The organism is Diaphorobacter sp. J5-51 (genome assembly GCF_001023515.1).
Classification (GTDB): Bacteria; Pseudomonadota; Gammaproteobacteria; order Burkholderiales; family Burkholderiaceae_C; genus Diaphorobacter; species Diaphorobacter nitroreducens.
Genome location: NZ_JSYI01000043.1, coordinates 112,163 through 160,184, shown reverse-complemented (window position 1 = coordinate 160,184; position 48,022 = coordinate 112,163). Strand labels below are relative to the sequence as shown.

The following is a 48,022-nucleotide window of genomic DNA, read 5'->3' as shown; positions in this document are numbered from 1 at the left end:
GCCCTTGGTCGACAGCTCATCAATACTTAACGCGAACAGCGCCTTTAATTAATAGCTACTCGCGCTTACCCTGCATGCGTTGCAGGCCATTTTTATTCATTTTCCTGTGCCAGCGCCCAGGCCACATGCTCGCGCACCAGCGGGCTCGGGTCATTGGCACGCGCAGCCAGCGCGGCGCGAACGACAGGGTCGCGGGTCGCGCGCAACGCGTTGCCCAGCGCCACGGCGATGTTGCGCAGCCAGCGCTCATGGCCGATGCGACGGATCGGGCCGCCCTCGGTCATGCGCAGGAAGGTCTCCTCGTCCCACGTAAACAGATGCACGAGCTGCTGCCCCACCAGCCCCGCACGCACATCGAAATCGGGCAGGCTGCTGGTCTGCGCGAACTTGTTCCACGGGCAGATGAGCTGGCAATCGTCGCAGCCATAGATGCGGTTGCCCATGAGCGGACGCAACTCCAGCGGAATGGGCCCGGCGTGCTCGATGGTGAGGTAGGAGATGCAGCGGCGCGCATCCAGGCGGTACGGCGCGATGATGGCCTGCGTGGGGCAGACGTCGATACACGCCTGGCAACTGCCGCAGTGGTGGGTGACGGGCTCGGTGGGTTCGAGGGGCATGTCCACATAGATCTCGCCCAGGAAGAACATCGAGCCGGCCTCGCGGCTCAACACCAGCGTGTGCTTGCCGCGCCAGCCCTGGCCGCTGCGGCGCGCAAGCTCGGCCTCCAGTACCGGCGCCGAGTCGGTGAACACGCGGTGGCCAAAGGGCCCTACTGCCTCGGCGACACGGTCGCTGAGCTTTTGCAGCCGCGCGCGCAGCACCTTGTGGTAGTCGCGTCCCCGGGCGTAGACGGAAACCACCGCCTCGGTGGGTCGCGCCAGCCGGCCAAGTTCAATGGCCTGCCAGCCCTCGGAGGCTTCCAGCGCCATCGCGCGCGGCAGGTAGTCCATGCGCGCAGTGATCACGCTCACGGTGCCGGGCACCAGTTCCGCCGGGCGCGCACGCTTCAAGCCATGCGCAGCCATGTAATGCATCTCGCCATGGAACCCTTGGGCCAGCCATTGCATCAATCCGGGCTCGGCGGAGGACAAGTCCACGCCGGCCACCTTGATTTGGGAAAATCCCAGCTCGCGGGCCCAGCCTTGTATTTGAGGAACGAGTTGACTGCTGCACACCATCAACACCCGATTGTAGAAACGCCGCACTGCCTGTCGCTGCAATGGAAGGACGAGGAGGACACGGCACGCTTTGCCACGCGCCTGGCCGCGCAGCCCGGCCTGCGCAATGCCTTCATCGCCCTGCATGGCGACCTGGGTGCAGGCAAGACCACGCTGGTGCGCCACCTGCTGCGCGCCCTGGGCGTGCAGGGGCGCGTCAAGAGCCCCACCTACGCCGTGGTCGAGCCGCACCAGGCACCAGGACTGAACATCTGGCACTTCGACTTCTACCGCTTCAGCGAACCGCGCGAGTGGGAAGACGCAGGCTTTCGCGACATCTTCGCCAGCCCCGGCCTGAAGCTGGCCGAGTGGCCTGGCCATACAGGAACCCTCATCCCGCCTGCGGATATTGCTATTCACATTGAAGCGGAGGATGATTCAGCCCGGCACGTGACGCTGCGAGCCCACACGCCCCATGGCAGCGCCATACTGCAAGGACTGGACACCCCATGAGCGATGCCCGCCGCCCTTCCCCCCTTCACAGCCGCCGCACCCTGCTGCGCGCGGGTAGCCTGGTACTGCTGCTGGGCACGCAGCAGATCGCGCGCGGCGCCACCATCGTCGCGGTGCGTGTCTGGCCCGCGCCCGACTATTCACGGGTGACCATCGAATCGGACCGCGCGCTCACGGCCCGCCAGACCTTCGTGGACACGCCGCCGCGCCTGGCCGTGGACATCGAGGGTATCGACCTCAACCCCTCGCTGCGCGAACTGGTCGCCAAGGTGCGCGCAGACGACCCCAACATCGCCGGCATCCGCGTGGGCCAGAACGCGCCCGGCGTGGTGCGCCTGGTGGTGGACCTGAAGCAGGCGGCGCGGCCGCAGGTCTTCACGCTGCAGCCCGTGGCCGCGTACCAGCACCGGCTGGTGTTCGACCTGTATCCCGCGCAGCCGCCCGACCCGCTGGAGGCGCTGATCGCCGAGCGGCTGCGCGACGCCACCGCGCCGCTGCCCGGCAGCGCGGGTACGGGGCGCGCCATGGCGGCTCCCCCATTGACGGACCCGCTGGGTGACCTGATCGCACGGCATTCCGCACCGCAGGCCATGCCCCCTGCCCTGCCCGTGCCGGGCACGGCGGTGGCAACCGCACCCGTGGCGCCGGCACCCGCCGCCCCGGCGCGCCCTGCCGCGCCCGCCACCCCGCCTACGACGGCCCGAGCGGCGTATTCCACCGACCGCCTCATCATCATCGCGCTGGACCCCGGCCACGGCGGCGAAGACCCGGGCGCCATCGGCCCGCGCGGCACGCGCGAAAAGGACGTGGTGCTGAAAGTGGCGCACCTGCTGCGTGACCGCATCAATGCCACGCAGGTGGGCGGCAACCCCATGCGCGCCTTCCTCACGCGCGACGGTGACTTCTTCGTCCCGCTGGCGGCGCGCGTGGACAAGGCGCGGCGCGTGCAGGCAGACCTGTTCGTGTCCATCCACGCCGACGCCTTCACCACCCCGTCGGCACGCGGCGCCAGCGTGTTCGCGCTGAGCCAGGGCGGCGCGTCCAGCTCGGCCGCGCGCTGGCTGGCCAACAAGGAGAACGAGGCCGACCTGATCGGCGGCGTGAACCTGGGCGCCCAGCAGGACCGCCATGTGCAGCGCGCGCTGCTGGACATGAGCACCACGGCGCAGATCAACGACAGCCTGAAGCTCGGCAGCGTGCTGCTGGGCGAGATCGGCGGCATGGCCAAGCTGCACAAGCCGCGCGTGGAGCAGGCGGGCTTTGCCGTGCTCAAGGCGCCCGACATTCCCAGCGTGCTGGTGGAGACGGCCTTCATCAGCAACCCCGAGGAAGAGTCCAAACTGCGGTCCGCCGCGTATCAAGAGCAGTTGGCCGACGCGCTGATGCGCGGCATCGTCCGATACTTCGCGAAAAACCCGCCGCTGGCGCGCAGCCGCACCGTCTGAGCAGCGCGGCCGTGACCGCCATGGCACTGCCCCACGCCCAGTCCTGCGAAGCCGTCAGCCTCCGGCCCCTGGCGCCGCGCCTGCACGACACCCCCACCAGCGCCCTCATCAAGGCCGGCCAGCTGGAAGTGATCCGCGTGGTGCTGCCCGCCGGTAAAGAGCAGCACCAGCACGACGCACCGGGTGAGGTCACGCTGTTGTGCCTGGAGGGCGAGGTGCTTTTCCAGGCCGGCGCGCAGTCGCATCCCCTGCGCGAAGGCGACTTCCTGCACCTGGTGCCGCGCATTCCGCATGTGCTGCGGGCGCTGCAGGACGCCTCGCTGCTGGTGACGATCTGTCTCGCGCCGGGTTAGGGCCTGGGGCCGCCGCGTCCTACACGCGCCGGCAAGACGGGCCTACACCGGCGCCGGGCCAGCGGGGTGACAGTTGAGTCACGGCCCCACACCGGGGTCTGTTGACCATAAGGAGCCACCATGCAATACCGCCACCTTCTCTCCGCCGCCGCCTGCGCAGCCGCCCTGGGCCTGGTGGGCTGCTCGTCCAATCCCACCAACGCCCAGATCGGCACGGGTGTCGGCGCCGTGGCTGGCGGCGCACTCGGTAGCGCCGTGGGCGGCACGGCCGCCACCATTGGCGGCGCCGCCGCTGGCGCGCTGATCGGCCACGAACTGGGTGAGGACCGGGACCGCGATCGCCGCCGTTGACGGCCCGCCTGAGAGCCTCACCATGCAGAACGCCACCCCTCTCGCGAGGCGGTGGCGTTTTATATGGAATATGGCCTTAACGCGCTTCTAGTAAGCGCGACTAGCTATCTATTCAATAGCAACCGCAGTTCCCTGTGCCTTGCGCCCGGCGCGCCATGCGCCAAAGATGGCAATCAGGCCGGGGATGAAGATCATGGCCCAGATGATCTTGTCCAGATGCCGCTGCACCCAGGCCATGTTTCCAAAGAAGTACCCCGCCGTGCAGATGCCCACGACCCACAGTACTGCACCACCGACGTTGTAGGCCGTGAACTTGCCCCGCCCCATGGCCGCCACGCCGCCCACGAAGGGAGCGAACGTGCGGATGAAAGGCATGAAGCGCGCCAGCACGATGGTGATGCCGCCATAGCGCTCATAAAACGCATGGGCCTGGTCGAAGGCCTTCTTGTTGAACCAGCGCGAGCTTTCCCACTGGAATACCTTGGGTCCGAAATAGCGCCCGATGCTGTAGTTGCACTGGTCGCCCAGGATCGCCGCAGCCAGCAGAACCGCACAGGCCAGCGGGAAGTTCATCAACCCTGCACCGCTGAGCGCCCCCACCACGAATAGCAGCGAGTCACCCGGCAAAAAGGGCATCACCACCACGCCCGTCTCCACGAACACGATGATGAACAGCAGCGCGTACACCCAGGGGCCATAGCTGGCCACGAAGGCGGCGAGATGCTTGTCCACATGCAGGATGAAATCGATCAGGAACGCAAAGACTTCCAAAACACAAACCTCCCGTTGGCGAAGTGCGCCGTAATGTACCCGCGCCCCCAATGCCCCTGGTTGCACCACACCACCATTGGCAATTGCTCACACTTGTTGGCAATTGGCAAACAAACTGCGGGGCACACTTCACACGGCCGCGCCATAGTGCACCCACGGCGTGCGCACCGCGCCGCACCTCATTACAAGACCATTTTCCCGAAAGGAACCGCCATGACCGTCCTCCGCCACAGCCGCCTGATCGCCACTGCCGCACTGCTCACGGGCGCCCTTGCACTGGGCGGCTGCGCCCACCGGCCCAGCAACGCACAGATCGGCACGGGCGTCGGCGCCGTGGCCGGCGGCCTGGTGGGCAGCGCGGTGTTCGGCTCCACGCTGGGTACCGTGGGCGGCGCCGCTGCCGGCGCGCTGATCGGTAACGAGGTCGGCCGCAACAACGACCGCGGCTACCGCCACCGCCACTGACCCTTACAGCACCCGCGGTCGCATCGCCACCTAAAATCCCCGCGTGACCGCACAGCCTTCCGACACCGCCCTCGCCCCCGCGCCCCGGCGCCCCATTCGCGACCTGCCCGACGAACTCATCAGCCAGATCGCCGCGGGCGAAGTGGTGGAGCGCCCCGCGTCTGCCGTGCGCGAGCTGGTGGACAACGCCCTGGATGCGGGCGCCACCCAGATCACCGTGCGCCTGCTGGCCGGCGGCGTGCGCCTGATCGCCGTGGAGGACGACGGCAGCGGCATCCCGCAGGATGAGCTGCCGGTGGCCCTGCGCCGCCACGCCACGAGCAAGATCACCAACCTGCACGACCTGGAGTCGGTCGCCACCATGGGCTTTCGCGGCGAGGCACTGGCCGCCATCGCGTCGGTGTCCGAGGTGGCACTGCTGTCGCGCACCGCGCAGCAGGCCAGCGCCTTTCTGCTGGATGCGCGCAGCGGCGAGCTGCGCCCCGCGGCACGCAGCCGTGGCACGACCGTGGAGGTCAAGGAGCTGTTCTTCTCCACGCCCGCGCGGCGCAAATTCCTCAAGACCGACGCGACCGAGCTCGCCCACTGCATCGAGGCCGTGCGCCGCCATGCGCTGGCGCGGCCCGACGTGGGCTTTGCCATCTGGCACGAAGGCAAGCTGGTGGAGCAGTGGCGCGCCACCCTGGCTCCCGCTGCCACTGCGGACGAGGGCGAACGCCAGCAGGCCCTGCAGCAGCGCCTGAGCGACGTGCTGGGCGAGGACTTCATTCGCGACTCCGTACCTGTGCACCTGCGCCTGGGCGCGGTCACGGTGACGGGCCGCGCCGGGCTGCCCGATGCCGCCCGTTCGCGTGCAGACCAGCAGTTCTGCTACGTGAACGGCCGCTTCGTGCGCGACAAGGTGCTCACGCATGCTGCGCGCAGCGCCTACGAGGACGTGCTGCACGGCCACAAGCAGCCGGTGTACGCGCTGTACGTACAGATCGACCCGCAGCGTGTGGACGTGAACGTGCACCCGACCAAGATCGAGGTGCGCTTTCGCGACAGCCGCGAGGTGCACCAGGCCGTGCGCCACGCGGTGGAGAACGCTCTGGCGGCGCCGCGCGCGCAGGCGCTGGCGGCTGCCGCTTCAACTTCTGTAGCACCTGCCGCGCCACCCGTGGGTGATGCGGATAAAAATCAAGCTCAACCGTCCTATTGGCAAGCGCAAGCAGCTATCAAATTTGAAGAGCGCGCAGGTCACAAGGTCTCTGACTTACAAGCACTCTGGGGCACATCCACGGCTGCGCCACCGCCCGGTATGCCGGCAACCACCGCCATGGCACCGGTCGCTCCAGGCGCGCCCACGGCGCCGTCCTTCTCGCCCGCCAGCGCGGCTCCACTGGCTGCCGTCGACATGGCGACTGCGCCCGTCGAGGATGCACACACCTGGCCGCTGGGCCGCGCCGTGGCGCAGGTCCATGGCGTGTATATCCTGGCCGAAAGCGCACAAGGCTTGGTGGTGGTGGACATGCATGCGGCGCACGAACGCATCGTGTACGAGCGGCTCAAGGCCCAGGTGGACCAAGGTGCACGCATCGCCAGCCAGCCACTGCTCATCCCCGCCACCTTTGCCGCCACCCCCGAAGAGGTGGCGACCGCCGAGGCGCATGCCGACACGTTGGCCCTGCTGGGACTGGAGGTCGTGCCGTTCTCGCCGCGCACCCTGGCCGTGCGCGCCGTGCCCACCACGCTGGCCCAAGGCAACCCCGTGGAGCTGGCGCGCAGCGTGCTGGCCGAGCTGGCCACCCATGACGCCAGCACCGTGGTGCAGCGCGCGCAGAGCGAGATCCTTGCCACCATGGCCTGCCATGGCGCCGTGCGGGCCAATCGCCGCCTGACGCTGGACGAGATGAACGCCCTGCTGCGCCAGATGGAAGTCACCGATCGCTCCGACCAGTGCAACCACGGCCGCCCCACCTGGCGCCAGCTCAGCATGAAAGAGCTGGACGCGCTGTTCCTGCGCGGGCGCTGAGCGCATCCACACACCCTCTCACGCCGCTACCACCCAGCGGGATTCCCTTCTCCCCCGACTGCCTTGCACTGCCAGCGCTGCTTTGGCGGCGCCCAGGGCGGCGCAGCCGTGCCCCTGTCAAACCGTTGCGCAATCCCGCGCAACAGGGCATTCGCCGTCGACTTCGCACCAAAAGCGCGCAAGAAAACGCACCAGCAACGCGCGACAACCCCGAAAACCTGTCCCATTGCGAGGCATCAAATCCAAAATGGTGCATAACCACATGTCTTTTTGACATAATTCGATGCTGCATTGCCGCATCGCTAAATTCCCCTTGAGCAGAAAGTCCTTATGAAGCACCAATCCGTGGGCCATTTCCTTGAACAGGTTGCACAGCGCAACCCCGGCCAGCCCGAATACCTGCAAGCCGTGACCGAGGTCATGGAAAGCCTGTGGCCGTTCATCGAAAAGAATCCGCGCTATGCCGAGCAAGGCCTGCTGGAGCGCCTGGTGGAGCCCGAGCGGGTGGTGATGTTCCGCGTGTCCTGGTTCGACGATCACGGCAATGTGCATATCAACCGCGGCTACCGCATCCAGCACAGCATGGCGATCGGCCCTTACAAGGGCGGCCTGCGCTTTCACCCCTCGGTCAACCTGTCGGTGCTGAAGTTCCTGGCCTTCGAGCAGACCTTCAAGAACGCGCTGACCACGCTGCCCATGGGCGGCGGCAAGGGTGGCTCGGACTTCGACCCCAAGGGCAAGAGCCCGGCCGAAGTCATGCGCTTTTGCCAGGCCTTCGTGACGGAGCTGTTCCGCCACGTGGGTCCCGACACCGACGTGCCCGCGGGTGATATCGGCGTGGGCGGCCGTGAGGTCGGTTTCATGGCCGGCATGTACAAGAAGCTGGCCAACAACGCCGCCAGCGTGTTCACGGGCAAGGGCCTGGCCTTCGGCGGCTCGCTGATCCGCCCCGAGGCCACCGGCTACGGCACGGTGTACTTCGCCGACGAGATGCTCAAGACCCGGGGCCGCAGCTTCGACGGCCTGCGCGTGTCCGTGTCCGGCTCGGGCAACGTGGCCCAGTACGCCGTGGAAAAGGCCATGCAACTCGGTGCCAAGGTCATCACCGTGTCGGACTCCAGCGGCACCATCATCGACGAAGACGGCTTCACCCCCGAGAAGCTGGCCATCCTGATGGACGTGAAAAACCATCATTACGGCCGCGTGAGCGACTACGCCGCGCGTACCGGCGTGAAGTTCGAAGCCGGCGTGCGTCCCTGGCATGTCAAGGTGGACGTGGCCTTGCCCTGCGCCACGCAAAACGAGCTTCATGAAGACGACGCCCGCACCCTCATCAAGAACGGCGTGCTGTGCGTGGCCGAAGGCGCCAACATGCCCTCGACCAACGAGGCAGCCAAGCTGTTCGAGCAGGCGGGCGTGCTGTACGCACCGGGCAAGGCCAGCAACGCCGGTGGCGTGGCCACCTCGGGCCTGGAAATGAGCCAGAACGCGATGCGTCTGTCGTGGACCCGCGACGAAGTGGATGCGCGCCTGCTCCAGATCATGCAGGGCATCCACGCCGCCTGCCTGCAATACGGCAAGCGCGCCGATGGCAGCGTGAGCTACATCAACGGTGCCAACGTGGCTGGATTCGTGAAGGTGGCCGAGGCTATGCTGGCGCAAGGCGTGGTCTGATACCTCTGCGCAGGCCCCGCGCCTGCGGCACACCGCGCAAGCCGGCCCCTGGGCCGGCTTTTTTTAGCGGTTGGCCGTCAGCAACAAGCCGCCTGCTCCCATGAAGAAGCCACCTGTGGCACGGTTCAGCCGCACCACGCCGCGCTGCGTGCGAATCACGCGGCGGATCTGCCGCCCGCACGTGGCATACACCGCTGTGGCCACGAATTCCGCCATCAGGTAGATGCTGCCCAGCACCAGGAACTGCCGCGCCGCGGGCTGTGCCGGATCGATGAACTGCGGGAAGACGGCCGCAAAGAGGATGATGGCCTTGGGGTTGGTGATGCCCAGCAGGAACTCCCCTGCCATCAGGGCGCGCACCGAGGCGCGCGCGGGTGCGGGTGCCTCATCTCCCTCGACCAGCGCCGCGCCACCGAACTCCCGGCTGCGCCATGCGCGCCAGCCAATCCAGAACAGATAAACGGCGCCGGCCCATTTAACGGCCGTGAATGCGGCCTCCGAAGCCAGCAGCATGGCCCCCAATCCCACGGCCGAGACACTGAGGAAAATGGCGAATGCGGCCACCCGCCCCACGGTCGCGATCAGCGCGGCTGCGACACCGGCGCGGATGCCGTTGTTGAGCCCGCAGAAATTGTTGGGGCCGGGCGTGAGCGCAATGGCAACGGCGGCGGGGGCAAACAGCAGGGCTTCCACGACAACTCCTTGCGCCAGCGGGCGCGGAAAAAGGTGCGTCAGTTTATTCCGGCAGTACCACCCGGTGGCGCCAGGGCAGATCGCCCAACGCATCGTAATGCGCCACCACCAACACGCGCCCAGGGGTGCGGGGTGCACTTGCCTCCCGCTGCAGCGCCTGCAGCAGGTAGGTGATGGACGCCTTGTCCAGGCCGGCCATCAGCACCTTGCGCTGGCTGCCTGCGGAAAGCTGGTGCATGGCCTTGTGCAAATGCCCGGCAATGCCCCAGCCCGCGGCGTGGGCGCGCCAGTCCTCCTCGGACCAGCGCGCATGGAGCGTGCGCTGCCCGGCGGCCCAGTCCTGCGCCGTCATCGCCTGCGGCCACGGCGCGCGCGGGTCGCGCCAAAAGACCTGTGCCCGGTATTGCGCAGGATTCTGCGTCGCGCTCGTGCCATGCAGCAGCATCCGCCCGGCCTGCGGCGCCCACTCTCCGGCCATCAGGCGCAACAGGCTGGTCTTGCCCGCCCCATCCCCACCCTGCACCAGCACCAGGCCTGCGGGAAAATCCGCACTCCAGTGCTGGAACAAGGGCCGTTGCGCAAAGCCGAAGCAGATCCCGTCGGCCCGCAACGCGGGCGGGGATGCAATAGGCTCGGGGCACTTCAGCATGATTTCTCCTGAAGAAACAGCGCCCGCATCACAGGGCTGGGTTGTCGCATGACTTTGCATTTTCTGGATTTTGACTACAGCGAGGATGAGGAAGGCACGGCCACCTGGGATGCCGTGGCCAGCGTGCCCACGGCACGCCTGCCCGAGCTGCTGGCGGAGATTACAGCGCTGCTGGACTGGGCGCACACCGAGTTCGGCGCTCTGCGCGGCCCGGTCGAGACGGGAGGACTGTGGGACTACGACCTGCAGTGCGAGCGCGACGGGTTGCCCTTGCTGGCGCTGGGGTTCGACATCCACGAACGGCAAATTCATCCACGACCACAATCCCAGCCCCAGGCGTGGGTGACCTTGACGCTTTCCCTCAGTGGCGGCCCAGCCTTTGCAGCGGCGTTCGTGGACCGCTTCGGCGCCACGTAACCCAGCGACTCTTCCGCCCTACACTGGCGCATGGCAAGGTCCACCAACGCCCAGAAAAGACCCCAGGACATGCGCCACCTGATGAGGGAACTGGCGCCGTTCCTGCGTCCCTACCGGATACACCTCGCTGGCGCGATGGCGTTTCTGCTGCTCGCCGCCTTGGCAACGCTGGCCTTTCCCGCGGCCCTGCGTCAATTGATCGATGGCGCGATTAGCGCAGCCACCCCCGGGGGAAAAGGCGTCGGCGCACCGGCCTTGCGCACGCACTTTGCAGTGCTGTTCGCGGTCGCCGTGGCACTTGGATTGGCGTCGGCCGCACGCTACTACCTCATGAGCTGGCTGGGCGAACGCGTCACGGCAGATCTGCGCAACGCCGTCTACGCGCACGTGCTGCGGCAGAGCCCGGAGTTCTTTGAAACCACGCAAACGGGAGAAGTGCTGTCGCGCCTCACGGCCGACACGACACTGGTGCAGACCGTCGTGGGCTCATCGCTGTCCATGGGGCTGCGCAATGCCGTGCTGGGCGCCGGCGCGCTGGGCATGCTGATCTGGAGCACGCCCTACGTGATGGCGCTCGCCTTCGGGGCCATCGTCGCCATCGTGCTGCCGTCGATGTGGATCGGACGGCGTGTACGGCGTCTGTCACGCGCAAGCCAGGACCGCGTGGCAGATGCCAGCGCCATCGCCGCAGAGGTGTTGGGCGCCATTCCCGTGGTGCAAAGCTACACCGCAGAAGCGCGCGAGGCCGCCCGCTTCGCGGCGGCTACGGAGAGTGCGCTGCGTGCAGCCCTGCGCCGCAGCGGCGCCCGTGCAGCGCTGATGGCCTTCATCATCATTGCCAGCGCCGCGCTGTTGCTGTGGGGGTTGTATCTCGGGGCCCAGGCGGTCCTTGCAGGGACGCTGTCGGCCGGGCAACTGGGGCAGACCATTCTCTATGCGATGTTTCTCGCGGGTGCCGTAGCCGTGCTGGGCGAGGTCTATGGCGACCTGTTGCGCGCCGCGGGTGCGATGGAGCGGCTGATGGAACTGCTCGCAACACGCCCCACGCTTGCCGCACCATCCCGGCCCGCCATGCCGCGGGCCACAGACCTTTCGATCGAGTTCACGGGCGTAGGCTTCTCCTATCCCTCGCGCCCCGTGCCACCCGCGCTGCGCCACTTCGACCTGCGCCTGCTGCCAGGAGAAACCGTTGCGTTGGTGGGCAGCAGCGGCGCCGGCAAGTCCACCGTCTTTCAATTGCTGCAACGCTTCTACGACGTGAGCGAGGGCCGCATCACGTTGGGTGGCGTGGATTTGCGCGACATGGACCCGCAGGTGCTGCGAAGCCACATTGGCGTGGTTCCGCAAGACGCCGAGATTTTTTCCGCATCGGCCCTGGACAATATCCGCTATGGCGATCCGCAGGCGAGCCGGCACGCCGTGGAAGCAGCGGCACGCGCCGCATTTGCCCATGAATTCATCGACGCGCTGCCGCAGGGGTACGACACCTTTCTCGGCGAGCATGGTGTACGCCTCTCAGGAGGCCAACGCCAGCGCATTGCCATAGCCCGCGCGCTGCTGAAGAACGCCCCCGTACTGCTCCTGGACGAGGCCACAAGCGCCCTGGACGCGCACAGCGAGCGTGCCGTGCAGCTTGCGCTGGACACCGCGCTTCGCCAGCATTCCCGCCAACGTATTACCCTGGTCATCGCCCACCGGCTGGCCACCGTCCAGCATGCGGACCGCATCGTGGTCATGGACCATGGAAGCATCGTCGAGCAGGGGCGGCATGAGGACTTGCTGCATCAGGGCGGCGTCTATGCCCGCTTGGCAGCGCTGCAGTTCTCGCGTTGAAGGGTCATTGGGGGCGGCGCCGACGCGCTAGAGCCAGCCAGAGCCAGCCAGAGCCAGAACCCTAGTGCAGAGGCTCTTTCGCTGCCTGCGGCAACGCCAGCGGCAGCACTGCAATACCCTCATCCAGCAGCTCGGCGGTTTCCTGGGGCGTCGCTTGGCCGCGTATGCCGCGCTCTTCCGTCTCGCCGTAGTGCATGCGGCGTGCCTCGGATGCGAAGCGGTCTCCCACGTCCTCGGTCTGCGCCATGACCTGGCGCGCCATGGCAAGCCATGCGGCCTGAAAGGCGGCGGATACCCCCTCTGGCGGAACGGGAGCGGGAGCCGTCGCAGGGGCTTGCCGCGATGTGGAGGCCCCGGTGCTCAGGTTCAACCGGGGAGCGCTGACCCCCTTGCGCACCTGCGAGTCTCCGCACATCGGACACTGCACCAGGCCACGTGCCTGCTGGCTGTGAAAGTCGCCCTCACTCGCAAACCAGCCTTCAAACGTGTGGTCGAGCGAACACAGCAGGTCGAGTACTTTCAAGGCCAACCCTCATCAGTCCTCGGCGGCACTGCGGTCGCGGCGACGCATCAGGTAGCGGTAGACGAACCCCGGAAATGCCAGCGTCACGAACAGCGCCCCGGTGACCGCGTAGAACTCCCAGCCCTGGGGCGCAATCTGCCCTGCCCGTTTTTCGAGCGCCAACGCCAGACCACCGACCAGGAAGTACAGCAACACCAATTCCAGCGCGCGGACGAAGAAGGGTTTGCCTTCCCGAACGCGCGCGCCGACGACCAGCCACCGGTCATTGATGAAAGGGAGATTGGCCGCCACAAGGGCGGCCAAAATTACCAGCCAGATGGCCCCCGTCTGGGTCATGGCAGCCGCGACGCCCGGTCAGGTGGCGAGGGCGCGCACGATGGCATCGGCGCACAGGGCCATGAGCCCACCCGGCAGCAGTCCCAGGACCAGGACCAGAGCGCCATTGATGGTCAGCACCACACGCACATCCAACGGTGCGGACACGCTGGTAGCAGTCAATGGTGCGTCGAAGTACATCACCTTCACCACGCGCAGGTAGTAGAACGCGCCGATCAACGACATCATGACGGCGAATACCGCCAAGGCGATGTGCAGTACCTGCCCGGACGCGACCAGCGCTTGCAGCACGGCCAGCTTGGCATAGAAACCGACCAGCGGCGGAATGCCGGCCATCGAGAACAGACACACGGCCATCACGCCTGCGTACAGCGGGCTGCGCTGGTTCAGACCGGCCAGGTCGGAAATTTCTTCGCTTTCAAAACCTTCGCGCGCCAACAGCAGGATCACACCGAAGGCCGCCAACGTGGTGAGCACATAGGTCACCACGTAGAACATGGCGGAGCTGTAGGCGTTCTCCACAGCGGTGGCGTCCACGTTGCCATGCACCACACCCGACATCAGGCCCAATAGCACGAATGCCATCTGCGAGATCGTCGAGTACGCCAGCATGCGCTTGAGATTGGTCTGCATGATCGCAGCCAGGTTACCCACCAGCAGCGACCCGATGGCCAGTACCGCAAGCATCTGCTGCCAGTCGATGGCCAGCGGCAACAGGCCGTCCACCAGCAAGCGGATGGTCATGGCGAACGCGGCCAGCTTGGGTGCGCTGCCGATGAACAGCGTCACGGCCGTGGGCGCGCCCTGGTACACGTCTGGCACCCACATATGGAACGGAACCACGCCCATCTTGAAAGCCAGCCCGGCGACCACGAACACCAGGCCGAACACCAGTACTTGGTGACGGATCTGCCCCGCGTTGATGGCCTTGAATACCTGGCCGATGTCCAGCGAACCGGTGGCGCCGTAGAGCATGGACAGGCCATACAGCAGGAAGCCGCTGGCCATGGCGCCCAGTACGAAATACTTCATCGCGGCCTCGGTGGCCGTGGTGTTGTCGCGGCGCAGGGCGACCAGCGCATAGCTGGAAAGCGTCAGCAGTTCCAGGCCAAGATAGATCAGCAGGAAGTTGTTGGCCGAAATCATCACGAACATGCCCAGCAGCGCCAGCATGGTCAGGGTGAACAGTTCCCCGCCACGCAGCATGCCGCGATCCGTGGCATAGGGACGGCCATAGACCAGCACCACCATCACCGCCAGGGTGGCGAAGCACTTGAGCCAGTTGCCCATGGCATCGCTGACCACCATGTTGCCCCAGGCGTAGAAGGTGTTGCCACTGCTCGCGTACATGGCCTGGAGCGCGGCCACCACCGCCAGGGTGAGCATGGTGAGCACGTAGGTTCCCGTGCGGCGCGCGCTGCTGACGCCCAGATCCACCAGGGCAATCACGCAAGCCATGACCAGCAGCACGATCTCGGGATAAATCGCCAGCCAGCTGATGTTGTCAATCATCTCGTTTCTCTCGGTTCAGTCTGGTCAATTGAGCTTGGATTGGGCCACATGCCTGAGCAACTCGGCCACGGAGGCATCCATCACGTCGGTAAAGGGCTTGGGATGGATGCCCATGTACAGCACGGCGATCGCCAGCAGCCCCAGGATGAGGAATTCGCGCCCGCCGATGTCTGCCAGACCGCGCACGTTGTCATTGGTCACGGGGCCAAGATAGACGCGCTTGTACATCCACAGGGTGTAGCTGGCCCCCAGGATCAGGCTGGTGGCGGCGCCCAGGCCGACCCAGAAGTCGAACTTGACGGCACCGATGATCACCATCCATTCGCCCACGAACCCTGCCGTCGCCGGCAAGCCGCAGTTGGCCATGGAGAACAGCAGCGCAAAGGCCGCGAACTTGGGCATGGTGTTGACCACGCCGCCGTAGGCTGCAATCTCGCGGGAATGCACGCGGTCATACAGCACGCCAATGCACAGGAACATGGCTGCGGAGACGAAGCCGTGGGCAATCATTTGCACCAGGCCACCCGACACGCCGATGTCGTTGAACACGAAAAAGCCCAGGGTGACCAGGCCCATGTGCGCAACGGACGAGTAGGCCACGAGTTTCTTCATGTCCTTTTGCACCATGGCCACCAGCCCCACGTAGATCACAGCCACCAGCGACAGGGTGATCATCAGCCAAGCCCATTCGCGCGAAGCGTCCGGCGCGATCGGCAGCGAGAAGCGCAGGAAACCATACGCGCCCAGCTTCAGCATGATGGCGGCCAGCACTGCGGAGCCGCCAGTCGGCGCCTCGACGTGCACATCAGGCAACCAGGTGTGGACGGGCCACATGGGCACCTTGACGGCAAACGCCGCGAAGAAGGCGAAGAACAGCAGGGTCTGCGCCGTGCCGGACAGTGGCAGCTTGTGCCAGGTGGCAATGTCGAAGCTGCCGCCCGACTGGTTGTAGAGATAGATGAAGGCCACCAGCGTCAGCAGCGAACCCAGCAAGGTGTACAGGAAGAACTTGAAGGCCGCATAGATCTTGTTCGGCCCGCCCCAGATACCGATGATCAGGTACATGGGGATCAGCGTGGCCTCGAAGAACACATAGAACAGCATCCCGTCCATGGCACAGAACACGCCGACCATGAGGCCCGACAGGATCAGGAATGCAGCCATGTACTGGTTCACCCGCTCGGTGATGGCCTCCCAGGATGCGATCACCACGATCACCGTGATGAAGGCCGTCAGCGGAACGAACCAGAACGCGATTCCGTCCACGCCGAGATGGTAGTGGACGTTGAAACGCTCGATCCACATGCTCTTTTCGACAAACTGCGCGGCAGCGCTGCCATTGTCGAAACCACCGATGAGCGGAAGCGTGACGGCAAACCCGGCCAGCGCACCAATGAGTGCCAGCCAGCGCACGGCCCCCACATGCTCATCGCGCCCCAACGCCAGCAACAGGGCACCAAATGCGATGGGCACCCAGATGGCAAGACTCAACAAACCCATTTTTGATTTCCCTCTACTTGTTGAGCCAGACGAAGTACGTCATGAGTGCGAACACACCCAGGATCATGACCAGCGCATAGTGGTAGATGTAACCCGACTGCAGCCAGCGCACCAGTCCGGCAATGCGTCCGACAAGTTTCCAGGAGCCATTCACGATGGCCCCGTCGATCACGCCCTGGTCGCCGCCCTTCCACAGGGCGGTACCCAGGCAGCGAGCCCCCCGGGCAATGATGTTCTCATTGATCCAGTCGAGGTAGTACTTGTTCTCCAGCAGCGTAAAGACAGGCTGGAAGGCCCGCTTGATGGCGGCCGGCAGGGCCGGATTGACCATGTACATGTAATAGGCCAGGGCAACTCCCGCCAGTCCCAGCCAGAACGGCGCGGCGACAAAGCCGTGCATGCCCATTTCCTTCCAGCCGTGGATGCTCTCGGCCAGTTCCGCCATGGCGGGGTGGCGCGTGGCATCGACATGGATCACGCCGTTGAAGAAATCGCCGAACAGCATGGGCATCAGCGTCATGGCGCCGATCACCACCGACGGAACGGCCAGCAGCACCAGCGGCAGCCAGACCACCCAGGGCGACTCGTGCGGCTTGGCGTCGTGACCATGCCCGTGGCCGTGGTCGTCGTGGTGCGCGTCGGGGTTCTGGTCGTAGCGCTCCTTGCCGTGGAACACCAGGAAGTACAGGCGGAACGAATAGAACGCCGTGACGAACACACCGGCCAGCACGGCGAAATGCGCGAAGCCTGCGGCGGGCAGATGGCTGGCGTGCACCGCCTCGATGATGGCGTCCTTGGAATAGAAGCCCGAGAAGAACGGCGTGCCGATCAGCGCCAGAGAGCCCAGCAGGAAGGTGATCCAGGTAATGGGCATGTACTTGCGCACGCCGCCCATCCAGCGGATGTCCTGGTTGTGGTGCATGCCGATGATGACCGAGCCCGCACCAAGGAACAGCAGCGCCTTGAAGAAGGCGTGCGTCATCAGGTGGAACACAGCCACGGAGTAGGCCGATGCGCCCAGGGCCACGGTCATGTAGCCCAGCTGGGACAGCGTGGAATAGGCAATCACGCGCTTGATGTCGTTCTGGATGATGCCCAGGAAGCCCATGAACAGCGCGGTGATGGCGCCAATGACGAGGACGAAGTTCAGGGCCGTATCGGACAGCTCGAACAACGGCGACATGCGCGACACCATGAAGATGCCGGCCGTCACCATGGTCGCGGCGTGAATCAGGGCCGAGATGGGCGTGGGGCCTTCCATCGAATCGGGCAGCCACACATGCAGCGGGAACTGGGCCGACTTGCCCATGGCGCCAATGAACAGGCAGATGCAGATCACGGTGATCAGCATCCAGTCGGTGCCGGGGAAACCGATGGCGCCCAGTTCATTGGCCTTGGCGAAGATCTCGCCATAGTTGAAGGAGCCCGCGTAGGCGGCAATCAGGCCGATGCCGAGAATGAACCCGAAGTCGCCCACCCGGTTCACCAGGAATGCCTTCATGTTCGCGAAGATGGCCGTGTCCTTCTTGTACCAGAAGCCGATCAGCAGGTACGACACCAGGCCCACCGCCTCCCAGCCGAAAAACAGCTGCAGCAGGTTGTTGCTCATGACCAGCATGAGCATGGAGAAGGTGAACAGCGAGATGTAGGAGAAGAAACGGTTGTAGCCGTCGTCCTCTTCCATGTAGCCGATGGTGTAGATGTGCACCATCAGGGACACGAAGGTCACCACGCACATCATCATGGCCGTGAGGCTGTCGATCAGGAAGCCGACCTCCATCTTCAGGCCACCCACGACCATCCAGGTGTAGATGGTGTCGTTGAAGCCCGCGCCATCCTGCACGACGCTCTGGAGCGTCATGGCCGACAGCACGAAGGCGATCAGCACCCCCAGGATGGTCAGCGAATGGGAACCACGACGGCCGATCAAGTTACCGCCGAACGCGGTACCGAACACGCCAACGAGCACGGAGCCCGCCAGCGGCGCCAGGGGCACCGCCAGCAGCATCGAAGCAGAAAGGGTTTGACTCATTCTTGAGAACCTTGCAAGTACCGGTGACCCATCAACCCTTGAGGGTGTTGAGGTCTTCCGCGTCAATGCTGGACTTGTTACGGAACAGCAGCACCAGGATGGCCAGGCCGATGGCGGATTCAGCAGCCGCCACGGTGAGAATGAAGAACACGAAGACCTGACCGTGCATGTCCCCGAGGTAGTGCGAGAACGCGACGAAGTTGAAATTCACCGCGAGCAGCATCAGTTCGATCGCCATCAGCAAGACGATGAGATTCTTGCGATTCAGGAAGATGCCGATCACCGCCATGGCGAACAGCATGGCGCCCAGCGTGAGAAAGTGGCCCAGCGTCGGTGTCATTGCTTCTTCTCCTCGGCAGCGGGTGCGGCCTCTGCGGCCGGTGGCTCGGTGGCTGGCATTTTCATCATCACGACGCGGTCGGCGGCACGCACGCGAATCTGGTCAGCGGGGTCAATGGCCTTCGAATCCTTGCGCTGGCGCAGCGTCAGTGCGATGGCCGCGATCATGGCCACCAGCAGAATCACGGCCGCCACCTCGACCGGGTACAGGTACTCGGAATACAGCAGCTTGCCCAAAGCCTTGGTGTTGGAATACGGCACGGCCTGCCCCGCCGCATTGACCACCACGTCGGCGATCGCCTTGGGCTCCTCCATACCGCGGAAGCCCGTCATCAGCACGGCCGCCATTTCAAACGTCACGATGGCGCCGATGAGGGCTGCCACCGGAAAATGCTTCCAGAAGCCTTTGCGCACGGCGTCTATGCGTATGTCAAGCATCATCACGACGAACAGGAACAGTACCATCACTGCACCCAGATAGACCAGCACCAAGGTGATGGCCAGGAATTCCGCCTTCAGCAGCAGCCAGATACCGGCGGCCTGCGAGAAGGCAAGAATCAGATGCAACACGGCATGCACGGGATTGCGCGCCGTGATGACCCGGAAGGCCGCATAAAGCAGCACCACCGCAAACAGATAGAAGAAACCGGTCTTGGCATCCATGAATCAGGTCTTTTCAAAAGTTCAGACGTTGTACGGACACCCGGTCAACGGTACTTGGCGTCCGCAGCCTTGGCGGCTGCGATCTCGGGCTCGTAGCGGTCACCAACGGCCAGCAGCATGTCCTTGGTGAAGTACAGATCGCCCCGCTTTTCACCGTGGTACTCGAAGATCGGCGTTTCCACGATGGAGTCAACCGGGCAGCTTTCTTCGCAAAAGCCGCAGAAGATGCACTTGGTCAAGTCGATGTCGTAGCGCGTGGTGCGGCGCGAGCCATCGGCGCGCACGTCGGACTCGATGGTGATCGCCACCGCCGGACACACCGCCTCGCACAGCTTGCAGGCAATGCAGCGCTCTTCGCCGTTTTCATAGCGGCGCAGCGCATGCAGGCCGCGGAAACGCGGCGAAAGAGGAGTCTTTTCCTCGGGGAACTGCACCGTCACCTTGCGACGGAAGGTGTAGCGGCCCGTCAGGGCCATACCCTTGACCAGTTCCCAGAGCATGAAGCTCTTGAAAAAATCCTTGATGGAGAAAGATGCAGAAGCAGCAACAGCAGCCATGGATGTCCCCGCTTATTTCCAGATGTTCCAGGGCGACAGCAACCATGCGCCCACGACCAGCAGCCACACCAGGGTGACCGGAATGAAGATCTTCCAACCCAGACGCATGATCTGGTCATAGCGGAAGCGCGGGAAGGTGGCCCGAATCCAGATGAACATGGACACCACCAGGAAGGTCTTGATGCCCAGCCAGATCCAGCCCGGGATGAAGCCGAGCGCATCGAAGGGCGGCAGCCAGCCCCCGAGGAACATCACCACGGCCAGGATGGAGACCAGCCACATGCTGGCATATTCCGCCAGGAAGAAAATGGCAAAGCCCATGCCCGAGTACTCGACCATGTGGCCCGCCACGATTTCCGCCTCGCCCTCGACCACGTCGAACGGGTGGCGGTTCACCTCGGCAACCACGGAGATCAGGTAAACGATGAAGATGGGGAACAACGGCAGCCAGTTCCAGGACAGGAAGCCCAGCCCCATGTCCGTCATGGTGCCGCGCCCCTGGACGGCCACGATCTCGGTCAGGTTCATGCTGCCCGACACCATGATGACGACCAGGAAGCAAAAGCCCATGGCGATTTCATAGCTGACCATCTGGGCCGAGGCACGCAAGGCCCCCAGGAAGGCGTACTTGGAGTTGGAGGCCCACCCGGCAATGATCACGCCATATACCTCGATGGAGGTGATGGCCATGACCAGCAGCAGGCCCGCGTTGACATTGGCAAGCGCCAGATCCGGCCCGAAGGGGATCACCGCCCATGCGCCCAGCGCGGGCATGATGGCCATCACCGGGCCGAGATAGAACAGACCCTTGGCAGCCGCCGCAGGCTGGATCAGCTCCTTGGTCAGCAGCTTCAGGGCGTCGGCAATCGGCTGCAGCAAGCCGAAGGGCCCGACGCGGTTGGGCCCGAAGCGCACCTGCATGAACCCCAGCAGCTTGCGTTCCCACAGCGTCAGGTAGGCCACGGCCCCCAGCAGCGGCAATACGACGCAGATGATCTTGATGAGATTCCAGATGACGGGCCAGGCCGCGCCGGTCCACCATGAGGCGGCGACCAGGTTCAGGCCGCCGTTGTAGATTGCGTCGATCATGCAGCGACTCCTTCACGTGCCGCACGCGCGTCGGCCGTCAGTTGCAGCGAAGGTGAACGGCGCACCAGGCTGTCGAGCTGATAGATGGCGGCCACGGCGGGCTCGCCGCATTCGCCTGCCAGCGAACCGATCTCGGCCTTGGTGGCGTTGCTCAGGCGTTCGGCGGGCAATTGCAGGCCGTCGCTGGTGGACTCACCGGTGGGCCTGCCGATGGCGCTGGCCAATACGTCCTGCGAGGTTTCGTAGTCCATGCCCTTCAACCCCAGCAGGTTGGCCAGCACGCGCAGCACCTTCCATGCGGGTCGGGCGTCACCGGCAGGCTTGACCACCGCGTGGAAGCTCTGCAGGCGGCCTTCGGCATTGACGAAGCTGCCGGACGTCTCGGAGAACGGCGCGATGGGCAGCAGCACGTCGCTGAATTCGAGATTGGTCTTGAAGGGGCTCAGGGTGACGACCATGTCGGTCTTGGCCAGGGCCTGCGCCGCCGCGACACCCATAGCCGAATCATGCTCGGGCTCCACGTTGAGCAGCAGGGCCGCCTTGAGCTTGCCGCCGAGCATCTGGGCCGCGTTCAAACCGTCTTTTTGCGGCTGGGCGCCGACGAACTGCGCGCCCACCGTGTTGGCCGCCTCGGTCAGGTAACCGACCGTGGCCCCGGTCTGGGCGCCAATCCACTGCGCCAGCGCCAGCAAGCCGGAAGCCCGGGCGTGATGCGCCGCACCATTGCCCAGCAGGATGGCCTTGCGCTCCCCGGCGAGCAGCGACGCCGCGATGGCGCGCGCATCATCCCCGATGGCCGTCGTTGGCACGGGCGCGGGCATGCCCTTGTGCTCGGCGACTGCAGCCGCCACCTCGGCCAGCGCAGCACCCCAGCCGCTGGCTGGCACGATGCGCGCGTGGGCCACGGGCATGGCCCAGTCATACGCTACCGAATTAATAGCAGACACCCCGCATCCATGGCGGGCTGCCTGGCGAATTCGCTGTGCAAACAGCGGATGATCCTTGCGCAGGTTGGAGCCCACGACCAACACGGACTGCAGCGTGCTCAGGGATGCGATGGACGTCCCCAGCCAGCGCACACCTTCGGCCTTGCCGAACTCCGCATGGCGCAGACGGTGGTCGATGTTGTCGCTACCCAACCCGCGCACCAGCGCGCCGGCCAGGAACAACTCTTCTACTGTGCTGTGCGGGCTTACCAGCGCTCCGATGCTCTGGGCGCCGTGCTCGGTCTTGACGCACCGCAGACCGTTGGCCACATATTCCAGGGCCGTCTGCCAATCGACTTCCTTCCACTCCCCACCCTGTTTGAGCATGGGACGTGTCAGGCGGTCGGGGGAATTCAATGCCTCATAGGAAAAACGGTCGCGGTCAGCAATCCAGCACTCGTTGACATCCTCGTTCTCGAACGGGACGACGCGCATGACCTTGTGGTTCTTGACCTGCACAATGAGATTGGCACCCGTGGAGTCGTGCGGACTCACGGATTTGCGGCGAGACAGTTCCCACGTGCGGGCGCTGTAGCGGAAGGGCTTGCTGGTCAGTGCGCCCACCGGGCACAGGTCGATCATGTTGCCCGACAGTTCCGAGTCGACCGTATCGCCGATCACGGTCGTGATCTCCGAATGCTCGCCACGGTTCACCATGCCAAGTTCCATCACGCCGGCGATTTCCTGGCCGAAACGAACACAACGCGTGCAATGGATGCAGCGGCTCATCTCTTCCATGGAGATCAGCGGGCCTACGTCCTTGTGCGCCACCACGCGCTTTTCCTCGCCATAGCGCGAGGAATCGCCGCCATAACCTACGGCCAGATCCTGCAACTGGCATTCGCCGCCCTGGTCGCAGATGGGGCAGTCCAGCGGATGATTGATGAGCAGGAACTCCATCACCGACTGCTGGGCCTTGATCGCCTTGTCGCTCTTGGTGCGCACGATCATGCCCTGCGTCACAGGCGTGGCGCATGCAGGCAGGGGTTTGGGGGCCTTCTCCACCTCCACCAGGCACATGCGGCAATTGGCGGCAATGGAAAGCTTCTTGTGGTAGCAGAAATGGGGAATGTAGGTACCCACCTTCTCGGCCGCATGCATCACCATGCAGCCTTCGGTGACTTCTACCTTCTTCCCGTCCAGTTCGATTTCAACCATATGCTGTACTCGCGTTCAGGCGCTGGCGGGGGTGGAACCCGATGGGTGGGCGTTTCGGATCAGCGCTTCAAACTCCGGACGGAAATGCTTGAGCATGGCGCGCACCGGCATGGCTGCCGCATCGCCCAGCGCGCAGATGGTCCGGCCCTGAATGTTGTCCGCGACGGAATTGAGCAGGTCCAGATCGCTCTCCCGCCCGGCTTCGTGCTGGATACGATTGATCACGCGCCACATCCAGCCCGTGCCTTCGCGGCAGGGTGTGCACTGACCGCAGGATTCATGCGCGTAGAAATACGACAGGCGCAGCAGGCTCTCCACCATGTTGCGGGAATCGTCCATCACGATCACGGCGCCCGAGCCCAGCATGGAGCCGGCCTTGGCGATGGAGTCGTAGTCCATCGTGCATTCCATGATGATGGACGCCGGCAACACGGGAGCGGAAGAACCGCCCGGAATCACCGCCTTGAGCTGGCGACCCTTGCGCACGCCACCCGCCAGTTCCAGCAGCTTGGCAAATGGCGTGCCCAGGGGCACTTCATAGTTGCCTGGACGCTCTACGTCGCCGGACACCGAGAAGATCTTGGTGCCACCGTTGTTGGGCTTGCCACACTCGAGGTATGCCTGACCGCCATTGCGGATGATCCACGGCACCGCGGCGAACGTCTCGGTGTTGTTGATCGTGGTGGGTTTACCGTACAGGCCAAAGCTGGCCGGGAATGGGGGCTTGAAACGCGGCTGGCCCTTCTTGCCTTCCAGCGATTCCAGCAACGCCGTTTCCTCGCCGCAGATATACGCCCCAAAGCCATGGTGCGCATGCAGCTGAAAGCTGAAGCTGCTGCCCAGGATGTTGTCACCCAGATAGCCCGCAGCGCGCGCCTCTTCCAACGCCGCTTCAAAGCGCTCGTAGACCTGGAAGATCTCGCCGTGGATGTAGTTGTAGCCCACAGAGATGCCCATCGCGTAGGCCGCGATGATCATGCCCTCGATCACGATGTGCGGGTTGTACATGAGGATGTCACGATCCTTGCACGTGCCCGGCTCCCCCTCGTCGGAATTGCAGACCAAGTATTTCTGGCCAGGGAACTGACGCGGCATGAAGCTCCACTTCAGGCCAGTCGGGAAGCCCGCACCACCACGGCCGCGCAGACCGGATTCCTTCATGGTGGCGATCACCTGGTCCTGGGTCAGGCCTTCACCACCATCCTTGCCCAGCAGCTTGCGCAGGGCCTGGTAGCCTCCCCGGGCCTCGTAATCCTTGAGGCTCCAGTTGCTGCCGTTCAAGCCCGCATAGATCTGCGGATTGATATGGCGGTCATGGAAGCAGGTCTGTACGCCCGTCGCCTGAAATTGCGACAGCACTTGTGCAGCCGTGGTCATTGTTTGCCCTCCGCAGCGCGCAGACCGTCCACCAGCTGGTCGAGCTTGTCGTCGTCCATGAAACTGCACATGTTGCGGTCATTGACCAGCATCACGGGCGCGTCGGCGCAGGCCCCCAGGCATTCGCATTGCTGCAAGGTGAAAAGGCCATCGGCGGTGGTTTCGCCCATGGAAATGCCCAGCTTCTTCTCAAGGTGGTGCAGCGCATCCTGCCCACGGCGCAACTGACATGGCAAATTGGTGCAGACGGCCAGCTTGTACTTGCCCACCGGCTGCTGGTTGTACATGTTGTAGAACGTGGTGACCTCATGCACGGCGATCTGGGGCATGCCCAGGTACTCGGCAATCACGGCCTCGCTCTCGGCGCTGACCCAGCCCTGTTCCTGCTGGACGATGGACAGGCACGCCATGACCGCCGACTGCTTCTGGTCTGCGGGGTATTTCGCCACTTCGCGGGCAAAACGTTGCTTGGTCGCTTCGGTAATCATCGGTCAATCTCTCCGAACACGATATCCATGGTGCCGATGATGGCCACGGCGTCGGCCAGCATGTGGCCCCGCGCCATTTCGTCGAGTGTGGCCAGATGCGCGAACCCGGGTGCGCGGATCTTCAGGCGGTAGGGCTTGTTCGCACCGTCGCTCACCATGTAAATACCGAACTCCCCCTTGGGGTGCTCAACGGCCGCGTAAGCCTCGCCGGCCGGCACGCGGAAGCCTTCCGTGAAGAGCTTGAAATGGTGGATCAGCTCTTCCATGTTGGACTTCATGGCCTCGCGCGAGGGCGGCGCGATCTTGTGGTTGTCCGTGATGACAGGGCCGGGGTTGGCCCTGAGCCAATCGACGCACTGCTTGATGATGCGATTGGACTCGCGCATCTCTTGCACGCGAACGAGATAGCGGTCATAGCTATCGCCCGTCACCCCGACCGGCACATCGAAGTCCACGCGGTCATAGGCGTCATAGGGCTGCTTCTTGCGCAGGTCCCACGCGATGCCCGAGCCGCGCAGCATCGGACCGGTCATGCCCAGGTTCAACGCGCGCTCAGCCGGCACCACGCCGATACCCACCGTACGCTGCTTCCAGATCCGGTTGTCCGTCAGCAGGGTCTCATACTCGTCTACGCACTTGGGGAAGCGCTGCGTGAAATCGTCGATGAAATCCAGCAGCGAACCCTGGCGGTTACGGTTGAGCTCCTCGATAGCCTTGGCGTTCTTGATCTTGCTGACCTTGTACTGGGCCATGCTGTCCGGCAGGTCCCGGTACACGCCCCCCGGACGGAAGTAGGCCGCGTGCATGCGAGCGCCAGAAACGGCCTCGTACATGTCGAACAAGTCCTCCCGCTCACGGAAGGTATAGATGAGGATCGTGGAGCTGCCGCAGTCGTTGCCGTGCGAACCCAGCCACATCAGGTGGTTCAGCAGGCGCGTGATTTCGCCGAACATCGTTCGGATGTACTTCGCGCGCAGCGGCACCTCGATGCCCAGCATCTTCTCGATGGCCAAGCAGTAGGCCTGCTCGTTGCACATCATGGACACGTAATCGAGACGGTCCATGTAGGGCAAGGACTGGATGTAGGTCTTGTGCTCTGCCAGCTTTTCGGTGGCACGGTGCAGCAGCCCGATGTGCGGGTCGGCACGTTGTACGACCTCGCCATCCAGTTCCAGCACCAAGCGCAGCACGCCGTGTGCTGCCGGGTGCTGCGGTCCGAAGTTCAGGGAGTAGTTCTTGATTTCAGCCATGGTCGATCACCAAGCGGCATGCCGCCTCAGTGCAGGCCTCCGTACTTGTCTTCGCGGATGACGCGCGGCGTCACTTCGCGCGGCTCGATGGTCACGGGCTCATAGATCACGCGACGCTGGTCGGCGTCATAGCGCATCTCGACATGGCCGGACAAGGGGAAGTCCTTGCGGAACGGGTGGCCGATGAATCCGTAATCGGTCAGGATGCGGCGCAGATCGTTGTGCCCATCAAACACGATGCCGAACAGATCGAATGCCTCGCGCTCAAACCAGTTGGCCGAGTTCCAGATGTCGGTAACCGAGGCGACGATGGGGAAGTCGTCGTCGGAGCAGAACACCTTCACGCGCAACCGCTGGTTGAGGGAAACGGAGAGCAAATGGGAAACCACGGCGTAGCGCGGTCCTTCCGAGCCCGTGGCGCCATAGGCAGAATAGTCGACGCCGCACAGATCAATCAATTGCTCGAACTTGCAATCGGGCGCATCGCGCAGGATTTGCATGGCTTCGAGATAGCGCGCAGCGGACACCACCACGGTCACCTCATCCAGCGCCACCGAGATCTGGCGCACGCGGTCACCCAGAGCGGAGGCAACCACGTCCCGCAGGCTCTCGGGGTGAATGGCAATAGCAGTCATCTTCGTCCCTTCAGGCGCGCGCAATGGTGTGGGTGCGGCGGATCTTCTGCTGCAGTTGAATGATCCCGTAGATCAGCGCCTCGGCCGTCGGAGGACAACCGGGAACGTACACATCCACAGGGACGATGCGATCACAGCCACGCACCACCGAATAGCTGTAGTGGTAGTAGCCCCCGCCGTTGGCACAAGAGCCCATGGAGATGACCCAGCGCGGCTCGGCCATCTGGTCATACACCTTGCGCAGGGCCGGGGCCATCTTGTTGCACAGCGTGCCGGCCACGATCATCAGGTCCGACTGGCGCGGACTGGCACGGAACACCTCGGCGCCGAACCGTCCCAGGTCATAGCGCGCCGCAGCGGCATGCATCATTTCGACAGCACAGCAGGCCAGGCCGAAACTCATGGGCCAAAGGGATCCGGTCTTGGCCCAATTCACCACCGAGTCATAGCTCGTGGTGATGAAGCCTTCCTTCATCACACCTTCAATCATTGCGTCATTCCTTTGAGCGGCGGCTCATTCCCAGTTGAGGGCGCCTTTTTTCCATTCGTAGGCAAAGCCCACCACGAGGATGGCCAGGAAAACCAGCACAGCGACAAAGCCCGTCACCCCCACCTCTTGCAGAGTCACCGCCCAAGGGAAGAGGAAGGCAATTTCCAGGTCGAACAGAATGAAGAGGATGGCCACCAGGTAGTAGCGCACGTCGAACTTCATACGCGCGTCTCCAAATGCCTCGAAGCCGCACTCATAGGGGGAGTTTTTCGCCGGATCCGGGCGATTGGGGCCAAGCACATAGCCCAGAAGAAGCGGCACCACACCGACACCGATGCCGACCAGAATGAACAATAGGACAGGGAGGTATTGATCGAGGTTCATCTGGCAGATGTGCTCACCGCTGAAAAACCGCCTCGCATGCCCCGCAACGCGGACCAGGGAGGCGGCTTCTTGTGATTGGTGCCGTCGGCGAGACTCGAACTCGCACAGCTTTCGCCACTACCCCCTCAAGATAGCGTGTCTACCAATTTCACCACGACGGCTGCTGTATGCATCTGGATGGCATGAGGACCGGAAATAACGGTTTTGGCTTTCCAGACAATTCGGGATTCTACCCCGGAAAAACCCTGTCACAAACGGATGAGGCGTTTTTTTGCGACGCCTCAAACGTTCACTTGGTCGGGATCTGAGCGGCGCCGGAGGCAGGCTCCACCGCCGGCGCTGGAGCTGCCGCAGAGGCATCGACCGCAGGCGCCGTCGAGGCGGGGACAGCTGCTGCGGGCGTCTCCAGAACACTGCCAGTGCTCACCGGACGCTGGTTGCCAAAGTATGCCAATGCCAGGGTTGCCACGAAGAACACCGTCGCCAGGACCGCCGTGGTGCGCGAAAGGAAGTTGGCGCTGCCGCTGGCCCCAAACAAGCTGCCGGAACTGCCACTACCGAAGGCTGCCCCCATGTCCGCACCCTTACCGTGCTGGATCAGGATCAACCCAATCATCCCGAGGGCGGTCAGCATCTGCACCGCCAGAATCACGTTCACAACCAGTCCCATAATCCCATCACTCCTAATTTAATAGCTACCAGCGCTTGTCAGCTATGCGCTGCAGCGATAATTTTCAAGAAATCCGCGGCCTTGAGCGACGCACCGCCCACCAGGCCCCCATCGATATCCGGCTGCGCCAGCAGTTCGGCTGCGTTGGCAGCATTCATGCTGCCGCCATACAGGATGAGCACGCGATCCGCGCTCTCGGTCGCGGCGGCGAGCTGAGCGCGCAGCACCGCATGCACCTGCTGCGCCTGCTCTGGCGTTGCCGTGCGGCCGGTGCCGATGGCCCAGACAGGCTCGTAGGCCACCACGATCTCGCTCACGCAGTGCCCCACGGCATGGATCACAGCCGCCAGTTGGCGCTTGACGACGGTCTCGGTCTGGCCCGCCTCGCGCTCCGCCAGGGTTTCCCCCACGCATACGATCGGCGTGACGCCGCCCGAGAGCGCCCGCTGGGCCTTGGCCGCGACCACGGCATCGGTTTCGCCATGGTATTGGCGACGCTCGGAGTGCCCCACAAGCGCGTAGCGTGCATCAAAGTCGCGCAACATTCCCACGGAGACCTCGCCGGTGAACGCGCCCCTTTCATGCTGCGACACATCCTGGGCGGCCAGAGCGATTTCGCTGCCCGCGACCAAGGCCTGCACCTGCGCCAGGTAGGGCGCCGGCACGGCCACCGCCACGCCGCAACCGGGCGCGCCCAAGCCATCACGCAACGCCTGCAGCAGCGCCGCATTCGCCTGCAGGCTGCCGTTCATCTTCCAGTTGCCGGCAATGAGTTTCTTTTTCTGTGTCATGTCGTCCATGTCAAAACAATCTTGCCCACGTGCTGGTTGGATTCCATCAGCGCATGCGCCTGCGCGGCATGCGCGGCCGGGAAAGTGCTGTGGATGACCGGCTTCACCGCGCCCGACGCCAGCAGCGGCCAGACATGCTCACGCAATGCCTGCGCAATGGCGCCCTTGAACGCCACGGGACGCGGCCTCAGCGTGGAGCCCGTGATGGTCAGCCGCCTGCGCAGCACCAGCCCCGCATTGAACTGCGCATCCAGCCCGCCCTGCACCGCGATGATGACCACGCGGCCGTCCTCGGCTAGGCACTCAACCTCGCGCGCCACGTAGGAGCCGGCCACCATGTCCAGCACTACGTCCACGCCGCGCCCATCGGTAAGGCGCCGCGCCTCGGCCACGAAATCCTGCGTCTTGTAGTTGATCGCGTGGTGCGCACCCAGCGCCAGGCAGGCTGCGCACTTTTCGTCCGAACCCGCCGTGACGATGACCGTGGCGCCGCGTGCACGCGCCAACTGAATAGCCGTAACGCCAATGCCGCTACTGCCGCCCTGCACCAGCAGGACCTCTCCCGCCTGCAGGCGGCCGCGGTCGAACACATTGCTCCAGACGGTAAAGAAGGTTTCCGGCAGCGAGGCCGCCTCCACGTCGCTCAAGCCCTGCGGCACCGGCAGGCATTGCGCAACAGGCGCGACGCACCACTGCGCATAACCGCCGCCCGCAACCAAAGCGCACACCCGGTCGCCCACGCGAAGGCCCGCCTGCGCCATGGCGGCGGCATCGCCGGACTCGACAACGCCCGCCACTTCCAGCCCGGGCAGATCGGAGACGCCCGCGGGCGGCGCGTAGTTGCCCTTGCGCTGCAGCACGTCGGGGCGGTTCACCCCGCTGGCCGCCACGCGGATCAACAACTCGCCGTCTCCCGGCTGCGGCACCGGGCGCTCGGCGAGACGCAGCCCCTCAGGCGGGCCAAACGCCGCAATCTCTACGGCCTGCATCACGTCATTCATGGCAGTTTTGAATCATTTGAGCCGATAGCGCCCGTCCATCGGGCGTTAGCAGCTCTCATTTCAATAGCAAACAGGCATTCCCGAAGGAACACCCCCGGCTTACTGCTGCTGTTGCTCGGAAGCACCGCCATCACGGCGCTCACGACGCTCGCCCCGCTCCGCAGGGGCGGGACGGCCGCTGTCGCCGGCGGGGCGGTCAGCCAACGCCTTCATGGACAGCTTGACGCGGCCCTTGTCGTCGGTCTCCAGCACCGTAACCTTCACGATCTGACCTTCCTGCAGGTAGTCGCCCACCTTTTCCACACGCTCGTGGGCGATCTGGCTGATGTGCAGCAGGCCGTCCTTGCCGGGCAGCAGGTTGATCAACGCGCCGAAGTCCAGGATCTTGGTGACAGGGCCTTCGTAGACCTTGCCCACTTCAACCTCGGCCGTGATCTCTTCGATGCGGCGCTTGGCTTCATCAGCCTTGGCAGCCTCGGTGGCTGCGATGGTGATGGTGCCGTCTTCCTCGATATTGATCTGGCACCCGGTCTCGTCCGTCAGGGCACGGATCGTGGCGCCGCCCTTGCCGATCACGTCGCGGATCTTCTCGGGGTTGATCTTCATCGTGTAGAGCTTGGGCGCGAAGGACGAGATCTCGGTCTTGGCTTCACCCATGGCTTCCTGCATCTTGCCCAGGATGTGCATACGTGCTTCCTTGGCCTGCGCCAGGGCGACCTGCATGATTTCCTTGGTGATGCCCTGGATCTTGATGTCCATCTGCAGGGCGGTGATGCCGTTGGTCGTACCAGCCACCTTGAAGTCCATGTCGCCCAGGTGGTCCTCATCGCCCAGGATGTCGGTCAGCACGGCGAAGCGGTTGTCTTCCTTGATCAGGCCCATGGCGATGCCGGCCACGTGCGCCTTCATGGGCACGCCGGCATCCATCAGCGACAGGCAGCCGCCGCAGACCGATGCCATGGACGAGGAGCCGTTGGACTCGGTGATCTCCGACACCACGCGGATGGTGTAGGGAAACTCGTCCTTGCTCGGCAGGCAAGCCACCAGGGCGCGCTTGGCCAGGCGGCCGTGGCCGATTTCGCGGCGCTTGGTCGAGCCCATGCGGCCCACTTCACCCGTGGCGAAGGGAGGCATGTTGTAGTGGAAGATGAAACGGTCTTCGAACTCGCCGGCCAGTGCGTCGATGCGCTGCGCATCGCGCTCGGTGCCCAGCGTGGACACCACCAGCGCCTGGGTCTCGCCACGCGTGAACAGGGCGGAGCCGTGGGTGCGCGGCAGCACGGAGTTGCGGATCTCGATGGGGCGCACGGTGCGCGTGTCGCGGCCGTCGATGCGGGGCTCGCCGGCCAGGATCTGGCTGCGCACGATCTTGGCTTCGATGTCGAACAGCAGGGCCTCGACCTTCACGGCGTCGAACTCCACGCCCTCGCCCTTCAGCGATTCCAGCACCGAGGCCGATGCCTCGCGCAAGGCCTGGGTGCGGGCCTGCTTGCTGCGGATCTGGTAAGCCGCGCGCAGCTTGTCCTCTGCCAGGGCCGTGACCTTGGCGATGAAAGTCTCGTCCTTGGCAGGCGGCTGCCAGTCCCACACGGGCTTGCCAGCGTCGCGCACCAGCTCATGGATGGCGTTGATCGCCACCTTGCCCTGCTCGTGGCCGAACACCACGGCGCCCAGCATGATCTCTTCGGACAACTGCTGCGCTTCGGACTCCACCATCAGCACAGCGGCCTCGGTGCCCGCCACCACCAGGTCCAGTTGCGAGCTCTTGCGCGCGGTCTGCCCGGGGTTCAGCACGTATTCGCCATTGACGTAGCCCACGCGTGCGGCGCCGATGGGGCCATTGAACGGAATACCGGAAACGGACAGCGCTGCGCTCACGGCGATCATGGCGGCGATGTCAGCGTCCACTTCGGGGTTCAGCGAGATGGTGTGGATGACCACATGCACCTCGTTGTAGAAGCCCTCGGGGAACAGCGGGCGGATCGGGCGATCGATCAGGCGGCTGGTCAGCGTCTCCAACTCGCTGGGCTTGGCCTCGCGCTTGAAGAAGCTGCCGGGGATCTTGCCGGCGGCGTAGGTCTTCTCGATGTAGTCCACCGTCAGCGGGAAGAAGTCCTGGCCAGGCTTGGCCTGCTTGGACCCCACCACGGTAGCGAGCACCACGGTGTCGTCAATGTTCACCAGCACGGCGCCTGAGGCCTGCCGGGCGATCTCACCCGTTTCCATGACAACGGTCTTGTCACCCCACTGGAACGACTTGGTGACCTTGTTAAAAATGCTCATAATGACTCCTTGCTCTCAAAATAATAGCTGGCAACGCTGTACCAGCAAGGCTTGGAGCGCAATTCAGAACACGATGCCATTCCAGCGGCCCTGCCCTGCCCATCGGAAGGCAAGGCCCCTGGAATGACACAGCTTCGCTCTGCAGTTGCGTCTCCGAAGTAAAAAACGCCTGAGCTAGACAGAGCTAACCCAGGCGTCTCGGCATGCCGGCGCGCTTACTTGCGCAGGCCCAGCTTGGCGATCAGTGCCGTGTAACGGTCGGCGTCCTTGGCCTTGAGGTAGTCCAGCAGCTTGCGACGACGGCTCACCATGCGCAGCAGACCACGGCGGCCATGATGGTCCTTGGCATGCTGCTTGAAGTGAGGAGTCAGCTCGTTGATGCGGGCGGTGAGCAGTGCCACCTGGACTTCCGGGCTACCCGTATCGTTGGCGGAACGGGCATTGGCCTTGACGACTTCGGCCTTGACGGATGATGCGATCATGTTTTTTCCTTGATAGAAGAGCCCAAGCAGGCAGCCGCATTGCTGCACCAACTGCCTATGGCTCTGGTTGTACTTGCGCCGCGACTGGAAGGGTCGACAGCGTGCGTCTTGCACCATGCAAAACCTTGAGATTATACCGCTGCGCTTTTCCCCACTTCTTCGCCGCCGCCCAACCCCTGTGCAGCAGGCTTTCGGGCATGATGCAAACCGTACTGCAAAACGTTGCAACGCCCTTTCTGAAAGACCACTATGCGCTTCATGGATACGTTTGTCCGCCGGTCTCTTTCCCTGCCAGTGGGTGTCGGCGTGACCGCGCTCTTGTTGTCCTTTACGTCACTTCACAGCCATGCCGCAGCCACACCCGAGAAGGCAGCCAGCGCTTCAAAGAGGTCCAAAGCCATCCGGATCAAGCACACGCAGAACCATTCCGGCGAAAGCCAGGCAGAGCGCGACCGGCGCCTCTACCGGGAGTGCAAGGGCATGCCCAACGCAGGCGCCTGCCTGGGCTACACACGCAAGTGAGCAACATCGAGCGATTTCGCAAAACCGGGCGAAAACTCCGCTACAATCACGCCATCGTCACAATGCGCTGATCGACTGAGTTAGTTAATTAACCAGTGACGATTTTTTGAAATAGCTTGAAAACTTCGTGCTATAATTCAAAGCTTAGCGGCTGTAGCTCAGCTGGATAGAGTACTTGGCTACGAACCAAGGGGTCGTGGGTTCGATTCCTGCCAGCCGCACCAAACGGTAAGCCCTGGAACTGCAAGGTTCCAGGGCTTTTTCGTTTTTGGCATTTGCTCCCTTTCAGGCACGATAAGCATATGAGCAAGGCATTCACCAAAGAAACCGATACCGACGACGAACCGTCCCTCCCCCCGCAGGCGCCGGTGGGGCCCGGCAAGAACTACATCACACCCCAGGGATATGCGCGCCTTCGCCGCGAGTTGCTGGACCTTATCGATGATGAGCGCCCCAAGGTGGTGGAAATTGTCCATTGGGCTGCCAGCAACGGAGACCGTTCGGAGAACGGCGACTACCTGTACGGCAAGAAAAGGCTGCGCGAGATCGACAGGCGCATCCGTTTCCTGACGAAACGGCTGGAAATCGCGGATGTCGTGGACCCATCGGTACACGCGGGCAGTGACCAAGTCTTCTTCGGCGCCACGGTCACCTACGCCGAGGAGGACGGCATGGAGCGCACGGTGACGATTCTGGGCATTGACGAAGCCGACAACAGCCTGCAGCAGATCAGCTGGATTTCTCCCGTGGCACGCGCGCTGCTCAAAGCCCGGGAGGGAGACGAAGTGACCCTGCAGACTCCCGCCGGCCTACGTACCCTGGAAATCCTGCGCGTCGAATACCCCGTCGCGGCGCCTCGGTGACGAACCCAGGCCCTCAAGCGGGCTGGGGAAGCACGCGGAACGCTCGCAATACGGAATGCGTGCGGCGCAGATTGCGCAACACGGCCTCTACATGGTGTTGATCACGCACAGCTGCCACAAAACGCAGATCAGTGGTGTCCATCGCATCGTCCATGTCCACACGGACGATATCTGCCTCTGAGTTGGCAAATTCGGATGCGATGCGAGCCAGTACCCCCTTGCCATTGGTCACGGTCACGGTGATACCGGTCTCGAATTGGCGGGTAGGCTCATCGGACCAGTCGACGGCAATGAAGCGCTCGCCATCTTTGTGCTGCAGTTTCTTGGCTACACCGCATTGCGCGTGATGGACCACCAGGCCCTCGCCGCGGCCCAGGTATCCCACGATGGGGTCACCCGGCACCGGGCGGCAACACGCTGCATATTGAACAGATGCATTCTCGCTGCCGTCGAGGGTGATACTCCCTTGCGAGACTGTTTCATGGGAGCTGTAGCGCTCGCGGGTCAGCAGCAATGCATCAGGCCGCTGGCCATCTTCCGATAGCAACACGACCAGGCGCTTGGCCACGATGCCGGCAATGCGCTTGCCCAGTCCCACATCGGTCATGAGTTCCGCGCGGCTGCGATTGCCCGTAAAGCGCAGCAGTTTTTCCCAAATGGGCGCTTGGGTCTGCACGTCAGGCAGTTGTTCGATGCCCTCGGCGCGCAGCGCCTGGGTCAGCAGTTTCTCGCCCAGGCCCGCCGACTCGTTCTGCGCCAGCGTCTTGAGATAGTGGCGAATCTTGGAACGCGCGCGCCCTGTGCGCACGAACCCCAGCCAAGCCGGGTTGGGCCGGGCGCCCTGGGTGGTAACGATTTCCACCACATCCCCGTTCTTGAGTTCGGTGCGCAGGGGCACCTGTTCGTTGTTGATGCGCGCCGCCGTGGTGCGGTCGCCCACGTCGCTGTGGATCGCATAGGCAAAGTCCACCGCAGTGGCTCCGCGGGGCAAGGCCATGATCTGGCTCTTGGGCGTGAAGACATAGACGGCATCTGGGAACAGGTCCACCTTGACGTGGTCCCAGAATTCGGCCGCGTCGCGCGTTTCATTCTGGATGTCGAGCAAGGACTGCAGCCATTTGGTGCCCAGGCGTTCTGCCACCGCGCCATCCGCATCTTTCGCCTTGTAGAGCCAGTGCGCCGCCACACCCGCTTCCGCCACGATGTGCATTTCCTCGGTGCGAACCTGAAACTCGATATTCAGGCCAGCAGGTCCCACCAGCGTCGTATGCAGCGACTGATAGCCATTGAGCTTGCCAATGGCGATATGGTCCTTGAACTTGCCGGGCACCGGTTTGTACATCTGGTGCAACACACCCAAGGCGGTATAGCAGTCCGTCACCGAATGCACGATGACACGGAAGCCATAGAGATCCGTCACCTGCGCAAAGCTCAGGTGCTTGGTGATCATCTTCTGGTAGATCGCAAAGAGTGTCTTCTCACGCCCCGCCAGCCGCACGTGCATGCCCAACCGCGCAAATGCGGCATCCACTTCCGTCTGCACCTTCTGCACGATGTCGCGGCGTCGGTTGCGCGACTTCGTGACCGCTTTGGACAGCGTGGCATAGCGCCATGGATGCAGGTGGCGAAAGGCGAGGTCCTGCAGTTCGCGGTAGGTCTGGTTCAGCCCCAATCGATGCGCGATGGGGGCATAGATCTCCAGCGTCTCCGACGAAATGCGGCCCCACTTGCTGCGCGGCATGTCGGAGAGCGTGCGCATGTTGTGCGTGCGGTCCGCCAGCTTGATGAGGATGACGCGCACGTCGCGCGCCATGGCCAGCAGCATCTTGCGAAACGACTCGGCCTGGTTCTCCTCACGGGTATTGAACTGCAGCTTATCGAGTTTGGTGAGACCATCCACCAGTTCCGCAACAGGCGCACCAAACCGGTCGATGAGATCGGACTTGGTGATGCCGCAATCTTCCATGGCGTCGTGCAGCAAGGCTGCCATGAGGGCCTGGACATCCAACTTCCAGCTCGCGCACAGCGCCGCCACGGCAATCGGGTGCGTGATGTAGGGCTCGCCACTGCTGCGCAACTGCCCCAAGTGCGCTTCATCGGCGTAACGGTACGCCTGGCGCACCTGCTCGACGCTGGTTTCGTCAAGGTAGTCGAGTTTTTCCAGCAGCGCAGCAAAGCTCGCCGCCGCGGCGTTGGCGGCCGCAGCAGAAGAACTGTCAACCGCCACAGGGACGGCCTGCGGATTGTCAACAGCTGCCTTGTTCAACACGACGTTCATGGCTTAAATGTAGCGCGCCCCGCCCGAGCGGCAAGCGCAGGCAAAAAAAAGCACCGCCACGCGGTGCTCTTTTACCGGGATCACCGGAGGCTGACGATCGCTCAGCCCGGAACCTTCTTGAGCATTTCCAGGCCGACCTTGCCGGCGGCGATTTCGCGCAGTGCCGTCACGGCTGGCTTGTTGCGGCTCTCGATCTTGGGGGCGTGGCCCTGGCTGAGCATGCGGGCACGGTAGGTGGCGGCGAGCACCAGTTGAAAACGGTTGGGAATCTGCTCGAGGCAGTCTTCCACGGTAATGCGGGCCATGGTGTTCTCCAGGGATCAGGAAATATTGAGCGACTCGAAGGTTTCGGCCCGGGCGCGGCGCTGGGCGGCGTACTTGAGACGCTGGGCATGAACGATGGTTTTCAGGTCGAAAAGCGCTCGCTCAAAAACCTCATTGATTATAACGAAGTCGAATTTGCTGGCCTGCGCCATTTCCTCTGCCGCGTTCTCCAGGCGCAGGTCGATCACGTCGGGCGCATCTTCGCCCCGGCGTTCCAGCCGGGCGCGCAACTCGTCCCAGCTGGGCGGCAGCACAAAGACCAGCACGGCGTTCGCGAAGGCCTGCTTGATCTGCAGCGCGCCCTGAAAGTCGATTTCCAAGACCACGTCCGCCCCCTGGGCCACGCGCTCCTCGATCACCTTGCGGGAGGTTCCGTAACGGCGTCCATGGACGTTCGCCCACTCGACGAAGCCGTTAGCCGCCACCATCGCGTCGAACTCCTGCTCGGAAGCGAAGAAGTACTCGCGGCCGTGCTTTTCCTGCCCGCGTGGCGCGCGGGTCGTGTGCGACACGGAGGGCTGCACATGCGAGTCCAGCTCCAGCAGGGCCTTGACCAAGCTGGATTTACCCGCCCCGCTGGGGGCAGAGACTACAAACAAATTTCCGGGATAGTCCATATGGGGTGTGCGTGAGCCGCTATCAAAACAGGATTATCACTCGATGTTCTGCACCTGCTCGCGCATCTGCTCGATCAGCACCTTCATGTCCACGCTGATGCGCGTGAGGTCCATGGCGGCCGACTTGGAGCCCAGCGTGTTGGCTTCACGGTGCAGTTCCTGGATCAGAAAGTCCAGCCGCTTGCCAACCTCGCCGCCTTTTTTGAGCAGGCGGGCAATCTCGTCCAGGTGCGACTGCAGCCGCGTGACTTCCTCCGCGACGTCGATGCGGATGGCAAAGGCCGTGGCCTCGGTCAGGGCGCGGTCCTGGGCCGCTTCGGGCACCACCGCGCCTTCGGCCAGCGACATGGCCTCCTTCCAGCGCTCCATGAAGCGCTGGCGCTGCTGCTCCACGAGTTGCGGAACCAGCGGCACCGCCTGGCGGGCCAGCTCGCGCAACTGCTCGATGCGCTCCTGCAGCATGGCGGCCAGGCGTTCGCCCTCGCGTTGGCGCGCGGCCACCAGGTCGTCCAGCGCCTGCTCGGCCGCGCGCGCTGCCGTTTCGCTCCAGTCCAGCGCGGGGGCGCCGGCATTGGCGCACAAGCGCAGCGCGTCGGCCACCGACAGCGGCCTGGCGTCGGGCAGCCACGAACGCACTGCATCCTGCACCGCGCCTACCCGTTGCAAGATGCGCGGGGATGGCTCGGCGAGCGCGGCGGAGTCGTCGTTGTCCACGAAAGCGCGCACCTCGACCTTGCCGCGCTTGAGGCGCTGCGTGAGCAGGGCGCGCAGCGCCGGCTCCTGGGCGCGCAGTTCATCGGACAGGCGGAAAGACAGGTCCAGAAAGCGGCTGTTGACCGCACGTATTTCCAGGCCTAGGCGCCGTACGGGCCCGTCCTTGTCGTCCCCTGCAGTAGCCACGCCGCGCTGCACGCTGGCGTATCCGGTCATGCTGTAAACTGCCATTGGACTTTTCGGTGGTTGGTTGCTTGCGATCCAGCGATTATCCGGGTTCCCCACCCGCGCCCACGACTGCCTTCGCTTCCTATGTCAAAAATCAAGCCGGCCCCCCTGCCCCCCGATACCGCCATTGGCGGCTACCGCGTGGTGCGACGGCTGTCCTCCGGTGGTTTTGGCGTGGTGTACCTCGCCATTGACGCCGAAGGCCAGCAAGTGGCCATCAAGGAATACCTCCCCGCTTCTCTGGCCACGCGTGCACCGGGCGAACTGCTGCCCAAGGTGCCGCCCGAGAAGCTCTCGCTCTACCGCCTGGGCCTCAAGAGCTTCTTCGAGGAAGGCCGTTCGCTCGCGCAGATCTCGCACGCCTCCGTGGTGAGCGTGCTCAACTTCTTCCGCGAGAACGAGACCGTCTACATGGTAATGAACTACCTGGAGGGCGCGACCCTGCAGGACTTCATCATCACCGCACGCGACCTCAAGACGCAAAAGGTGTTCCGCGAGTCCACCATCCGCTCGCTGTTCGATGAGGTGCTGCGCGGCCTGCGCATCGTGCACCAGCACAAGATGCTGCACCTGGACATCAAGCCCGCCAACATCTTCATCACCGACGACAACCGCGCGGTGATGATCGACTTCGGCGCCGCGCGCGAGGTACTCTCCAAAGAGGGCAACTTCATCCGCCCGATGTACACCCCCGGCTTTGCTGCGCCCGAGATGTACCGCCGCGACTCGCAGATGGGCCCCTGGACGGACATCTACGCCATTGGCGCCTGCATCTATGCGTGCATGCAGGGATTTCCGCCCAACGAGGCGCCGCAGCGCCAGGAGAAGGACCGCCTGTCGCTGGCGCTGAACAAGCTGCGCGGCGTGTATTCGGACAACCTGATCGAGGTGGTCGAATGGTGCATGGCGCTCGATCCGCTGTCGCGCCCGCAATCGGTGTTCGCGCTGCAAAAGGAGCTCAGCCGCGAGGGCGAGCGCCGCTATACCAAGCTGTCGGTGGCCGAGAAGATGCGCATGCAGCTCGACACCCTGGTGTCGGACACCAAGAAAAACGTGCAAAAGGTGGGCGAAGCCACCGGTCTGGGAGCGCGGCCTAAATGAAGTTCTCTGTCTTTCAGATCAGCCGCCGCGGCGGGCGCGAGGAGAACGAAGACCGCATGGGGTACTGCTACACGCGCGAGTCGGTGCTGTTCGTGCTGGCTGACGGCATGGGCGGCCACCCGGAGGGCGAGGTCGCCGCGCAGATCGCCATCCAGACGGTCTCCGCGATGTTCCAGCGCCAAGCCAAGCCCACGCTGAAGGACGTGCAGGAGTTCCTCTCCACCGCACTGCTGGGCGCGCACCACCAGATCCTGCGCTATGGCACCACCAAGGACATGCTCGACACGCCGCGCACCACGCTGGTGATCGCCGTGGTGCAAGACGGGCGCGCCAGCTGGATCCACTGCGGCGATTCGCGCCTGTACCTCGTGCGCGGGGGCGAGCTGCTCATGCGCACGCGTGACCACTCCTACCTGGAGTTGCGCAACGCCGCCATCGCCGGGCTGGAGCGCGTGAACCGCAACGTGCTGTTCACCTGCCTGGGCTCTCCCACCAAGCCGCTGTACGACGTGGCCGGCCCCGTGCTGCTGGAGCAGGGTGACCGCATCCTGCTGTGCTCCGACGGCCTGTGGGGCGCGCTGGACGACGAGACCATCGCACGCCAGCTGGGCCGCCAGACCGTCTCCAACGCCGTGCCCGACCTGGTCGAGGACGCCCTGCGCAAGGCCGGGGACGGCAGCGACAACGTGACCGTGGTGGCCATGGAGTGGGAAACCCCCGACACGTTCGAGTCCACCCAGGGCATTTCCACCGACAGCATCAGTGACGACGTGTTCGCCTCCACCATCCAGGCTGGCCCGCTGGAGAGCTTTGCGGACGACCTGGACGACGAGACCATCGAACGCTCGATCGCCGAAATCAACGAAGCCATCCGGCGCTCTGCCGCGCGCAAGCTGTAGGCCGCGGCCCGGGCGCACCGCCTCCTCCGCTCTCCGCCAGGAGTGCGGGGAGCCCCTTCTTTGANCCCCCTTTGCCCGCAGCGGCGGCCGCGCCCTGGACCAGCTGCGCCCCATCCGCATCACGCGCCACTACACCATGCATGCCGAGGGCGCGGTACTCATCGAGTTCGGCAACACGCGCGTGCTGTGCACCGCGTCGGTCGAGGAGAAGGTGCCGCCGCACAAGCGCGGCAGCGGCGAAGGCTGGGTGACGGCCGAGTACGGCATGCTGCCCCGCTCCACCCACACCCGCAGCGACCGCGAGGCCGCGCGCGGCAAGCAAAGCGGACGCACGCAGGAGATCCAGCGCCTCATCGGCCGCAGCCTGCGGGCAGTCTTTGATCTCAAAGCCTTGGGTGAGCGCACGATCCAGATCGATTGCGACGTGATCCAGGCCGACGGCGGCACACGCACCGCCGCGATCACGGGCGCCTGGGTGGCGGCGCAGGACGCGGTCAACACCCTGCTGGCTGCGGGCAAGATCAGCGCATCGCCGCTCACCGGTGCGGTGGCCGCCGTGTCCGTGGGCATCGTGCAGGGCCAACCGCTGCTGGACTTGGAATATGTGGAGGACGTGGCCTGCGACACCGACATGAACGTGGTGATGACCGGCACCGGCCACTATGTGGAGGTACAAGGCACGGCCGAGGGCGCGGCCTTTTCGCGCCAGGAAATGGACCAACTGCTGGCGCTGGCCGAGAAGGGCATCGCCGAGCTGGTCGCCCTGCAACGGCAGTCGCTACGCAATTGATAGCTGTTTGCGCTTGATTGATATGCGCTAAAGACCTTTTTGACCATGAAACTCGTACTCGCCTCCAACAACCGCGGCAAGCTCGCCGAACTGCAGGCCATGCTGGCCCCGCTGGGCGTGCAGCTCATTCCCCAGGCCGAACTGGGCGTGGGCGAGGCCGAGGAGCCGTTCCACACCTTCGTCGAGAACGCACTGGCCAAGGCCCGCTTTGCCAGCGCCCACACCGGCCTGCCCGCGCTGGCGGACGACGCCGGCCTGTGCGTGCAGGCCTTTGGCGGTCAGCCCGGCGTGCAGACGGCCTACTACGCCACGCAGTTCGGCTACGACAAGGGCGACGCCAACAACGTGCGCGCGCTGCTGGAGCAGATGCAGGGCATCGACGACCGCCGCGCCGCGATGGTCAGCACGCTGGTGGCCGTGCGCAGCCCGCAGGACCCCGAGCCACTGATCGCCGTGGGCCGCGTGGCCGGCGAGATTGCACGCGCGCCGCGCGGCACGGGCGGCTTCGGCTTTGACCCGGTGATGGTGCTACCCGCCTTCGGCAAGACCTTTGCCGAGCTGCCGCCCGAGGTGAAGAACGCCCACAGCCACCGCGGCCGCTCATCGCGCCAGATGCTGGAACTGATGCGCGAGCATTGGTTTGCCGGAACATCAGAAAGGTGAGCGGTTAGCGCTTGCCAGATAAGGGTTTCAATGTCTTTTGATGCTGAAACGGTTGTCAGGCAAGCGCCAGCAGCTATGGTTTTTAGAATCGTATGACCATCCCCATCCTCCCTGCCGCGCAGTCCGGCGCGCCGCTGCGCGACGTGCAGCACTACATGCGCCCCGGCCTGCTGCAGCTGCCCAGCCTGCCGCCGCTGTCGCTGTACGTGCACCTGCCGTGGTGCCTGCGCAAATGCCCGTACTGCGACTTCAACTCGCACGAGGCGCGCGGCGGCATGGGCGGCGATGGCGGCGTGCCCGAAGCGCGCTATATCGACGCCCTGCTGGCCGACCTGGAGGCCGCCCTGCCGCTGATCTGGGGCCGCACGGTGCACAGCATCTTCATCGGCGGCGGAACGCCCAGCCTGTTTGCGCCCGAGTCCATCGACCGGCTGCTGGGCGACATCCGCGCGCGCCTGCGGCTGGACGCGGGCTGCGAAATCACGCTGGAGGCCAATCCCGGCACGTTCGAGAAGGAGCGCTTTCGCGCCTACCGCGGCGCGGGGGTCACGCGGCTGTCCATCGGCGTGCAGAGCTTCAACGACCGGCACCTGCAGGCGCTGGGCCGCGTGCACAACCGCGCACAGGCGCTGGCCGCGGTGGAAGAGGCCGCACAGGCCTTCGACACCTTCAACCTCGACATCATGTACGCCCTGCCCGGCCAGACGCCGGCCGAGCTGGACGAGGACATGCGCACCGCGCTCGCGCTGCAGCCGCCGCACATCTCCATCTACCACCTGACCATCGAGCCCAACACCTACTTCGCCAAGTACCCCCCACCGCTGCCCGAGGACGATGCAGCCTATGCCATGCTCGACCGCATCACCGAACTGACGGGCGCGGCAGGTCTTGCACGCTACGAGGTATCGGCCTATGCACGCGAGGGCCACCAATGCGTGCACAACCGTAACTATTGGCAGTTTGGCGACTATCTGGGCATTGGCGCGGGCGCGCACAGCAAGCTCAGCTTTGCGCACCGGGTGGTGCGCCAGGTGCGCCTGCGCGATCCGCAGCTCTACATGGCCGGAGCACTCGCAGGGCGCGCCATCGCGCAAGACGACGACGTGCGCCGCGCGGACCTGCCGTTCGAGTTCATGCTCAATGCGCTAAGGCTGCAGGAGGGTTTTGCGCTGCAGGACTTCACCGCCCGTACGGGCCTGGCGATCACGGCCATAGCCGCTGGCCTGCAGCAGGCCGAGGCGCAGGGCCTGATCACGCGCGACATGGAGCGCGTGCGTCCCACGCAGCGGGGCTTTGACTTTCTGAGCGACCTGCAGGCGCTCTTCCTGGCGGACTGAGCGGGCGCCGAAAGCACACCGACGAAGCGTGCCCGGTCACAGCCGCGCACACTTCATCGGCGCCACATTCCTCCGGCTGATCAGCCGCAGCGCACGGCAGTGATCTTGCCGCTGGCGTCCACCTCCAGGTTGAGACGCTGACCGTCGAACTCTTTGGTGATCATTTGGCCCGGGCGCAGCACGCGCGCCAAGCGCGCGCCGGAACGCACGCGCGCGTCCTCCACCACCTTGGCCGTGGCATTCTTACCCACCGCCGCCTGCGCGCTCTGGGCGTTGCATTCACCGCCCACCGGGGCCGTGCTGGCGCCAATGGGCGCGGGCGCCGGGCTGCTGCCCGGTCCGATCGACGAACAACCTGCCATCATCAGCCCCACCACGGCCACGGCGCCGCCTGCCTTTAAGAAATAACGCATGCCTGTTGCCTCCTGCTCCGAAAAATGCAGCACCATACCGCAGCCGCGGTGCACGGGCCGTCACCATCGGTAACCCGGCGGCGACGCGGCTAATCCTCGCGGTGCTTTTGCACGCTCAAGCTGCCGTCGGCTTCCAGGAAGAGGTAGCGCATGTCCTTCCTGTCGCAGTCGGCCTCTCGCAACGCCCGCTCCACGTCGTTCTCCGATACGCGATGCCGCTTGCGCACCGTGTCAAAGACATGCCCATTGCGCCCCAGCAGGATCGCCTCGCCCTCCAGCAGTTTCTCGGCCATGCGAAAACGCGCCGTGAGTATCCCCACCAGGATGTTCAATCCGATCAGCACCAGGCAGACGATGAGACCGCCCCACAGCGACTGGTCCTTGCCCGTCATGGACGGACCCGCGGCCTCGCTAACCAGCATCACCACCAGCAGGTCGAACGGCGTGAATTGCCCGACGGTGCGCTTGCCGCTGACGCGCATGAGCGCCAGCAGCAGGCCGTAGACCATGGCGGCGCGCAGCACCAGCTCTGCGGCGGGTAAGTCCAGGTTGAACATAGCGGTCGCTCCGGTCAGTCAGCGTGCAGCCGCCCGTACCGCAGGCCGTACGGCGCACTTGAACACCTCATGCAATTGCCGCAGGGCCTCCGTCTTGCGGTGTTCCGATTCCGCGGCGGTGCAATCCGACGGCACCCACACCTTGTAGCCCAGCATGCGCGCATCGGTGGCCGTCAGCATCACGCACATGTCGGCGGCCAGGCCCACGATGATCAGCTGCTCGGTCTGCATCTTGTCCAGCAAATGCTGCAAGGGAGTCGAATGGAACGCCGAATGCTGTGGCTTGAGGATCACCAGATCCTGCGGCGCGGGCGCGAGCAGGCAGGCCATTTCGCCGCGCGCCCCCGGCAGCGCGCGGCAGGCGGTGAGAATGTCACGGAAGTCGCTGTGCCACGTGCCGTAGTTGTCGTTGGCATAGATCGCCGTGACCCCGCGCCGCGCCAGGCGTGTCTTCAGCCGCGCAATGGCGTTCGCGGCGCGTACCGCTCCGGGCAGCAGGTCTGCCGCTGTAGGGAAATTCAACGGATTGATCACATCCACCAACAGCAGCACGTGTTTGCTGCGCGGCAGCGGCGTGCGGCGCAATGCGGCGGGGCCCGCCACGCAGCCTCCTCAAAGCATCGCGTCGCGTTGCTGCTCCGCGCGCGACGCGCCAATGGCCGTCTCTACCTGTTTGACCTCTTCCGGCGGAGGCAGCACCGCCGGCATGCCCAGGCTTGCAATCCACAGCTCGCGGCACCAGCCCTTGGTGTGGTACAGGTGGTGGTCCTCGTCTTTCTCCACGCGCTCGTGGGCATCTTTCAGGGCGCGACCGACATCCCCGGTCGCCACCTCTGCCACCTTGCCCAGCAGTTCCCAGTTGGCGTGGTCCTTGGTCTCGGCATGCACCACGCATTCACAGGCGACCAACTGGGCCTGCGCAGGATTGCCGGCCTGCCGGGCCAGTTCGATCGCCTTGACCAGCGAATCGCCGATGTGCTTGACCACCAGGCGCGAAGGCACCACCTCGTCGGGGTCGATTCCCAGGTTTTCGCAGGTTGTGCGTACCACGTTTTGGTGCGATAGCGTCTCGTCGAGGTAGCCCTCCCATTCCTTCTTGAGGTCTTCATTGGTCGCGCAGTCGATCGCCGCACGGTACACCTGCTCACCACCCAGCTCGGTTTCCATCATCTGCAACAGCAGATCCTTAAGCTGGGCTTCGTCATAACGTGGCTTGGGCATGGGTCTTCTCCAGGTTGTGGGGTTGGAATGCAAGAGAAGCCCATGGTGTGAGGCGGACCGGTCCCGCGCCGTAGGCGACGGCCTATTTGCGCGTAATGCAATTTCCGAACAAAGCAGCCGCGCAGCCGACCGCTGTCGCGTTGATCGCAGACGAAAAGACAGGACCCCGCTATCAACAAGATAGCGGGTCTGCTGAAGTACCGTTCTCTGGGGCCATCCAAGGCGGCCAAGCTTGGACGATCGCACTGGCCCGGAGCACGAGAAGTACATGGCGCACCATTGCGCAGAAGAGTTCAAAAGCAAAGCCAGAAGTTGGCAAGAAGCGCAAGGAGCGCGCAACGGAAATAGAACCTACCCAGCCGCACGCGTCCCGCGACACTTCGGATATGTTGAGCAGCCCCAGAAAACGCTGCCAGCCTTGGCACCCTGGCGGGCCGTGCGCAGTTGCATGGCCGCCCCACAACGCGGACAGTCTGGTCGAGGGGCGTCTTGGGCAGGGGTTATAGGCTCAGTGGTGGAGGCCTTAGCTTGGGTCCGTGGGGTGTCCATCTCGTTCGCAGATTCGCGTTGCTGATTGGCAAACTGCCCCTGTGCCTGTCTTGCACGTTGAACCATCGCGAAGAGTTGGGGACCGTCAATCAGCTGAATGTTGCGCCCTTGCGCGAACTCTTTGGCATCCTCGGTGAAGCGTCCCGATGTGGCAACGAAGCCTCCCGTCGCCCCCTTGGCCGCCATGACACCATACAGTTCGCGCACAGTGGTCACTCCCACCTTGTATGCCTTCCACTGTTTGCACTGCACGAAGAACTTCTCGCCGCCTTTGGTAAGCACCAGATCAACGCCACCATCTGGCCCGTCGCCCCCTAGCTCTGTAACGCGGTACCCCTGCAGGCGGTAGGCCTCGCCGACCAGCAGTTCGAATTCCCGCCAGCTCATGCCGTCCAGGGCGGCGGCATTGGGCGCTTGTGCAACGTCCGCGAGCAACGATTGGCGCTGCTTTCTTCGCAAGGCAGAAAGGCCCGCCGCAGCAAGGCAAAGCAGCGGAACGATGTATTGACCAGCCGTTGCCATGCCGTGGATCACGGCTTTCTGCATCATTGCGCTCACCATCGCGCCACCCTGACCCTGGAGATCAGAGGCCTGGATGGGCGCCGCCAAGCGGTGCAGCAAGAGATAACTCACCGCGGCCAGCATCACGCACGCCCACCAGGGAAGCATTGCAAGCAGGTCGAGGACATCCTCCAATGGACTGGTTTTCTTACGTCTTGCCATGGCTTCCTCCCATCGTTTGTATGGTGTGTGCCGCCATTTTGCGCAGAGCAGCGGAGACACTAATACCGGCAGCTCCGTGACGATGGCGGATCGTTACCTCCGCTGGCCCTGTGACGCTCATGCGCCAAGCCGTCGCGCCATGCGTGTGGCACTCACTGTCCGGCGCGAGAACGAGCTTTGAAAAGGTGGATGGTTTCGCCGCGCGCGAGCATATCAACCAACTGGGCAATACGTCTGGCGCGCGTTTCTGCTTTCACGGCTGTCTGGATACGCCACAGTACCGCGTAACGATTGGCCGCATTGATCGTTGCAAAGAAGGCTTTGGCCTTTGCGTCAATTCCAACGCGGCCAACAGATCCTCGGGTACGGTAGACATAAGCCCGTGCCCAGCGCCCATCGGCCTTGGCCGCTTCGATCTGGGCGTAGCCAGGCGCCTGCATGCGGCCCGCCACTATGAGTGCCTCGACCTTGTCGATGTTGACTTTCGACCAGATGCTGCGCGCGCGCCGCGGCGTGAAACGCTGGAGGTAGTGCTGATCGTCGAGAGCTTTTTTCTGACCGTCGATCCAGCCCCAACAGAGTGCGATTTCCACCGCCTGGGGGTAGGTAACGCTGGGTTCTTGAGCGCCCTTTCCCTATCCCACGCTGACCGGTATCGGCGTAGACGTTGACGCGATCAATGACGAAGCCCTTGTAGACCACCTGAAGGCGGGCACGTTTACGACCATCCGGAAGTGGACGCAGACCGACTTGGCGTTGCGGGCTGACGTTGACCGCAACTATGTTTCGTTGATCGAGCTTGGCCGAAACAGTCCGAGTGTGCGCCTGATGTTCGGACTGTGTGACGCCCTCGACATCGCACCGTCAGAGCTGCTCAAGGATGTGGAGCGCCGAATGCGCTTGCAGGCGAAGGCTAGTTTGTCTTCAGTGGATTGATCCGAGTCGGAGGCATCACGAGCGTTTACCGTGGCCTTTCCACAATGTTTGTGGAATCCCAAGCCTGCTAGTCATTTGAATCCGATTTTTCCGGCCCGCCATCTGAAGCTTTCGCGCGGCTAATCGCTTCCAAATGCTTTTCAATCTTCTGAAGGGAGCCGCATATATCCTTGATAGTAGTTGCGTTAGTCCCCTCGATAGCGTCAACCACTGCCTGCTCAAGGCTTTTCACAGATGCCATACCCTCAAGATGCTTAACAGAGAGCACGCATTTGTCTGTAGCCGATGTTTCACGCCACAGAGGCGGGTGGAACCTGTACGAAATTTCTACAGGCATTCCCGCGTCTCCCAAAACTTTCAGAAGTCCGCTGTACTGGCCACCAAAAAACACAAGTCGTTGCCCTGG

At 64.1% G+C, this 48,022-nt stretch carries 52 protein-coding genes, 2 tRNA genes and 1 pseudogene (1 of these 55 only partly in view); 18 read left to right on the top strand and 37 right to left on the bottom strand.

The annotated features are described in order from the left end of the window. Positions 1-92: 92 nt before the first annotated feature. Positions 93-1,148: a tRNA epoxyqueuosine(34) reductase QueG gene (queG, locus tag OX89_RS06815; RefSeq protein ID WP_199856222.1), complete on the bottom strand. Its 1,056-nt coding sequence runs from the start codon at positions 1,146-1,148 to the stop codon at positions 93-95. Between the two features lie 12 nt (positions 1,149-1,160). Between queG and tsaE the strand changes: the two genes are divergently transcribed. The 4 genes from tsaE to OX89_RS06795 all read left to right on the top strand — a co-directional run bounded on the left by tsaE (position 1,161) and on the right by OX89_RS06795 (position 3,819). Continuing rightward, positions 1,161-1,670: a tRNA (adenosine(37)-N6)-threonylcarbamoyltransferase complex ATPase subunit type 1 TsaE gene (gene tsaE, locus OX89_RS06810; RefSeq protein WP_047350036.1), complete on the top strand. Its 510-nt coding sequence runs from the start codon at positions 1,161-1,163 to the stop codon at positions 1,668-1,670. Next, positions 1,667-3,115, top strand: a complete 1,449-nt coding sequence (locus tag OX89_RS06805) for an N-acetylmuramoyl-L-alanine amidase (protein WP_047350035.1) — start codon at positions 1,667-1,669, stop codon at positions 3,113-3,115. Before tsaE ends, OX89_RS06805 begins: the two co-directional genes overlap by 4 nt. 20 nt (positions 3,116-3,135) lie before the next feature. Further along, positions 3,136-3,468 carry a cupin domain-containing protein gene (locus OX89_RS06800; RefSeq protein WP_047350048.1) on the top strand — a complete coding sequence of 111 codons (333 nt, stop codon included), beginning with the start codon at positions 3,136-3,138 and terminating at the stop codon, positions 3,466-3,468. 120 nt (positions 3,469-3,588) lie between these two features. Beyond that, positions 3,589-3,819: a glycine zipper domain-containing protein gene (locus tag OX89_RS06795; RefSeq protein WP_015912630.1), complete on the top strand. Its 231-nt coding sequence runs from the start codon at positions 3,589-3,591 to the stop codon at positions 3,817-3,819. A gap of 108 nt (positions 3,820-3,927) precedes the next feature. Here OX89_RS06795 and OX89_RS06790 read toward each other — a convergent pair whose 3' ends face one another. Further along, positions 3,928-4,590, bottom strand: coding sequence for a DedA family protein (locus OX89_RS06790; RefSeq protein ID WP_015912629.1), 663 nt, complete (start codon positions 4,588-4,590; stop codon positions 3,928-3,930). A 213-nt stretch (positions 4,591-4,803) separates the two neighbouring features. Here OX89_RS06790 and OX89_RS06785 point away from each other — a divergent pair, with 213 nt between their 5' ends. From OX89_RS06785 to gdhA, 3 genes are all read left to right on the top strand, one after another. Then, a complete protein-coding gene (locus OX89_RS06785; RefSeq protein ID WP_011804420.1) occupies positions 4,804-5,055 on the top strand; it encodes a glycine zipper 2TM domain-containing protein in 252 nt (83 codons plus the stop codon). Between the two features lie 43 nt (positions 5,056-5,098). Continuing rightward, on the top strand, positions 5,099-7,069 hold the full coding sequence (gene mutL / locus OX89_RS06780) for a DNA mismatch repair endonuclease MutL (RefSeq protein WP_047350034.1): 1,971 nt from the start codon (positions 5,099-5,101) through the stop codon (positions 7,067-7,069). A 330-nt stretch (positions 7,070-7,399) separates the two neighbouring features. After that, on the top strand, positions 7,400-8,743 hold the full coding sequence (gene gdhA, locus OX89_RS06775) for an NADP-specific glutamate dehydrogenase (protein WP_047350033.1): 1,344 nt from the start codon (positions 7,400-7,402) through the stop codon (positions 8,741-8,743). A gap of 63 nt (positions 8,744-8,806) precedes the next feature. On the opposite strand, the gene OX89_RS06770 is transcribed toward gdhA, so the two are convergent. After that, positions 8,807-9,436, bottom strand: a complete 630-nt coding sequence (locus OX89_RS06770; RefSeq protein ID WP_011804417.1) for a LysE family translocator — start codon at positions 9,434-9,436, stop codon at positions 8,807-8,809. A 43-nt stretch (positions 9,437-9,479) separates the two neighbouring features. Next, positions 9,480-10,085, bottom strand: coding sequence for an ATP-binding cassette domain-containing protein (locus OX89_RS06765; protein WP_047350032.1), 606 nt, complete (start codon positions 10,083-10,085; stop codon positions 9,480-9,482). Positions 10,086-10,133: 48 nt separating this feature from the next. Between OX89_RS06765 and OX89_RS06760 the strand changes: the two genes are divergently transcribed. Both OX89_RS06760 and OX89_RS06755 read left to right on the top strand, forming a co-directional pair. Beyond that, on the top strand, positions 10,134-10,502 hold the full coding sequence (locus OX89_RS06760) for a hypothetical protein (RefSeq protein WP_011804415.1): 369 nt from the start codon (positions 10,134-10,136) through the stop codon (positions 10,500-10,502). 30 nt (positions 10,503-10,532) lie between these two features. Beyond that, positions 10,533-12,335 (top strand): ABC transporter transmembrane domain-containing protein, encoded by a 1,803-nt coding sequence (locus OX89_RS06755; protein ID WP_047350031.1) that lies wholly within the window; start codon positions 10,533-10,535, stop codon positions 12,333-12,335. A gap of 61 nt (positions 12,336-12,396) precedes the next feature. Here the strand turns inward: OX89_RS06755 and OX89_RS06750 are convergent, their stop codons facing one another. The 22 genes from OX89_RS06750 to rpsO all read right to left on the bottom strand — a co-directional run bounded on the left by OX89_RS06750 (position 12,397) and on the right by rpsO (position 32,881). Then, positions 12,397-12,858: a DUF1178 family protein gene (locus tag OX89_RS06750; RefSeq protein ID WP_047350047.1), complete on the bottom strand. Its 462-nt coding sequence runs from the start codon at positions 12,856-12,858 to the stop codon at positions 12,397-12,399. Between the two features lie 12 nt (positions 12,859-12,870). Beyond that, on the bottom strand, positions 12,871-13,194 hold the full coding sequence (locus OX89_RS06745) for a DUF2818 family protein (protein WP_011804412.1): 324 nt from the start codon (positions 13,192-13,194) through the stop codon (positions 12,871-12,873). Positions 13,195-13,212: 18 nt separating this feature from the next. After that, positions 13,213-14,706 carry an NADH-quinone oxidoreductase subunit NuoN gene (gene nuoN, locus OX89_RS06740; RefSeq protein WP_047350030.1) on the bottom strand — a complete coding sequence of 498 codons (1,494 nt, stop codon included), beginning with the start codon at positions 14,704-14,706 and terminating at the stop codon, positions 13,213-13,215. Positions 14,707-14,730: 24 nt separating this feature from the next. Further along, positions 14,731-16,206, bottom strand: coding sequence for an NADH-quinone oxidoreductase subunit M (locus OX89_RS06735; protein WP_047350029.1), 1,476 nt, complete (start codon positions 16,204-16,206; stop codon positions 14,731-14,733). A 13-nt stretch (positions 16,207-16,219) separates the two neighbouring features. Then, positions 16,220-18,238 (bottom strand): NADH-quinone oxidoreductase subunit L, encoded by a 2,019-nt coding sequence (gene nuoL / locus OX89_RS06730; RefSeq protein WP_011804409.1) that lies wholly within the window; start codon positions 18,236-18,238, stop codon positions 16,220-16,222. A 31-nt stretch (positions 18,239-18,269) separates the two neighbouring features. Beyond that, positions 18,270-18,578 carry an NADH-quinone oxidoreductase subunit NuoK gene (nuoK, locus tag OX89_RS06725; protein ID WP_047350028.1) on the bottom strand — a complete coding sequence of 103 codons (309 nt, stop codon included), beginning with the start codon at positions 18,576-18,578 and terminating at the stop codon, positions 18,270-18,272. Then, positions 18,575-19,240 (bottom strand): NADH-quinone oxidoreductase subunit J, encoded by a 666-nt coding sequence (locus OX89_RS06720; protein WP_047350027.1) that lies wholly within the window; start codon positions 19,238-19,240, stop codon positions 18,575-18,577. Before OX89_RS06720 ends, nuoK begins: the two co-directional genes overlap by 4 nt. Before the next feature lie 44 nt (positions 19,241-19,284). After that, complete coding sequence (nuoI, locus tag OX89_RS06715) at positions 19,285-19,797, bottom strand: NADH-quinone oxidoreductase subunit NuoI (RefSeq protein WP_047350026.1); 513 nt, start codon at positions 19,795-19,797, stop codon at positions 19,285-19,287. Between the two features lie 12 nt (positions 19,798-19,809). After that, positions 19,810-20,886, bottom strand: coding sequence for an NADH-quinone oxidoreductase subunit NuoH (nuoH, locus tag OX89_RS06710; protein WP_011804405.1), 1,077 nt, complete (start codon positions 20,884-20,886; stop codon positions 19,810-19,812). Next, positions 20,883-23,030, bottom strand: coding sequence for an NADH-quinone oxidoreductase subunit NuoG (gene nuoG / locus OX89_RS06705; protein WP_047350025.1), 2,148 nt, complete (start codon positions 23,028-23,030; stop codon positions 20,883-20,885). Before nuoG ends, nuoH begins: the two co-directional genes overlap by 4 nt. A gap of 15 nt (positions 23,031-23,045) precedes the next feature. Continuing rightward, positions 23,046-24,407, bottom strand: coding sequence for an NADH-quinone oxidoreductase subunit NuoF (gene nuoF, locus OX89_RS06700; RefSeq protein ID WP_015912612.1), 1,362 nt, complete (start codon positions 24,405-24,407; stop codon positions 23,046-23,048). After that, on the bottom strand, positions 24,404-24,895 hold the full coding sequence (nuoE, locus tag OX89_RS06695; RefSeq protein ID WP_047350024.1) for an NADH-quinone oxidoreductase subunit NuoE: 492 nt from the start codon (positions 24,893-24,895) through the stop codon (positions 24,404-24,406). Before nuoE ends, nuoF begins: the two co-directional genes overlap by 4 nt. After that, on the bottom strand, positions 24,892-26,145 hold the full coding sequence (locus OX89_RS06690) for an NADH-quinone oxidoreductase subunit D (RefSeq protein ID WP_011804401.1): 1,254 nt from the start codon (positions 26,143-26,145) through the stop codon (positions 24,892-24,894). Before OX89_RS06690 ends, nuoE begins: the two co-directional genes overlap by 4 nt. A 26-nt stretch (positions 26,146-26,171) precedes the next feature. Then, the gene (locus tag OX89_RS06685) at positions 26,172-26,780 is read right to left on the bottom strand and encodes an NADH-quinone oxidoreductase subunit C (RefSeq protein WP_011804400.1); all 609 of its coding nucleotides are present in this window, start codon (positions 26,778-26,780) and stop codon (positions 26,172-26,174) included. 10 nt (positions 26,781-26,790) lie between these two features. Further along, complete coding sequence (locus tag OX89_RS06680) at positions 26,791-27,270, bottom strand: NADH-quinone oxidoreductase subunit B family protein (RefSeq protein WP_047350023.1); 480 nt, start codon at positions 27,268-27,270, stop codon at positions 26,791-26,793. Between the two features lie 24 nt (positions 27,271-27,294). After that, entirely contained in the window at positions 27,295-27,654 is a 360-nt protein-coding gene (locus tag OX89_RS06675; protein WP_047350022.1) for an NADH-quinone oxidoreductase subunit A, read from the bottom strand. A 76-nt stretch (positions 27,655-27,730) separates the two neighbouring features. Next, positions 27,731-27,815, bottom strand: a tRNA-Leu gene (locus OX89_RS06670). Between the two features lie 128 nt (positions 27,816-27,943). After that, entirely contained in the window at positions 27,944-28,324 is a 381-nt protein-coding gene (gene secG, locus OX89_RS06665; protein ID WP_015912609.1) for a preprotein translocase subunit SecG, read from the bottom strand. Positions 28,325-28,362: 38 nt separating this feature from the next. Then, the gene (tpiA, locus tag OX89_RS06660) at positions 28,363-29,115 is read right to left on the bottom strand and encodes a triose-phosphate isomerase (RefSeq protein ID WP_084002030.1); all 753 of its coding nucleotides are present in this window, start codon (positions 29,113-29,115) and stop codon (positions 28,363-28,365) included. Then, positions 29,112-30,116 (bottom strand): NAD(P)H-quinone oxidoreductase, encoded by a 1,005-nt coding sequence (locus OX89_RS06655; RefSeq protein WP_047350020.1) that lies wholly within the window; start codon positions 30,114-30,116, stop codon positions 29,112-29,114. Before OX89_RS06655 ends, tpiA begins: the two co-directional genes overlap by 4 nt. A gap of 99 nt (positions 30,117-30,215) precedes the next feature. Then, entirely contained in the window at positions 30,216-32,399 is a 2,184-nt protein-coding gene (gene pnp, locus OX89_RS06650; protein WP_047350019.1) for a polyribonucleotide nucleotidyltransferase, read from the bottom strand. Positions 32,400-32,614: 215 nt separating this feature from the next. After that, positions 32,615-32,881 carry a 30S ribosomal protein S15 gene (gene rpsO / locus OX89_RS06645; RefSeq protein ID WP_011804393.1) on the bottom strand — a complete coding sequence of 89 codons (267 nt, stop codon included), beginning with the start codon at positions 32,879-32,881 and terminating at the stop codon, positions 32,615-32,617. A gap of 249 nt (positions 32,882-33,130) precedes the next feature. On the opposite strand from rpsO, the gene OX89_RS06640 reads away from it, so the two are divergent. The 3 genes from OX89_RS06640 to greB all read left to right on the top strand — a co-directional run bounded on the left by OX89_RS06640 (position 33,131) and on the right by greB (position 34,266). Then, entirely contained in the window at positions 33,131-33,403 is a 273-nt protein-coding gene (locus OX89_RS06640) for a hypothetical protein (RefSeq protein ID WP_047350018.1), read from the top strand. A gap of 147 nt (positions 33,404-33,550) precedes the next feature. After that, a tRNA-Arg gene (locus OX89_RS06635) sits at positions 33,551-33,627 on the top strand. 78 nt (positions 33,628-33,705) lie between these two features. Beyond that, complete coding sequence (greB, locus tag OX89_RS06630; protein WP_047350017.1) at positions 33,706-34,266, top strand: transcription elongation factor GreB; 561 nt, start codon at positions 33,706-33,708, stop codon at positions 34,264-34,266. A gap of 13 nt (positions 34,267-34,279) precedes the next feature. Here the strand turns inward: greB and OX89_RS06625 are convergent, their stop codons facing one another. The 4 genes from OX89_RS06625 to OX89_RS06610 all read right to left on the bottom strand — a co-directional run bounded on the left by OX89_RS06625 (position 34,280) and on the right by OX89_RS06610 (position 38,415). After that, positions 34,280-36,544, bottom strand: coding sequence for a bifunctional (p)ppGpp synthetase/guanosine-3',5'-bis(diphosphate) 3'-pyrophosphohydrolase (locus OX89_RS06625; RefSeq protein ID WP_047350016.1), 2,265 nt, complete (start codon positions 36,542-36,544; stop codon positions 34,280-34,282). Positions 36,545-36,645: 101 nt separating this feature from the next. Continuing rightward, positions 36,646-36,849 (bottom strand): DNA-directed RNA polymerase subunit omega, encoded by a 204-nt coding sequence (gene rpoZ, locus OX89_RS06620; RefSeq protein WP_011804389.1) that lies wholly within the window; start codon positions 36,847-36,849, stop codon positions 36,646-36,648. Between the two features lie 15 nt (positions 36,850-36,864). Next, positions 36,865-37,485 (bottom strand): guanylate kinase, encoded by a 621-nt coding sequence (gene gmk, locus OX89_RS06615; protein WP_047350015.1) that lies wholly within the window; start codon positions 37,483-37,485, stop codon positions 36,865-36,867. A gap of 36 nt (positions 37,486-37,521) precedes the next feature. Further along, positions 37,522-38,415: a YicC/YloC family endoribonuclease gene (locus OX89_RS06610; RefSeq protein WP_047350014.1), complete on the bottom strand. Its 894-nt coding sequence runs from the start codon at positions 38,413-38,415 to the stop codon at positions 37,522-37,524. 96 nt (positions 38,416-38,511) lie between these two features. Here OX89_RS06610 and OX89_RS06605 point away from each other — a divergent pair, with 96 nt between their 5' ends. The 5 genes from OX89_RS06605 (at position 38,512) to hemW (ending at position 43,217) form a co-directional block, all read left to right on the top strand. Next, positions 38,512-39,528, top strand: coding sequence for a serine/threonine-protein kinase (locus tag OX89_RS06605; protein WP_047350013.1), 1,017 nt, complete (start codon positions 38,512-38,514; stop codon positions 39,526-39,528). Next, a complete protein-coding gene (locus tag OX89_RS06600; protein ID WP_047350012.1) occupies positions 39,525-40,427 on the top strand; it encodes a PP2C family serine/threonine-protein phosphatase in 903 nt (300 codons plus the stop codon). Before OX89_RS06605 ends, OX89_RS06600 begins: the two co-directional genes overlap by 4 nt. Positions 40,428-40,492: 65 nt before the next feature. Beyond that, a partial coding sequence (rph, locus tag OX89_RS06595; RefSeq protein ID WP_157497358.1) for a ribonuclease PH occupies positions 40,493-41,217 on the top strand: 725 nt, incomplete at its 5' end. A 45-nt stretch (positions 41,218-41,262) separates the two neighbouring features. Then, positions 41,263-41,880, top strand: a complete 618-nt coding sequence (rdgB, locus tag OX89_RS06590; RefSeq protein ID WP_011804363.1) for an RdgB/HAM1 family non-canonical purine NTP pyrophosphatase — start codon at positions 41,263-41,265, stop codon at positions 41,878-41,880. A gap of 92 nt (positions 41,881-41,972) precedes the next feature. Further along, on the top strand, positions 41,973-43,217 hold the full coding sequence (gene hemW / locus OX89_RS06585) for a radical SAM family heme chaperone HemW (protein WP_011804362.1): 1,245 nt from the start codon (positions 41,973-41,975) through the stop codon (positions 43,215-43,217). 80 nt (positions 43,218-43,297) lie between these two features. Here hemW and OX89_RS06580 read toward each other — a convergent pair whose 3' ends face one another. From OX89_RS06580 to OX89_RS06555, 6 genes and pseudogenes are all read right to left on the bottom strand, one after another. Further along, complete coding sequence (locus OX89_RS06580) at positions 43,298-43,630, bottom strand: I78 family peptidase inhibitor (protein WP_047350046.1); 333 nt, start codon at positions 43,628-43,630, stop codon at positions 43,298-43,300. Between the two features lie 89 nt (positions 43,631-43,719). Beyond that, entirely contained in the window at positions 43,720-44,187 is a 468-nt protein-coding gene (locus tag OX89_RS06575) for a DUF421 domain-containing protein (protein ID WP_047350010.1), read from the bottom strand. Positions 44,188-44,205: 18 nt separating this feature from the next. Further along, positions 44,206-44,790, bottom strand: coding sequence for an isochorismatase family cysteine hydrolase (locus OX89_RS06570; protein WP_047350009.1), 585 nt, complete (start codon positions 44,788-44,790; stop codon positions 44,206-44,208). Between the two features lie 9 nt (positions 44,791-44,799). Beyond that, positions 44,800-45,408: a hypothetical protein gene (locus OX89_RS06565; protein WP_047350008.1), complete on the bottom strand. Its 609-nt coding sequence runs from the start codon at positions 45,406-45,408 to the stop codon at positions 44,800-44,802. Positions 45,409-45,759: 351 nt separating this feature from the next. Continuing rightward, positions 45,760-46,680, bottom strand: a complete 921-nt coding sequence (locus OX89_RS06560; protein WP_047350007.1) for a restriction endonuclease — start codon at positions 46,678-46,680, stop codon at positions 45,760-45,762. A 152-nt stretch (positions 46,681-46,832) separates the two neighbouring features. Further along, positions 46,833-47,312, bottom strand: a pseudogene (locus tag OX89_RS06555) (YdeI family protein); the annotation flags it as partial. Positions 47,313-47,325: 13 nt separating this feature from the next. Between OX89_RS06555 and OX89_RS19045 the strand changes: the two are divergent. Further along, complete coding sequence (locus OX89_RS19045; RefSeq protein WP_369799259.1) at positions 47,326-47,616, top strand: helix-turn-helix domain-containing protein; 291 nt, start codon at positions 47,326-47,328, stop codon at positions 47,614-47,616. Positions 47,617-47,683: 67 nt separating this feature from the next. Here OX89_RS19045 and OX89_RS18520 read toward each other — a convergent pair whose 3' ends face one another. Further along, positions 47,684-48,022 carry the 3' portion of a hypothetical protein gene (locus OX89_RS18520; protein ID WP_157497352.1) on the bottom strand. It continues 888 nt past the right edge of the window, so only the last 339 of its 1,227 coding nucleotides appear in the window; its start codon lies off the right edge, out of view; the stop codon is at positions 47,684-47,686.

Bases quoted from the DNA above. Each gene is read 5' to 3' on its own strand.
- OX89_RS06805 (WP_047350035.1), top strand. From the start codon at position 1,667: ATGAGCGATGCCCGCCGCCCTTCCCCCCTTCACAGCCGCCGCACCCTG.
- OX89_RS06800 (WP_047350048.1), top strand. From the start codon at position 3,136: ATGGCACTGCCCCACGCCCAGTCCTGCGAAGCCGTCAGCCTCCGGCCC.
- OX89_RS06795 (WP_015912630.1), top strand. From the start codon at position 3,589: ATGCAATACCGCCACCTTCTCTCCGCCGCCGCCTGCGCAGCCGCCCTG.
- OX89_RS06785 (WP_011804420.1), top strand. From the start codon at position 4,804: ATGACCGTCCTCCGCCACAGCCGCCTGATCGCCACTGCCGCACTGCTC.
- gdhA (WP_047350033.1), top strand. From the start codon at position 7,400: ATGAAGCACCAATCCGTGGGCCATTTCCTTGAACAGGTTGCACAGCGC.
- OX89_RS06765 (WP_047350032.1), bottom strand. From the start codon at position 10,085: ATGCTGAAGTGCCCCGAGCCTATTGCATCCCCGCCCGCGTTGCGGGCC.
- OX89_RS06760 (WP_011804415.1), top strand. From the start codon at position 10,134: ATGACTTTGCATTTTCTGGATTTTGACTACAGCGAGGATGAGGAAGGC.
- OX89_RS06755 (WP_047350031.1), top strand. From the start codon at position 10,533: ATGGCAAGGTCCACCAACGCCCAGAAAAGACCCCAGGACATGCGCCAC.
- OX89_RS06745 (WP_011804412.1), bottom strand. From the start codon at position 13,194: ATGACCCAGACGGGGGCCATCTGGCTGGTAATTTTGGCCGCCCTTGTG.
- nuoN (WP_047350030.1), bottom strand. From the start codon at position 14,706: ATGATTGACAACATCAGCTGGCTGGCGATTTATCCCGAGATCGTGCTG.
- OX89_RS06735 (WP_047350029.1), bottom strand. From the start codon at position 16,206: ATGGGTTTGTTGAGTCTTGCCATCTGGGTGCCCATCGCATTTGGTGCC.
- nuoL (WP_011804409.1), bottom strand. From the start codon at position 18,238: ATGAGTCAAACCCTTTCTGCTTCGATGCTGCTGGCGGTGCCCCTGGCG.
- nuoK (WP_047350028.1), bottom strand. From the start codon at position 18,578: ATGACACCGACGCTGGGCCACTTTCTCACGCTGGGCGCCATGCTGTTC.
- OX89_RS06720 (WP_047350027.1), bottom strand. From the start codon at position 19,240: ATGGATGCCAAGACCGGTTTCTTCTATCTGTTTGCGGTGGTGCTGCTT.
- nuoI (WP_047350026.1), bottom strand. From the start codon at position 19,797: ATGGCTGCTGTTGCTGCTTCTGCATCTTTCTCCATCAAGGATTTTTTC.
- nuoH (WP_011804405.1), bottom strand. From the start codon at position 20,886: ATGATCGACGCAATCTACAACGGCGGCCTGAACCTGGTCGCCGCCTCA.
- nuoG (WP_047350025.1), bottom strand. From the start codon at position 23,030: ATGGTTGAAATCGAACTGGACGGGAAGAAGGTAGAAGTCACCGAAGGC.
- nuoF (WP_015912612.1), bottom strand. From the start codon at position 24,407: ATGACCACGGCTGCACAAGTGCTGTCGCAATTTCAGGCGACGGGCGTA.
- nuoE (WP_047350024.1), bottom strand. From the start codon at position 24,895: ATGATTACCGAAGCGACCAAGCAACGTTTTGCCCGCGAAGTGGCGAAA.
- OX89_RS06690 (WP_011804401.1), bottom strand. From the start codon at position 26,145: ATGGCTGAAATCAAGAACTACTCCCTGAACTTCGGACCGCAGCACCCG.
- OX89_RS06685 (WP_011804400.1), bottom strand. From the start codon at position 26,780: ATGACTGCTATTGCCATTCACCCCGAGAGCCTGCGGGACGTGGTTGCC.
- OX89_RS06680 (WP_047350023.1), bottom strand. From the start codon at position 27,270: ATGATTGAAGGTGTGATGAAGGAAGGCTTCATCACCACGAGCTATGAC.
- OX89_RS06675 (WP_047350022.1), bottom strand. From the start codon at position 27,654: ATGAACCTCGATCAATACCTCCCTGTCCTATTGTTCATTCTGGTCGGC.
- secG (WP_015912609.1), bottom strand. From the start codon at position 28,324: ATGGGACTGGTTGTGAACGTGATTCTGGCGGTGCAGATGCTGACCGCC.
- tpiA (WP_084002030.1), bottom strand. From the start codon at position 29,115: ATGACACAGAAAAAGAAACTCATTGCCGGCAACTGGAAGATGAACGGC.
- OX89_RS06655 (WP_047350020.1), bottom strand. From the start codon at position 30,116: ATGAATGACGTGATGCAGGCCGTAGAGATTGCGGCGTTTGGCCCGCCT.
- pnp (WP_047350019.1), bottom strand. From the start codon at position 32,399: ATGAGCATTTTTAACAAGGTCACCAAGTCGTTCCAGTGGGGTGACAAG.
- rpsO (WP_011804393.1), bottom strand. From the start codon at position 32,881: ATGATCGCATCATCCGTCAAGGCCGAAGTCGTCAAGGCCAATGCCCGT.
- OX89_RS06640 (WP_047350018.1), top strand. From the start codon at position 33,131: ATGCGCTTCATGGATACGTTTGTCCGCCGGTCTCTTTCCCTGCCAGTG.
- greB (WP_047350017.1), top strand. From the start codon at position 33,706: ATGAGCAAGGCATTCACCAAAGAAACCGATACCGACGACGAACCGTCC.
- OX89_RS06625 (WP_047350016.1), bottom strand. From the start codon at position 36,544: ATGAACGTCGTGTTGAACAAGGCAGCTGTTGACAATCCGCAGGCCGTC.
- rpoZ (WP_011804389.1), bottom strand. From the start codon at position 36,849: ATGGCCCGCATTACCGTGGAAGACTGCCTCGAGCAGATTCCCAACCGT.
- gmk (WP_047350015.1), bottom strand. From the start codon at position 37,485: ATGGACTATCCCGGAAATTTGTTTGTAGTCTCTGCCCCCAGCGGGGCG.
- OX89_RS06610 (WP_047350014.1), bottom strand. From the start codon at position 38,415: ATGACCGGATACGCCAGCGTGCAGCGCGGCGTGGCTACTGCAGGGGAC.
- OX89_RS06605 (WP_047350013.1), top strand. From the start codon at position 38,512: ATGTCAAAAATCAAGCCGGCCCCCCTGCCCCCCGATACCGCCATTGGC.
- OX89_RS06600 (WP_047350012.1), top strand. From the start codon at position 39,525: ATGAAGTTCTCTGTCTTTCAGATCAGCCGCCGCGGCGGGCGCGAGGAG.
- rdgB (WP_011804363.1), top strand. From the start codon at position 41,263: ATGAAACTCGTACTCGCCTCCAACAACCGCGGCAAGCTCGCCGAACTG.
- hemW (WP_011804362.1), top strand. From the start codon at position 41,973: ATGACCATCCCCATCCTCCCTGCCGCGCAGTCCGGCGCGCCGCTGCGC.
- OX89_RS06580 (WP_047350046.1), bottom strand. From the start codon at position 43,630: ATGCGTTATTTCTTAAAGGCAGGCGGCGCCGTGGCCGTGGTGGGGCTG.
- OX89_RS06575 (WP_047350010.1), bottom strand. From the start codon at position 44,187: ATGTTCAACCTGGACTTACCCGCCGCAGAGCTGGTGCTGCGCGCCGCC.
- OX89_RS06565 (WP_047350008.1), bottom strand. From the start codon at position 45,408: ATGCCCAAGCCACGTTATGACGAAGCCCAGCTTAAGGATCTGCTGTTG.
- OX89_RS06560 (WP_047350007.1), bottom strand. From the start codon at position 46,680: ATGGCAAGACGTAAGAAAACCAGTCCATTGGAGGATGTCCTCGACCTG.